This is a genomic window from Sphaerisporangium sp. B11E5, from assembly GCF_039871875.1.
In the GTDB taxonomy this organism is placed as follows: Bacteria; Actinomycetota; Actinomycetes; order Streptosporangiales; family Streptosporangiaceae; genus Sphaerisporangium.
Map to the genome: position 1 here is coordinate 1 of NZ_JBDPMD010000019.1, position 56,291 is coordinate 56,291.

The 56,291-nt window shown below is 69.7% G+C and carries 52 protein-coding genes, 1 tRNA gene and 3 pseudogenes; 38 read left to right on the forward strand and 18 right to left on the reverse strand.

Translation table 11 applies throughout. From position 1 onward, the window contains the following. The first annotated feature begins 779 nt into the window (after positions 1–779). The 4 genes from ABGB17_RS18480 (at position 780) to ABGB17_RS18495 (ending at position 2,756) form a co-directional block, all read left to right on the forward strand. Positions 780–1,757 carry an ROK family protein gene (locus tag ABGB17_RS18480; protein WP_347631066.1) on the forward strand — a complete coding sequence of 326 codons (978 nt, stop codon included), beginning with the start codon at positions 780–782 and terminating at the stop codon, positions 1,755–1,757. Positions 1,758–1,778: 21 nt separating this feature from the next. Further along, positions 1,779–1,850, forward strand: a tRNA-Val gene (locus ABGB17_RS18485). A 173-nt stretch (positions 1,851–2,023) separates the two neighbouring features. Then, a complete protein-coding gene (locus ABGB17_RS18490) occupies positions 2,024–2,401 on the forward strand; it encodes a hypothetical protein (RefSeq protein ID WP_347631279.1) in 378 nt (125 codons plus the stop codon). 10 nt (positions 2,402–2,411) lie between these two features. Further along, entirely contained in the window at positions 2,412–2,756 is a 345-nt protein-coding gene (locus ABGB17_RS18495; RefSeq protein WP_347631281.1) for a tyrosine-type recombinase/integrase, read from the forward strand. Positions 2,757–2,931: 175 nt separating this feature from the next. Here the strand turns inward: ABGB17_RS18495 and ABGB17_RS18500 are convergent, their stop codons facing one another. The 3 genes from ABGB17_RS18500 to ABGB17_RS18510 all read right to left on the reverse strand — a co-directional run bounded on the left by ABGB17_RS18500 (position 2,932) and on the right by ABGB17_RS18510 (position 4,734). After that, entirely contained in the window at positions 2,932–3,375 is a 444-nt protein-coding gene (locus tag ABGB17_RS18500; protein ID WP_347631068.1) for a hypothetical protein, read from the reverse strand. A 436-nt stretch (positions 3,376–3,811) separates the two neighbouring features. Further along, positions 3,812–4,288, reverse strand: a complete 477-nt coding sequence (locus tag ABGB17_RS18505) for an NUDIX domain-containing protein (protein WP_347631070.1) — start codon at positions 4,286–4,288, stop codon at positions 3,812–3,814. A 215-nt stretch (positions 4,289–4,503) separates the two neighbouring features. Beyond that, positions 4,504–4,734: a hypothetical protein gene (locus ABGB17_RS18510; protein ID WP_347631072.1), complete on the reverse strand. Its 231-nt coding sequence runs from the start codon at positions 4,732–4,734 to the stop codon at positions 4,504–4,506. A gap of 257 nt (positions 4,735–4,991) precedes the next feature. Between ABGB17_RS18510 and ABGB17_RS18515 the strand changes: the two are divergent. Further along, positions 4,992–5,760, forward strand: a pseudogene (locus tag ABGB17_RS18515) (IS256 family transposase); the annotation flags it as partial. A 9-nt stretch (positions 5,761–5,769) separates the two neighbouring features. On the opposite strand, the pseudogene ABGB17_RS18520 reads toward ABGB17_RS18515, so the two are convergent. Further along, positions 5,770–7,452: pseudogene (locus ABGB17_RS18520) on the reverse strand (ISAzo13 family transposase); the annotation flags it as partial. 68 nt (positions 7,453–7,520) lie between these two features. On the opposite strand from ABGB17_RS18520, the pseudogene ABGB17_RS18525 reads away from it, so the two are divergent. Next, positions 7,521–7,769 (forward strand): annotated as a pseudogene (locus tag ABGB17_RS18525) (transposase); the annotation flags it as partial. A gap of 426 nt (positions 7,770–8,195) precedes the next feature. After that, positions 8,196–8,609 (forward strand): helix-turn-helix transcriptional regulator, encoded by a 414-nt coding sequence (locus tag ABGB17_RS18530; RefSeq protein ID WP_347631074.1) that lies wholly within the window; start codon positions 8,196–8,198, stop codon positions 8,607–8,609. 902 nt (positions 8,610–9,511) lie between these two features. Here the strand turns inward: ABGB17_RS18530 and ABGB17_RS18535 are convergent. Continuing rightward, positions 9,512–9,826, reverse strand: a complete 315-nt coding sequence (locus ABGB17_RS18535; protein ID WP_347631076.1) for a hypothetical protein — start codon at positions 9,824–9,826, stop codon at positions 9,512–9,514. Positions 9,827–10,321: 495 nt separating this feature from the next. Between ABGB17_RS18535 and ABGB17_RS18540 the strand changes: the two genes are divergently transcribed. Then, positions 10,322–10,960, forward strand: coding sequence for an HD domain-containing protein (locus ABGB17_RS18540; RefSeq protein WP_347631078.1), 639 nt, complete (start codon positions 10,322–10,324; stop codon positions 10,958–10,960). A 64-nt stretch (positions 10,961–11,024) separates the two neighbouring features. Continuing rightward, the gene (locus ABGB17_RS18545) at positions 11,025–11,903 is read left to right on the forward strand and encodes an NADP-dependent oxidoreductase (RefSeq protein WP_347631080.1); all 879 of its coding nucleotides are present in this window, start codon (positions 11,025–11,027) and stop codon (positions 11,901–11,903) included. Between the two features lie 68 nt (positions 11,904–11,971). On the opposite strand, the gene ABGB17_RS18550 is transcribed toward ABGB17_RS18545, so the two are convergent. Then, positions 11,972–13,036: a hypothetical protein gene (locus ABGB17_RS18550; protein WP_347631082.1), complete on the reverse strand. Its 1,065-nt coding sequence runs from the start codon at positions 13,034–13,036 to the stop codon at positions 11,972–11,974. A gap of 126 nt (positions 13,037–13,162) precedes the next feature. Beyond that, on the reverse strand, positions 13,163–14,104 hold the full coding sequence (locus ABGB17_RS18555) for an RNA polymerase sigma-70 factor (RefSeq protein WP_347631084.1): 942 nt from the start codon (positions 14,102–14,104) through the stop codon (positions 13,163–13,165). Between the two features lie 217 nt (positions 14,105–14,321). Between ABGB17_RS18555 and ABGB17_RS18560 the strand changes: the two genes are divergently transcribed. Together ABGB17_RS18560 and ABGB17_RS18565 are read left to right on the forward strand one after the other, a co-directional pair. Next, the gene (locus ABGB17_RS18560; protein ID WP_347631086.1) at positions 14,322–15,167 is read left to right on the forward strand and encodes an SDR family NAD(P)-dependent oxidoreductase; all 846 of its coding nucleotides are present in this window, start codon (positions 14,322–14,324) and stop codon (positions 15,165–15,167) included. A gap of 67 nt (positions 15,168–15,234) precedes the next feature. Further along, the gene (locus ABGB17_RS18565; RefSeq protein ID WP_347631089.1) at positions 15,235–16,449 is read left to right on the forward strand and encodes an FAD-dependent oxidoreductase; all 1,215 of its coding nucleotides are present in this window, start codon (positions 15,235–15,237) and stop codon (positions 16,447–16,449) included. Positions 16,450–16,475: 26 nt separating this feature from the next. Here the strand turns inward: ABGB17_RS18565 and ABGB17_RS18570 are convergent, their stop codons facing one another. Further along, positions 16,476–16,688 carry a hypothetical protein gene (locus ABGB17_RS18570; protein WP_347631092.1) on the reverse strand — a complete coding sequence of 71 codons (213 nt, stop codon included), beginning with the start codon at positions 16,686–16,688 and terminating at the stop codon, positions 16,476–16,478. A gap of 236 nt (positions 16,689–16,924) precedes the next feature. Beyond that, positions 16,925–17,749, reverse strand: coding sequence for an alpha/beta hydrolase (locus ABGB17_RS18575; protein WP_347631096.1), 825 nt, complete (start codon positions 17,747–17,749; stop codon positions 16,925–16,927). A 417-nt stretch (positions 17,750–18,166) separates the two neighbouring features. Between ABGB17_RS18575 and ABGB17_RS18580 the strand changes: the two genes are divergently transcribed. Beyond that, a complete protein-coding gene (locus ABGB17_RS18580; protein WP_347631098.1) occupies positions 18,167–18,877 on the forward strand; it encodes an alpha/beta hydrolase in 711 nt (236 codons plus the stop codon). A gap of 39 nt (positions 18,878–18,916) precedes the next feature. Here ABGB17_RS18580 and ABGB17_RS18585 read toward each other — a convergent pair whose 3' ends face one another. Next, positions 18,917–19,384 carry a MarR family transcriptional regulator gene (locus ABGB17_RS18585; protein WP_347631100.1) on the reverse strand — a complete coding sequence of 156 codons (468 nt, stop codon included), beginning with the start codon at positions 19,382–19,384 and terminating at the stop codon, positions 18,917–18,919. 161 nt (positions 19,385–19,545) lie between these two features. Between ABGB17_RS18585 and ABGB17_RS18590 the strand changes: the two genes are divergently transcribed. The 6 genes from ABGB17_RS18590 to ABGB17_RS18615 all read left to right on the forward strand — a co-directional run bounded on the left by ABGB17_RS18590 (position 19,546) and on the right by ABGB17_RS18615 (position 29,844). After that, entirely contained in the window at positions 19,546–22,287 is a 2,742-nt protein-coding gene (locus ABGB17_RS18590) for an AAA family ATPase (protein ID WP_347631104.1), read from the forward strand. 60 nt (positions 22,288–22,347) lie between these two features. Then, positions 22,348–22,872, forward strand: coding sequence for a hypothetical protein (locus ABGB17_RS18595; protein WP_347631107.1), 525 nt, complete (start codon positions 22,348–22,350; stop codon positions 22,870–22,872). 214 nt (positions 22,873–23,086) lie between these two features. Further along, complete coding sequence (locus ABGB17_RS18600) at positions 23,087–24,118, forward strand: DUF559 domain-containing protein (protein WP_347631110.1); 1,032 nt, start codon at positions 23,087–23,089, stop codon at positions 24,116–24,118. Next, positions 24,118–24,744 carry a hypothetical protein gene (locus tag ABGB17_RS18605; protein ID WP_347631112.1) on the forward strand — a complete coding sequence of 209 codons (627 nt, stop codon included), beginning with the start codon at positions 24,118–24,120 and terminating at the stop codon, positions 24,742–24,744. Before ABGB17_RS18600 ends, ABGB17_RS18605 begins: the two co-directional genes overlap by 1 nt. A 2-nt stretch (positions 24,745–24,746) precedes the next feature. After that, on the forward strand, positions 24,747–27,905 hold the full coding sequence (locus ABGB17_RS18610; RefSeq protein ID WP_347631283.1) for an ATP-binding protein: 3,159 nt from the start codon (positions 24,747–24,749) through the stop codon (positions 27,903–27,905). Positions 27,906–28,320: 415 nt separating this feature from the next. Then, complete coding sequence (locus ABGB17_RS18615; protein ID WP_347631114.1) at positions 28,321–29,844, forward strand: alpha/beta hydrolase-fold protein; 1,524 nt, start codon at positions 28,321–28,323, stop codon at positions 29,842–29,844. Positions 29,845–29,935: 91 nt separating this feature from the next. On the opposite strand, the gene ABGB17_RS18620 is transcribed toward ABGB17_RS18615, so the two are convergent. Next, entirely contained in the window at positions 29,936–30,742 is an 807-nt protein-coding gene (locus ABGB17_RS18620) for an IclR family transcriptional regulator (protein WP_347631116.1), read from the reverse strand. 120 nt (positions 30,743–30,862) lie between these two features. Here ABGB17_RS18620 and ABGB17_RS18625 point away from each other — a divergent pair, with 120 nt between their 5' ends. The 9 genes from ABGB17_RS18625 to ABGB17_RS18665 all read left to right on the forward strand — a co-directional run bounded on the left by ABGB17_RS18625 (position 30,863) and on the right by ABGB17_RS18665 (position 39,705). Further along, positions 30,863–32,125, forward strand: coding sequence for a sugar ABC transporter substrate-binding protein (locus tag ABGB17_RS18625; protein ID WP_347631119.1), 1,263 nt, complete (start codon positions 30,863–30,865; stop codon positions 32,123–32,125). A 63-nt stretch (positions 32,126–32,188) separates the two neighbouring features. Beyond that, a complete protein-coding gene (locus ABGB17_RS18630; RefSeq protein ID WP_347631121.1) occupies positions 32,189–33,133 on the forward strand; it encodes a sugar ABC transporter permease in 945 nt (314 codons plus the stop codon). Then, entirely contained in the window at positions 33,133–33,963 is an 831-nt protein-coding gene (locus ABGB17_RS18635) for a carbohydrate ABC transporter permease (protein WP_347631123.1), read from the forward strand. The genes ABGB17_RS18630 and ABGB17_RS18635 overlap by 1 nt, the downstream gene beginning before the upstream one ends. Positions 33,964–33,965: 2 nt before the next feature. After that, entirely contained in the window at positions 33,966–35,147 is a 1,182-nt protein-coding gene (locus ABGB17_RS18640) for a mandelate racemase/muconate lactonizing enzyme family protein (RefSeq protein WP_347631126.1), read from the forward strand. Further along, positions 35,144–36,355, forward strand: a complete 1,212-nt coding sequence (locus tag ABGB17_RS18645) for a fumarylacetoacetate hydrolase family protein (RefSeq protein WP_347631128.1) — start codon at positions 35,144–35,146, stop codon at positions 36,353–36,355. Before ABGB17_RS18640 ends, ABGB17_RS18645 begins: the two co-directional genes overlap by 4 nt. A gap of 158 nt (positions 36,356–36,513) precedes the next feature. Next, positions 36,514–37,887 carry an MFS transporter gene (locus ABGB17_RS18650; RefSeq protein ID WP_347631131.1) on the forward strand — a complete coding sequence of 458 codons (1,374 nt, stop codon included), beginning with the start codon at positions 36,514–36,516 and terminating at the stop codon, positions 37,885–37,887. Then, positions 37,884–38,714 (forward strand): ChbG/HpnK family deacetylase, encoded by an 831-nt coding sequence (locus ABGB17_RS18655; protein ID WP_347631133.1) that lies wholly within the window; start codon positions 37,884–37,886, stop codon positions 38,712–38,714. The genes ABGB17_RS18650 and ABGB17_RS18655 overlap by 4 nt, the downstream gene beginning before the upstream one ends. Positions 38,715–38,769: 55 nt before the next feature. Beyond that, positions 38,770–39,300: a flavoprotein gene (locus ABGB17_RS18660; RefSeq protein WP_347631135.1), complete on the forward strand. Its 531-nt coding sequence runs from the start codon at positions 38,770–38,772 to the stop codon at positions 39,298–39,300. Between the two features lie 96 nt (positions 39,301–39,396). Further along, positions 39,397–39,705, forward strand: coding sequence for an RbsD/FucU domain-containing protein (locus ABGB17_RS18665; RefSeq protein ID WP_347631137.1), 309 nt, complete (start codon positions 39,397–39,399; stop codon positions 39,703–39,705). Positions 39,706–39,807: 102 nt separating this feature from the next. Here the strand turns inward: ABGB17_RS18665 and ABGB17_RS18670 are convergent, their stop codons facing one another. Continuing rightward, positions 39,808–40,173 carry a hypothetical protein gene (locus ABGB17_RS18670; protein WP_347631139.1) on the reverse strand — a complete coding sequence of 122 codons (366 nt, stop codon included), beginning with the start codon at positions 40,171–40,173 and terminating at the stop codon, positions 39,808–39,810. Between the two features lie 205 nt (positions 40,174–40,378). On the opposite strand from ABGB17_RS18670, the gene ABGB17_RS18675 reads away from it, so the two are divergent. Together ABGB17_RS18675 and ABGB17_RS18680 are read left to right on the forward strand one after the other, a co-directional pair. Next, a complete protein-coding gene (locus ABGB17_RS18675) occupies positions 40,379–41,158 on the forward strand; it encodes an aminotransferase class IV family protein (RefSeq protein ID WP_347631141.1) in 780 nt (259 codons plus the stop codon). 22 nt (positions 41,159–41,180) lie between these two features. Further along, the gene (locus tag ABGB17_RS18680; RefSeq protein ID WP_347631143.1) at positions 41,181–42,134 is read left to right on the forward strand and encodes an SUMF1/EgtB/PvdO family nonheme iron enzyme; all 954 of its coding nucleotides are present in this window, start codon (positions 41,181–41,183) and stop codon (positions 42,132–42,134) included. Positions 42,135–42,143: 9 nt separating this feature from the next. On the opposite strand, the gene ABGB17_RS18685 is transcribed toward ABGB17_RS18680, so the two are convergent. Further along, entirely contained in the window at positions 42,144–42,593 is a 450-nt protein-coding gene (locus ABGB17_RS18685) for a lamin tail domain-containing protein (RefSeq protein ID WP_347631145.1), read from the reverse strand. Positions 42,594–42,803: 210 nt separating this feature from the next. Between ABGB17_RS18685 and ABGB17_RS18690 the strand changes: the two genes are divergently transcribed. Together ABGB17_RS18690 and ABGB17_RS18695 are read left to right on the forward strand one after the other, a co-directional pair. After that, positions 42,804–42,998, forward strand: a complete 195-nt coding sequence (locus ABGB17_RS18690; protein WP_347631147.1) for a hypothetical protein — start codon at positions 42,804–42,806, stop codon at positions 42,996–42,998. Positions 42,999–43,133: 135 nt separating this feature from the next. Further along, complete coding sequence (locus ABGB17_RS18695) at positions 43,134–44,015, forward strand: pirin family protein (RefSeq protein ID WP_347631149.1); 882 nt, start codon at positions 43,134–43,136, stop codon at positions 44,013–44,015. Positions 44,016–44,078: 63 nt separating this feature from the next. Here ABGB17_RS18695 and ABGB17_RS18700 read toward each other — a convergent pair whose 3' ends face one another. Next, positions 44,079–44,729 (reverse strand): DsbA family oxidoreductase, encoded by a 651-nt coding sequence (locus ABGB17_RS18700; protein WP_347631151.1) that lies wholly within the window; start codon positions 44,727–44,729, stop codon positions 44,079–44,081. Between the two features lie 14 nt (positions 44,730–44,743). Further along, complete coding sequence (locus tag ABGB17_RS18705) at positions 44,744–44,866, reverse strand: hypothetical protein (RefSeq protein WP_347631153.1); 123 nt, start codon at positions 44,864–44,866, stop codon at positions 44,744–44,746. A gap of 76 nt (positions 44,867–44,942) precedes the next feature. On the opposite strand from ABGB17_RS18705, the gene ABGB17_RS18710 reads away from it, so the two are divergent. The 4 genes from ABGB17_RS18710 (at position 44,943) to ABGB17_RS18725 (ending at position 48,993) form a co-directional block, all read left to right on the forward strand. Then, entirely contained in the window at positions 44,943–45,326 is a 384-nt protein-coding gene (locus ABGB17_RS18710) for a helix-turn-helix domain-containing protein (protein WP_347631155.1), read from the forward strand. 103 nt (positions 45,327–45,429) lie between these two features. After that, positions 45,430–46,299 (forward strand): hypothetical protein, encoded by an 870-nt coding sequence (locus tag ABGB17_RS18715; RefSeq protein ID WP_347631157.1) that lies wholly within the window; start codon positions 45,430–45,432, stop codon positions 46,297–46,299. Between the two features lie 52 nt (positions 46,300–46,351). Then, positions 46,352–47,341, forward strand: coding sequence for a S66 peptidase family protein (locus ABGB17_RS18720; protein ID WP_347631159.1), 990 nt, complete (start codon positions 46,352–46,354; stop codon positions 47,339–47,341). Positions 47,342–47,571: 230 nt separating this feature from the next. After that, positions 47,572–48,993 carry an RICIN domain-containing protein gene (locus tag ABGB17_RS18725; RefSeq protein ID WP_347631161.1) on the forward strand — a complete coding sequence of 474 codons (1,422 nt, stop codon included), beginning with the start codon at positions 47,572–47,574 and terminating at the stop codon, positions 48,991–48,993. A gap of 6 nt (positions 48,994–48,999) precedes the next feature. Here the strand turns inward: ABGB17_RS18725 and ABGB17_RS18730 are convergent, their stop codons facing one another. Then, a complete protein-coding gene (locus ABGB17_RS18730) occupies positions 49,000–49,458 on the reverse strand; it encodes a GNAT family N-acetyltransferase (protein WP_347631163.1) in 459 nt (152 codons plus the stop codon). Positions 49,459–49,558: 100 nt separating this feature from the next. Between ABGB17_RS18730 and ABGB17_RS18735 the strand changes: the two genes are divergently transcribed. Both ABGB17_RS18735 and ABGB17_RS18740 read left to right on the forward strand, forming a co-directional pair. After that, positions 49,559–51,511 (forward strand): hypothetical protein, encoded by a 1,953-nt coding sequence (locus tag ABGB17_RS18735; protein ID WP_347631165.1) that lies wholly within the window; start codon positions 49,559–49,561, stop codon positions 51,509–51,511. Positions 51,512–51,719: 208 nt separating this feature from the next. Next, the gene (locus ABGB17_RS18740) at positions 51,720–52,076 is read left to right on the forward strand and encodes a hypothetical protein (RefSeq protein WP_347631167.1); all 357 of its coding nucleotides are present in this window, start codon (positions 51,720–51,722) and stop codon (positions 52,074–52,076) included. Positions 52,077–52,299: 223 nt separating this feature from the next. Here the strand turns inward: ABGB17_RS18740 and ABGB17_RS18745 are convergent, their stop codons facing one another. Next, a complete protein-coding gene (locus ABGB17_RS18745) occupies positions 52,300–53,067 on the reverse strand; it encodes a DUF899 family protein (protein WP_347631169.1) in 768 nt (255 codons plus the stop codon). Positions 53,068–53,174: 107 nt separating this feature from the next. Between ABGB17_RS18745 and ABGB17_RS18750 the strand changes: the two genes are divergently transcribed. Then, the gene (locus ABGB17_RS18750) at positions 53,175–54,116 is read left to right on the forward strand and encodes an RNA polymerase subunit sigma-70 (RefSeq protein WP_347631171.1); all 942 of its coding nucleotides are present in this window, start codon (positions 53,175–53,177) and stop codon (positions 54,114–54,116) included. 740 nt (positions 54,117–54,856) lie between these two features. Here the strand turns inward: ABGB17_RS18750 and ABGB17_RS18755 are convergent. Then, complete coding sequence (locus tag ABGB17_RS18755; RefSeq protein WP_347631173.1) at positions 54,857–55,969, reverse strand: GNAT family N-acetyltransferase; 1,113 nt, start codon at positions 55,967–55,969, stop codon at positions 54,857–54,859. Positions 55,970–56,291 lie beyond the last annotated feature (322 nt).

Genomic DNA, 56,291 nt, shown 5'->3' on the forward strand with positions numbered 1-56,291 from the left:
CCCACCACCACCGCCCTCCCGCACCTCCCCACCACCGTCCTACGAGCGCACCCACCTGAACACGTCCCCCATGAGGGTGCCCGCCTGGACGCCCCGCACGCGGAGTCCGCGCTGGACGTGCCCCTCAGGGGGAGTGCGCGCTGGACGTGCCTCTCACGGGGAGCCCGCGTGGGACGCGCCGCTCACGGTGAATCCGCGCTGGACGGGCCCTCACGGGGAGTGCGCGTTGGATACGCCTTTCACGGGGAGTCCGTGTTGGACGCGCCGCTCACGGTGAATCCGCGCTGGACGGGCCCTCACGGGGAGTGCGCGTTGGATACGCCTTCACGAGGAGTCCGTGTTGGACGCGCCCCTCACGGTAATCCGCGCTGGATACGCCTACGGGGTCCATGGACACGCCCTCACGGGGATGACCGCCTCGACGCGCCCTCTGTGAGGGTGCCCGCCTGGACAACTGCCCCTTGGACACGCCCCACGGGGGTGCCCGTGCCGGACACGCCCCCACGGCGTGCCGCCTCGACGAGTGCCCGTGAGCCCGCTCGTGGTCCCCGTCGATCCCGGCCGTGTTTCCCGGCGCCGGTACGGCGGATCCACCTACGGCGAATGCGGCGCCTTCGTACGGCGGTCAGCCGGTGAGGGACCGGGCTCTGGAGCGGTTTTGACGTGCGCGAGTCCTGTCCGCGACACTGCGCGGGACAGCACACGCGACGCGCGGCGAAGAGGAGAAGGACTTCGGTGCACCGCTCCACCCACTGCGGCATCCCCGGCGAGGCGGACGCATGACCACCTATGTCGTGGCCCTGGACGTCGGCGGCACCTCCATGAAGGGCGGCCTGGTGACCGCCGCCGGCGAGATCCTCCTCACCGGCCGCCGCCCCACCCCGCGCGACGAAGGCCCCCACAAGGTCGTCGACACGATCCGCGCGTTCGTCGCGGAACTCGCCGAAGCGGGCCAGGGCACCCCGGCCGCCGTCGGCGTCGTCGTCCCCGGCCCGGTCGCCGACAACACCGCCGTCTACTCCTCGAACATCGGCTGGCGCGACGTCCCCGCCGCCGACTTCAGCCCCCTCGGCGTCCCGGTGACCCTCGGCCACGACGTCCGCACCGCCGGCCTGGCGGAGAGCGTGCTCGGCGCCGCCCGCTCCCAGCAGGACTTCCTCTTCCTCTCCATCGGCACCGGCATAGCCGGCGCCATGATCCTCCACGGCGACCCCTACCCCGGCGCCACCGGCTGGAGCGGCGAGATCGGCCACATCCCCGTCTTCCCCACCGGCGAACGCTGCGCCTGCGGCCAGACCGGCTGCCTGGAAACCTACGCCTCCGCCGCCTCGATAGCCCGCCGCTACACCGAATCCCTCACCAGAGCCAGCTCCATCACCCCCCCCCCCCCCCCCCCCGCCCCCCCCACCGACGAGGACGTGATCGCCCGCGCCCTACGCGGCGACCCCCAAGCCGCCGAAGTCTGGGACGACGCCCTGGAAGCCCTCTCCCTGTCCCTCGCGACCTACACCCTCCTCCTGGACCCCACGTCCATAGTTCTAGGCGGCGGCCTCTCCGAAGCCGGCCCCACCCTCAGCACCCCCCTCTCAGAACGCCTCCAGCGAAAACTCACCTGGCGCGAGTCCCCCCCGATCCACCACACCCACCTAGGCACCAACGCCGGCATGCTGGGCGCCGCCCTCCTCGCCTGGCGATCAACACAAACTCCCCTCCCCACCTGGCCACTCGATGTGCCCACCCCCCCGCCTGTACCGTAAGGTTGTGGTCCACCCAAGAAGGGGCGCTTAGCTCAGCGGTAGAGCACTCGCCTTACAAGCGAGGGGTCACTGGTTCGAACCCAGTAGCGCCCACAAATGGCCACTGACCTGCGTAAACGGTCGGGGGCTTTCTCGTTCCTACGGCGCTACGTCGCTCAGTGACCACTCGCCTTACCTGTCGGCTCGTCTAGGGTGCCGTCCATGGCTCCCCTCACTGACTACGCTGTGAAGTCGTTCGGCCCAGAGATCTCGTCCTCCGGCGGGCACTGCGGTCGGAGAACAAGAGCGACAACACTGTCCGGATCTACACCGACGCCGCCGAGCGGTTCGCGAACTGGCTCACCGACTGGCAGGGCGACGACGACTCCGGGCCAGTCGAAGCCTGGCAGGACGTGACGCGCCACCATATCCAGGCATGGATCATCGGTCTCCTGGAGAGCCGAAGTGCCGGTTACGCCAACAACCAGTTCCGCGCCATCCAGCAGTTCTGGAAGTGGTGGGCCGCGGATGAGGACCTGCCAAACCCGGTGCTCGGCTTGAAGCCTCCAACGGTCCCGGAGCAGCCGGTCGACGTGCTGCGTAAGGAGCAAGCTGGGGGCGCTACTGAAGAACTGTCAGGGCCGGGACTTCCTCAACCGGCGTGACCTCGCGATCATCTACATCTTCATGGACTCGGGTATCCGGCGGGCCGAGCTGGTGGCTCTCACGGTGAACGACGTCGACCTGGATCTGCGGGAGATCCAGGTCCTGGGCAAAGGCAGACGGCACCGCGTCGTGACGATCGGCCGGCGGGCGGTTGTGGCCGTGGATCGATACCTGCGCGACCGGGTCCGGCAGAAGTGGGGCGACCGGCCGGAGTTGTGGCTGGCTGACAAGAACAAGGGCGTTCTGACCCACTGGGGTGTGAGGGAGATGCTGGAGCGCCGCGGCAGGGCCGTCGGTATCCCGAACCTGCACCCCTCTTGCCCAGGCGGAGGACGACAGGCCGCTGATGCTTAACTTCGGCGAGGCCGAACAGATGGCTGACGCCCTGGTCGCTTCCCTCGACGCCATGGGGCTGGTACTTGCCGCGCGCTGCGCCTGCGGACAGCCTTTCGGTGCGTGCTCCGACTGCGGGAAGCCCCGCTGCTGGCACTGCAACCCCCGGGCCCGACAGTTCCTGCCGGCCGCCGGTTCAGCAATATTCGGCACCGGTCTGCCGCAGGAATTCCTCCTCCGGTTCTGGAGTCCCCTTTCCAATCACGTTCACCACCGTGGCGGTGCCTGCGAGATCCTCTGGTATCTGGTCCAGCGTGAACGCGGAACCCACCACGAGATCGCTCGCCAGCGTCGCGCTGACGTCGAGGTTGGACGGCAACGGCGACGCCAGCGGGATCTCCTGCTCCGCGAACCCTTGAGTGTTCCCGAGAACGATCTTCTTCATGTCCGGCCGAGCCGGCCGCGACACCTTCCATACAGGCTGTTCGGTCTCGTGGTCCACCGCCGCGAACGAGGAGATAGCCTCGCCCGTGCAGAGCGGAATCACGAACCTGAGTTGCCCGTCGTCCGCGCGCCCGATTCCGATCGGACGCGGCAACCGGTCCCCCAGCGGCGGCGTGCACGCCACGAGCAGCAGCACGCACGCCGGAAGCAGGAGTAACCTGGATGACCATCGGCGCGGTCGGAAATCCTTCTTTCCAGTCATGAGAGCCCATCAACAGTCGTAGGTCTTGCCCTTTTTGTCAGCCTGCTGTTCATAGATGTTCTCGCACGGGTCGCCCGCGTGCTCAATCTGCTCCCAAACATCGTCCCTGTCCCTTCGGCTGCGCTACGGACCATGTGTGAGCCAACTCGATCTGCTCGCCCACTGCCGGTGGACAATGTCCGGTCGGTTCGCGTCGCTGGACGGACGTTGAAGTTACGCTTGTCGGTGTTCGACACGTACTGGCGACATCGCCGAGTCCGCGCCCATCGGGCCCTCCGCCGAGGCATACGACGGCGGACGGTGGGTCGGTCGCGACGGCGCGGCATCCATCTGGACGGGCGTGGGCCGACCGCTCCCTCACTGCGGGTAGTCACGAGGCCGCGAGGCGGAGACTGCGCAGCACCCATGGCGGGCAGTCCGGGTCGGCCTCGGCTTCGGCGAGGCTGAGCCATACCAAGCCCGCCACCTCCTCGGCCGACGCGACCACTGGCCTGGCGTCGGGCGGTAGCGTGGCCGAGAAGACCACGTTGACCACGGGATCGCCGTCGTCGGTGACGAAGAAGCCGCTCGCCACGTAGCCGAGCCGCACTCCCGACATGTCCACGCCGATCTCCTCGCCGACCTCCCGGCGCGCGGTTTGCTCCAACACAGCTTCCCCCGCGCCCTCGGCCTCGACCTTGCCGCCGACGCCGGCGAGGGCCCCGGGAGCGTGCGCCTCGTGCGCGCCGCGTCTGATGAGCAGCCAGCGGCCGTCGCGCTGGAGGAAGACTTCGACGTTCACCACGAAGGCCGGCCGGCCTCCCCTGGTCAGGCAAGCGGCCATGCCGGGTGTGCCGGTGCTCGTCATGCTCCAGCACTCTACGCGGCCCAAGGCTGCCTAGGCTCCGGGCTTGTCAGACCGAGTGACCGTTGCCGTCGAGTACCTCGCGGCGATATTTGCGGCCAGTGGTCTCGCGAGACACCTACCCGGCGCACACGTCGAAGGATTCCCACCAGATCGTCTCCCCGGGCGATCCGAAGGGCCTGCTCCCGGGCGCATAGATTGTTTCCCGCCACATCCCCTCAGGGCAGTCTTCGCTCGGTGGTCCTGGCTCCCTTGAGGACCACGTTCACCCTGCTCGCCTTGCGGGCCCATCGGCCCCGTTCTGTCGAATGCCCCAATGCGGCTCGCCATGATGAATCCACGAGCAGCGCTATTGTCGCTCCGACGATCCCGCCAAGTATGGCGGCGCGGTTGATGGCGGCTTTGATCGCTTCCGCATCCAGACCAGCAGGTGTCGTCTTGGTGCTCATCGTGAGTCTCCTCGGGATCGTGAGTCCCCCGAGTCCCTGGTGTGACGCCTGGTGCAGGTGTGCGGTTGACCTATCTGGTCCGCTAATCAGCGTCCGAGGGCCGTAGCGAGTTCTCCTCCCGGCGACTCGTGGGGGTTGCGTCCACGGAGGTGGTGTACGAGTTTCCGCTGGTAGTCAGCGTGGCGTCGTGAAATGAGAACGGCCATCGCGTGATCCTTCGAGTGCGAAGACCAAGATCGAAGGAGAGAAGCGATGCCGTGGATGACAGTGTGGACCCCGCGGGCTGGTTGGCGGAGCAGATCGAGTCCGGGGATCCGGATCTGTTGCGATCCATGGTGAAGACCATGGCCGAGACGTTGATGTCGGCCGAGGCCGACGGCCTGTGCGGCGCGGGATACGGACAGCGCAGCAATGAGCGGAACAACCGGCGTAACGGCTACCGGATGCGGGAGTGGGACACCCGGGCCGGCACCGTGGAGCTGGCGATCCCCAAGCTGCGCCAGGGGTCGTATTTCCCCGACTGGCTGCTGGAGCGTCGTCGCCGGGCCGAGCAGGCGCTGATCAGTGTGGTGGCCACCAGCTACCTGCTGGGCGTGTCGACCAGGCGGGTGGACAAGCTGGTGGAACAGCTGGGCATCAAGCACATCTCCAAAGCCAGGTCTCCCAGATGGCAGGGGTGCTGGACGAGCAGGTGGACGCCTTTCGCACGCGCGCCCTGGACGCCGGCCCGTACACCTTCCTGTGGCTGGACGCGCTCACCCAGAAGGTGCGGGAGGTGGACGGACGATAAACGTGCACGTGCTGGTCGCCACCGCGGTCAACGCCGACGGCCGCCGCGAGATCCTCGGCCTGGAGGTGTCCTCGGCCGAGGACGGCGCCGGGTGGCTGACCTTCCTGCGCGGCCTGGTCGCCCGCGGCTTGTCCGGCGTCCAGCTGGTCATCTCCGATGCGCACACCGGCCTGGTCACCGCGGTCGCCGCCGCCCTTCCAGGAGCCGCCTGGCAGCGGTGCCGCACTCACTGGAGTCGTCAAGAATCAAGGTGTCGATTGTGTGACACGTGGGATGTCGTCGTGCGGTGTGATGGCGTTCAGGAGCGCGTCGGCGCTGGAGTATCTGGTTGCGGATCGGATGACGGCGTAGCCGGTCTCCTCCAGCAGCGGGCGGACCCAGATCTTGGCGTTGCCGATAGTGCGTCGGCTCACTTGAAACAGTTCGGCGACGACCTGCCAGGTGCAGACTTTGCGCATGCCGAGGATGACCGCCAGGACGCGCTCGGCGTCGGTGATTTTCTCCTGGAAGATGCCTGCGCGGGCGCCGGCCTGCCGGTCACCGCCGCGCTGGCGATGCTTGCGCTGCTCGGCCTCGGCTGCCTGCCGCAGCGACAGCCGCTCGATCAGTGCGGCCAGTTCTGGGCGGCTCATCCCGGTCAGTGCCGGATCTGCGAGCAGCGCCAGCCGGTTGGGTCGTGTCGGGACGGTGTTGCTGTCCAGGAAGTCGCGGAGCGCACCGGCGCTGGTGAAGCGCAGCACGGTGGGTTCGATCTTGAGTTTGCGCGCGGCCAGGAGCTTGCCGGTCTCGGTGACCGCCTGACCGATCGAGGGCTGGCTGATCTCGAGCATCTCCGAAAGGACGCGCTGGGAGCAGATCTGGCGGAGATAAACGATGGCGATCAGGACCTTGTCGGCGGCGGTGAGCAAGGGGCGTCCGTGGTTGGCCTTGGCCTGTCGGCGTGGGCCACCACGGATTTCGAAGTTGCGCTGCTCGGCCAGGGCCGCCTGATCCCAGGCCAAAGACGCGGCCAGCTCGTTCAGCTCTTGTGGGCTCATCCTGGTCAGCCGGGGATCGGCCAGGGCGTGCAGGCTTTGGGACCGGATGCGCGCCCGGTCGTCGCATAGGGGCAGGTGCGGGTTGCCGTCTGCCGGGCCGATCGTGTAGTTCCAGGCGCCGCGCTCGGGATGCGGGACGATCGGCAGCATGCTCATCCGCTCGGCGGACACTGACACGCCCAGCGGGTAGGCGTTGGTGTCCAGCTCGGCCGCGACGGTCAGCCCGGTGCGGGTGCGGGTCGCAGCGATGCTGTTGACCACGACCTCGTGGCTGGTCAGGGGCCTGCCGCGCCAGTTCATGGTGATGTGCGAGAACAGCCGGTGCTCTATCTTGTTCCACTTGCTGGTGCCGGGCGGAAAGTGGCAGACGGTCACCGCCAGCCCGGTCTGGGCGGCGAAGTCGGCCAGCTCAGCCTTCCATAACCGGTAGCGATAGCTGTTGGAGCCCCCGCAGTCCGCCGTGATCAGCAGCCGGTTCGCGTTCGGGTAGTCCAGGCTGCCGCGGCCGCGCCACCAGCGCCGTATCGACTCCACCGCGAACGCCGAGGCGTCGTGATCGATCCCGACGTTCACCCAGCCCGTGTCATTGACCAAGTCGTAGACCCCGTACGGGATCGCGTGCGGCACGTCCGGGCCGGTGAAGAAGAAACTGTGGTCCTCGACCCGAACCGGATCGCCCTTGGGCCGCCACTGCCGGCCGGCGTTCGGCAGATCGCCCAGATGCTCCTTCTTCTTCGTGTCCACGCTGATCACCGGCTCACCGTCCGCCTGATGGGCCTTGACCTGCTCATTGATGTAACGGAATTGCGCGTCCCGGTCCGGGTGCTGCTTGCCTTCCAGCGTCTTGGCATTGGCCTGCAGACTGAAGCCTTGTCTTTTCAACAGCCGGCCCGCCGCCACCACCTCGAAAAGCTCCAAACCGCAGCAGCAGCCTGACCGCCAGAATTCGCCAACAGTGTCAGATCTGGTCGAACAACCCCCAGGAACGGCTGAACAAGGAGATCCGCCGCCGCACCGACGTGGTCGGCATCTTCCCCGACCGAGCCGCAATCATCCGCCTGGTCGGCGCGGTCCTGGCCGAGCAGACCGACGAATGGACCGAAGCCCGCCGCTACATGGGCCCCGACATCCTGGCCAAGACCCGGCTCCGCGTCATTCCCGGCGACACACCACAACCAAACCCGATCCCACAAACACTCACCGCTTAACCTGCAGAAACAGGATCACGCGGAGATCAACTCATACACCATTCCGCTGGACGTGACCCCACTGGGCGGGTACAGGACGGCAACCTGTACGCCCTCGAACCATCGCCCTAGCGCCAGCGAAGCCGCCAGGGACCTACTGAGCCGCGTTATCTTCGTCGGCGAGGTTTGCTTGACGTGGGGAGGCTACCGCAGCGTGCCAAGGATCACCCTGACGCCCACCATGCGGTGTCCGAGTACGCTCGCCGTCGCAGGAACCAGGGAGGAGCGCCGATGACTCGACGCTTATCGTGCGAGCGTTGCACCTGAAGCCCTGGCGAACGATTGTGGCCGAGAGGACCACCCGCACTGCCCTGCCTGAGGGCATCGCGTGTACCGGCACACGTCCGAGGAGATCAACCCGCCGGTAGCCGTACCTGAGGAGGAGCATTGAGAGACGAGATGTCCGGGCCTGCTGCGGCGTTCGCCCAGCGGGTGGAACGCGAACGAGTCAACAAGGGCCTGTCCAAGACGGTGCTTGTCGAGCGGGCCGGGATCGGCCGTATGACCCTGGACCGGCTCGGCACCCAGACAAGAGAGCCACGCCCTTCAACGGTGATTGGTCTGGCGGACGCGCTGGACATCGACCACGACGAGGCGTTCGAACTCGCCGGGCTGGCTACTCGTGCCGAGCGCCAGCACGAGGCTTCGGACCCGTCCAGTTTGGCGGAGGTGCTCGGCCGGCGGATGCCTGACGTTGACGAGGAAATCCTCGCCCGTGTGGTACTCAACTTGGCGGACATCATGCGGGAAGTCGCCGAGGAGTTGTTCGACCGCGCGAAGAAGGGACGGGAGGAAGCGTGAGCACCGCCTCGGCGGCTCCGGGCGGGGTGGCTAGCCGGCCCCGGAGCCGGCGCGGCGGCATGCGACCGCCGCGTGGTCTGAAATCACCCCGGTGCCGACCAGGTCGTTTACGCAAGCCCAGAAGCCATAGCCGTGTGGCGCAGCGCCCACTTGGCACGCCAGGGTGCGAGGGCCGGTGATGGCGTAACCCCGGGCAATGAGGGCCTCGCGACAGGACCAAACATCAGCCTGGGCAGGTGTGGTCGTCACCAGGCTGAGGGCTGCTGCCGTGAGCAGAGCGGCGGCCAGAGCGAGAAACAGCTTGACGGTCCTCACGTGATCGCTTCCTTCGCAATAGGGCAGATGTGCTTCACAATGTCCGTACGTTTCGGAGCTGTACAGGGCCTGTGTATGACCAGAAGCGGCCACTGGAGGTGGGGATGGATGAACGTCCACGCCTGCCGCACCCCCTGTGACTCGGTGTCTTCCAGGTCCGAGACGACGTGGGAGGGAAGACCGAGGATGAGGATCCAGAACAGCGGCCCGGGCGTGGCCGGCGGGCGGCGGGCCGTAGCCAGGTGGCCCGTATGCTGAAGGCTGCTGCGGGCCGTTCTGGTACGTCACTTGGCGGGGACTCCGGGTAGGCGGGGATACGGACGACTCGCATTACGCCCGCGGCACGCCGTGGGGTTACCGTGAGCCAGCGGGTACGACCGGATCGTTAGCGATCGAGCGTCCCGGATGGAGATCGTTTGGTGAGCACTCGCTTTAGCGTTTTCGCTCCGATCCAAGCTGGTAAAAGGCAGGCGGCTACGTCGTTCACCGCCGTTCGCCTCACAAGTGAGGGGTCACTGGTTCGAATCCAGTAGTGCCCACTAACCAAACAGGGCGGCGACAGCGAAAGCCGACCTGAGGGTCCTCGACTACTGCCAGCCGTGCCGAGGCGGGTACGCCGGTCCATGTACGGGGATTGTGCGAGTGACGCGCCATCCGATGAACGTCACGGGAATGGCCACCAGGAGCCATAGGCCGAACGTGAACACGACGATCCACGAGTGCAGGAAAAGCCACAGGAACACGTGGACCAGGCACGTCACAATGTTGAAGCCGCGTTCGGTGATCTGCGTCATCTGGACGGGGGCATACCCGTAGCCCTGTGGCACCGGAGCATGAGGCGGCTGGTACGGGACCGGCATGTTGCCCTGCCGGGAGGGGTCGTAGCCGTACGGGTGGGACATGAGTTCTCCACGTTTCTGGGGTGACGAATAAGACGCCGGCTTTGTTGCCGCGGTTGCCATGTCGTGGCCGTCCTGTCCGAATCCGGACACACCCCATTCCTCGCTTGATCGTGCCGCCCGTCGGTGTCACCTCCGTCCTGCCAGCGGCCTGGCGAACCGAGATGGCAGCAAGGCGAGCAACGGAGCTGTATCTGCCCGGCGCCTCAACGGTGGGACTCGCGGGGCGTGCCGGCTCGCGATCGACTGCCGCCTGCTGGAGGTACAGCGCTCGACGATCTTTTACCCTGTCGCGGAGGAGTGGGACCGGCCGCCGGGACGCTGCATGTACACCACCAAGGCGCGGGGGATGGCGCGTGCCAGGTGGGGTCCGTGGTCCTCTGTTTGTATATGAGGGATTCTTGGCCGGATGAAGGCGGCGGCGTACGCGGCTCGTGGGCAGCATGAAGTCGGGCATGGGGTTCGCGGCAGGTGCGGTTTCCCAGGAGGGCAGAGGTCATGTCAGAGGTCATCGCGGGGCTGGGGATTCCTGAGACGGCGGCGGTCGTCGAAGCGACCAGGCTTGTCCGGGAGACGGTCAGTCCTCTCATCTATCACCACTCGCGGCGGGTCTTTCTCTTCGGTCTGATTCACGCTCGTGAGCTGGGGGTAAAGCCGGATGCGGAGTTGCTCTACTTGGCGGCTATGTTCCACGACGTCGGTCTCGTGGCTCCGTTTTCCGATGTTGAGCAGCGCTTTGAGCTCGATGGTGCCGACCATGCGCGTAAGTTCGTTCTGGAGCGGGGGTTCTCGGCGGCGGCTGCCGAGACCGTCTGGACGGCGATCGCGTTGCACACCACGCCGGGCATTCCCGGGCGGATGGCTCCGGAGATCGCGGCCACCTACCTCGGTGTGTTGACCGATGTGCTGGGTTACGGGCTGGAGGAGCTGGAACAGGACCGGCTTGAGGAGATTCTTGCTGTTCATCCGCGGGGGGACTTCAAGAACGAGTTTTTGCGTGCTTACGTCGACGGGCTCAAGAACCGTCCCGAGACCACGATCGGCACGGTGAACTCCGACGTGCTGGAGCATTTCGTCCCTGGTTTCCGGCGTACCACGATGGTGGAGCGCATCGTCGGCTCGCCCTGGCCGAGCTGATCGGATGCGAGCGATCACTGTGCGGGACCGTGACGCGGGTGTCGGCGGCCTTGTCCTGACCGACATGCCTTATCCCCATGCGGCGGAGAACGACGTCATCGTGCGTGTGCACGCCGCGGGCTTCACTCCCGGGGAGCTCGACTGGCCGGGAACGTGGTGCGATCGGGCCGGGCGTGACCGGACACCGAGCATTCCCGGGCACGAGCTGTCCGGCGTCGTGGCTGAGCTCGGCTACGGAACCACCGGGCTCACCGTGGGGCAGCGGGTGTTCGGGCTGACCGACTGGGCCCGCAACGGATCCCTGGCCGAGTACACGGCGGTGGAGGCTCGCAACCTGGCCCCGCTCGCGGCCGACGTCGACCACACGGTGGCCGCCGCGCTGCCCGTTTCCGGGCTGACCGCATGGCAGGGGCTGTTCGACCACGGTCACCTGGCGACCGGTCAGACCGTCCTTGTTCACGGCGCCGCGGGTGGCGTCGGCTCGATCGCCGTGCAGCTCGCGCGGGAGGCGGGTGCCCGCGTGATCGGCACCGGCCGGGCCGGCGACCGTGATGTCGTGCTCGGCCTCGGCGCGCGGACCTTCCTCGACCTGGACGCCGGTGATCTGCGGCACGCCGGTGAGGTGGACGTGGTGTTCGACGTCATCGGCGGCGACATCCTCCAGCGATCGGCCGGGCTGGTACGCCCGGGCGGCACTCTCGTCAGCATCGCCATGCCGCCTACGGTGCAGCCCGAGGGCGGGCGGGCCGTCTTCTTCGTCGTCGAACCCGACCGGGCCCGGCTGGCCGACCTCGCGCGGCGTCTGCGGGCCGGGCGGCTCAGGCCCGTCGTCGGTGCCGTGCGACCGCTTGCCGAAACGGCTTCCGCGTTCGCCCGCCGCCGGCGCACGCCTGGAAAAACGATCATTCAGGTCGCGGACGAACACGAAGCGCAGCACCCGTGATCGAACTAGGGGGCGCCGCGAATGGGGCCGGTCCGTTGCACCGACATCTGCCGGCCCATCGCTTCTGGTCAGCGTGTCGGGGTGGCGGACGTCGTGGAGGTGGGTGATGCGGGCGCCCCCGCGGATCGCGCGGCGACGGTGGTGGCGCGGCGCGCGCGCAGGCCGCCGGTCAGGCACAGCACGACACCGAGCAGGAGCCACGTGACCAGGACGATGACCGAGTGGGTGGTGCCGCGGCCGTCGAAGAACGCGGTGGAGCGCAGCAACTGGCCGCCTGCTCCGGGGGGCAGCAGTTGGCCGAGGTCGCCGGACCAGCCGGGCAGCATTTCGGGTGCGGTCGCGGTACCTGACAGGGGATTGCCGATGAGCAGCATGGTGACGGCGCCGAGACCGAAGCCTGTGTACCCGAGCAGTGCCTCCAGCCCGAGGATGCTCAGGGAGGTGGCCGCGATGGTCAGGGCGACGGCGCCGCTGTTGGCCCAGTAGGCGCCGTTGAGCGAGCCGAGCCAGAACTGCAGGATCGCTGCCACCGTCAGGCCGCCGGTGATCGCGAAGGCGAGCGCTCCGGTGACCCGGCGGGCCGTGCCGCGGACGAGTCTGGTCAGCAGCAGCGCGGCGAGCAGGCCACCCATGACCAGGGGCAGGGCTCCGGCGGCCAGCCCGGCGCCGCGCGGGTCGCCGGCCGGCAGGGCGACGAGGTCGCGGACGGCGACCGCCGGGCTGGTGCCCTGCGCCTTCGCCTGGCTGAGCGCGGCCGCGACGCTGTGCAGGGTCTGCGCGACCGCTGGGCTAGCGGCGGAGGCCGTGATGACCTGCGGGGTGCCGGAGCTGACGTCGATCGCCCCGTACACCTTTCGGTCGCGGATCAGCCGTTCGGCGGCCGCGGTGCCGGCGACCTCGGTGATCTCGAAGCCGCCCGCCAGGCGCCGGCCGAGAGCGGTGCTGACCGGTGCGACCGCGGCGGCCGGCCCGGCGACGGCGATCGGCACATCGTGGACCGACGAGCGCACCGACGGCCAGGCGAAGGCGGTGAGCAGCACGGCGATGATCACCGTGAGCAGGACGACCGCCCCGGCCACCGCCGGCCAGGGGGACGGTGCCGTGCCGGCGGCCTGTGGGGCCTGTATGGCCATGTTCACTCCTCGAAGACAACGTGCGGGTGAGGGACGTGGTGACGGGCGGGCCGGTACGCCTGTGTGCCGATGAGCGGATGCTCCGCGCTGTCGAGATGTCGTGGTCAAGGCGCGGCGGCTGAAGGGTCACTTCAGCGTGAGTGGGGTCTCGGATGCGATGCGGGTCAGCTTCCGCGGGTCGCGGACGTAGTACAGGCCGGTGATGCGGGCGTCCTCGACCCGGACCGCCATGACGCCGTCGATCTCGCCGTCCACGCGGAGAACCAGCGCCGGGTTGCCGTTGACCACGGTGGGCTCGCCGGTGAGCGCGACTCGGGCCTTGCCGAGGCCGCTGACGATCATGCGGGCCACCTTGCCGGCGCCGGTGATCGGCCGCGGCGCGGTCTGCTTGACGCCGCCGCCGTCGCTCACCAGGACGACCTCAGGGGCGAGCACGTCAAGCAGACCCTGCAGATCCCTGGTTTCGAGCGCGCGCCGGAAGGACTCCACAGCCGCCCGTGCCTGGCTCGGGGAGACCACCTCGCGAGGCCGCCGGGCATCGACGTGCCGGCGGGCCCGGTGCGCGATCTGGCGTACGGTCACCTGGGTCTTGCCGACGGCGGCCGCGATCTCCTCGTAGCCGATGTCGAAGACCTCGCGCAGCACGAACACGGCCCGCTCGGTCGGCGACAGCGTCTCCAGGACGAGCATCAGCGCCATCGACACACTTTCGGCCAGCTCGATGTCCTCGGCCACGTCCGGCGCGGTGAGCAGCGGCTCGGGCAGCCACGGGCCGACGTACGCCTCCTTGCGGCGCTTCACGGCGCGCAGCCGGTCCAGCGAGCGCCGGGTGACGATCCGCACCAGGTAGGCGCGCCGGTCGGACACCTGCTCAAGGTCGACCTTGATCCACCGCAGCCAGGTCTCCTGCAGTGCGTCCTCGGCGTCGGCCGCCGAGCCGAGCATCTCGTAGGCGACTGTGAACAGCAGGGTGCGGTGGACGAGGAACGCCTCGGTGGCCGGGTCCATCGGCCCGCCACCAGCCGTCGGCTCGTCCGCGCCCGCCGTCGCGTCCCTGCGCTCGTTCATGCCTGGCTCCTGCCTGTCCACCCGTGATTCCTGCTCCATGCACAAGGCGCCGGCACCTGCCGCCGTGTGACACCCGTAAGCGGTGACACACGTCACATGACCGCTCTGTCACAAAGCTCGGGGCCCGAACGCCGCATGGTCGTCAGGATGCCGCGCGACCGATCCGCGCAGAACTTCGCGCGGCGACCGCCACCGCACAAGGAACGGAAAAGACATCATGAGCAAGGTCTGGTTCGTCACCGGTTCGTCTCGCGGCCTGGGCCGCAACTTCGTCGAGGCGGCCCTGTCACGTGGCGACAAGGTGGCCGCCACCGCACGGACCGCCGCGAGCCTTGACGAGCTGGTCGCCGCCTACGGCGAGGCGGTGTTTCCGCTGGAGCTGGACGTGACCGACAGGGCCGCCGTCTTCGGGACCGTGAAGCGGGCCAGGGAGCACTTCGGCCGTCTCGACGTCATCGTGAACAACGCCGGTTACGCCCAGGTCGGCGCGATCGAGGAGACGACCGAGCAGGAGCTGCGCGACCAACTGGAGACCAACCTGTTCGGCGCGGTCTGGGTGATCCAGGCCGCGCTGCCCCACCTGCGCGAGCAGCGCGGCGGCCACATCATCCAGCTGTCCTCGGCGGCCGGGCTCATGGCGTTCCCGCTCAGCGGCGCTTACAGCGCCTCCAAGTGGGCCCTGGAAGCCCTGAACGAATCCCTGGCCCACGAGGTCGCCGGCTTCGGCATCAAGGTGACCGTGATCGAACCCGGCGGCTTCGCCACCCGGTCCGGCCAGAACCCCGACCCCCTCGACAACGGCCACATGGCCGAGCCCGACCCGGTCTACGACGGCCTTCGCCGGCGCATCGCCGCGTTCGCGGGACAGCAGCCCGCCGGCGACCCGGCCGCCGCGGCCCAGGCACTCCTCAAGATCGTCGACTTCGACGACCCGCCCCTGCGGGTGCTCTTCGGGCAGGGTTTCTACCCGATGCTCCAGCAGGTCTACGCCGACCGGCTCAAGACCTGGGCCGACTGGCAGGACCTTGCCGCGGAGGCCCACGGCGATCAAGAAAATCGGTGACCCAGGGCCGAGTCAACTCACCGAGAGCAAGCGAACCGCCAGCAAGCCAACCGGACAGGAGTCACACATGAAGCACCGCATCCTCATCCTCGGCGCCGGCTACGCCGGGGCCTACGTGGCCGGGAACCTGGCCCGCCGGCTGTCCCCGAAGGACACCGAGATCACCGTGGTCAACGCCGTGCCGGACTTCGTCCAGCGAATGCGGCTGCACCAGCTCGCGGCCAGCCGGGACGTCGAGGCTCCGGACCTCGCCGATGTCTTCGCGGGCACGGGGATACGGCTGCGCGTGGCCCGGGTCGTCGCCGTGGACCCCGAGCGCCGGGTCGTCGCCGTGGCCGACGGCGGCGAGCTCGGCTACGACACGCTTGTCTACGCGCTCGGCAGCCACGGTGACGTCGAAGGTGTCCCCGGCGTGGCCGAGCACGCCTTCGACGTCGCCGCCCGGCCCTCGGCGCTGCGCCTGCGCGAGCGCCTGGACAGCCTGGACAGCCTGGGCAGACTGAGCGAGGGCGGGAGTGTGCTGGTCGTCGGCGATGGGTTGACCGGCATCGAGACCGCCACCGAGATCGCCGAGTCGCGGCCCGGCCTGGCGGTGACGCTGATCGCCCGCGGCGAGCTGGGCGCCCGGCTCTCCGCCGGTGCCCGCGTCCACCTGCGCCGGGCCTGCGGCCGGCTGGGGGTCACCGTCCTGGAGCACACCAGCGTCGAAGCCGTCGAAGCGACGCGGGTGCTGTGCGCCGGCGGCACCGCCCTGGCGTCGGACGCGACCGTGTGGACGGCCGGGTTCGCGGTCGGCCCCGTCGCCGCCGCCGGCGGACTGGAGGTCACCCGGGACGGGCAGATCGTCGTCGATCGCACCATGCGGTCGGTCTCGCACCCGAACGTCTACGCCGTCGGTGACAGCGTCTACGCCGTCGGCGACAACGGCAGGCCGCTGCCGATGTCCTGCGCTTCGGCCGGCTACACCGGCCGGCAGGCCATCGAGGCGATCGTGGGACGCCTGACCGGCCGCACGATCGCCCACACCAAGCTGGTCTACACGTACAACCACATCAGCCTCGGGCGGCGGGACGGGATCCTGCAGACGGTCGACGGCGAAGGGCGGGCAAAGCCGACATACAAGGGGGGCCGGCAGCCCGCGCAGATCAAGGCGGGCATCCTGAGGATGGCGCTGTGGGCCACCTCGCACCCCACCTACGGCATGCCCAGACGCAAGCGCCGCTTGGCCGCCGCCCCGGACACGACCGTCGAGAAGCGGTCGCGTGTCTCCACAAGATCGTGAGGCGCCGATCCTGCCCGCGAACCGGGTCAGACCATCGGGTTGCCGCCGGCTGTCCGGTCATCCGGGACGTACGGCTGGACGACGTCCCAGTGCTCGGCGATGCGGCCGTTCTCGAAACGGAAGATGCCGACGATCGCCGCGTCGCCGTCAGGGATCCAGCCGCCGGCCCGGCTGTGCGCGATGACGTGGTCACCGTCCTGGAAGATCCGTACCGGGTTCCAGCGGAAGCGACCGCCCATGTCTTGCCCACGAGCTGTGCCGGCATCCCTGCTCTCCTCACGGAGGGTCGCGTACTGACGACAGACATGCTCGGCGAAACCGGACCCGGTCAGTGTCCGTCAAACGACGGTCGCGCTGACGGCCCTACCGGCCGGCATCACGAAGAGACGGCGACGGCGGGGAGCCGGGCGGTGTCCAGGCACCCGGCTTCCCCGGCGCTGCCGGACCCGGCAGGCGCGGATGACGGTTCGCCGTGTCAGGATCGGAAGAACTCCAGCAGGTCGGCGTTGACGGTGTCGGCGTGGGTGGTGGGCATGCCGTGCGGGAAGCCCGTGTACGTCTTCAGCGTGCCGTTCGGCAGGAGCTTGGCGGACAACGGAGCGGAGTCCTGGTACGGCACGATCTGGTCGTCGTCGCCGTGCATGACCAGCACCGGCACGTTGATCTTCTTCAGGTCCTGGGTGAAGTCGGTCTGCGAGAACGCCACGATGCCGTCGTAATGGGCCTTGGCGCTGCCCATCATGCCCTGGCGCCACCAGTTCTGGATGATCGCCTCGGACGGCTCCGCGCCCGGCCGGTTGAAGCCGTAGAACGGGCCGGACGGCAGCGCCCGGTAGAACTCCGACCGGTTCGCGGCCAGTTGCGCCTGCAGGTCATCGAAGACGCTCTTGGGCAGGCCGCCGGGGTTGGCCTCGGTTCGCACCATGATCGGCGGGATGGCGGCGATGATCGCCGCCTTGGCGACGCGCGCACCCCCGTGCCGGGCGAGGTAGCGCACCACCTCGCCGCCGCCGGTGGAGTGGCCGACATGGATGGCGTCGCCCAGGTCGAGGTGAGTGGTGACCGCGGCCAGGTCGTCGGCGTAGTGGTCCAGGTCGTGACCGTCCGCCACCTGCGCCGACCGGCCGTGACCGCGGCGGTCGTGAGCGATGACACGGTAACCGTGACGCAGGAAGAACAGCATCTGGTTGTCCCAGTCGTCGGAGGACAGCGGCCACCCGTGGCTGAACACGACGGGCTGACCGGAACCCCAGTCCTTGTAGAAGATCTCCGTGCCGTCGTCGGTGGTGATGTAGGGCATGGTCGTGCTCCGTTTCTCGGTGTGCGTGCGGGGGAGGGTCAGGTGCCGGCCGTAACCCGGCGTCCTTCGGCCCGCGGACGGCGCGCGACCGGGCCCCCGCCGGACTCCGCGAAGGCGCCGTCAACCAGCACGGCCGCACGCTTGGTGTGCTCAGACATGGCTTCTTCCCCCGTGAGGATGAGTTCCCGTTCGGGCGGGCGCGGACCATCCTTCGCGGAAAACCCTCGGCCAGCGCCCGTCAGATGACTGGCAGGACGGCGGGGGTGACGTCGCGGAGCGTCGCCGATGAGGGCCGTCACCGGTGGCCGTCCGGCGGTGCCCGTCATCCGCCCGGTCATCTGACGGGCACTGACCGGGGGGTGTCCGCGAAGGATGGTCCGCGTCGGCACGAACGAACTCGACCTCACGGAGGAAGTCATGTCTGAGAACAGCAAGCCCGCGGTCGTCCTGGTTCACGGCGCGTTCGCGGAGTCCGGCGGGTGGGGCCCGGTCGCGCAGCGTCTGCTGGTCCGCGGGCACCGGGTGATCGCGGCGGCCAACCCGCTGCGGTCGGTCGCGTACGACGCGGCGCAGGTCCGCGCGCTGGTGGACTCGATCGAAGGCCGGGTGGTCCTGGTCGGTCACTCCTACGGCGGCATGGTGATCAGCAAGGCCGCCGCCGGCGCCACCAACGTCACATCCCTGGTGTACGTCGCCGGTTTCGCCCCGGAAGAGGGGGACAGCGCCGTCACCCTGTCCGGCAAGTACCCCGGCAGCACCCTCGCCGAGACACTACGGCCGGTCGTCCTGCCCGACGGCAACCAGGACATGTACGTCGCCCAGGAGCTCTACCGTCAGCAGTTCGCCGCCGACGTCCCCGAGGAGACCACCCGGATCATGGCCGCCACCCAGCGGCCGATCACCCTGGCCGCGCTGAACGAGCCGGCCGAGGGCGAGCAGGCCTGGCAGACGCTCCCGAGTTTCTTCCTGATCGCCGAGGCCGACAAGAACATCCCGGCCGCCGCCCACCACTTCATGGCCGAGCGCGCCGACGGCGAAGCCGTCAGCGTCGACGGCGCCTCCCACGCCGTGTTCGCCTCCCACCCGGACCGGGTCGCCGACCTCGTCCTCCGCGCGGCCGACGCCTGATGTCCGCGTGGCGCGCCGGATCCTCCGGGCGGGCCTGTCTCATGGCTCCCGGTCGAGGTTCCTTGTGATGATCTCGGCGATGGCGCGCATCTGCTTGATCTCGTCGGTGGTCAGGCCGGCCAGGACCGTCTCGCGGGCGTACACCTCCTGCAGCGGCAGCACCCGGTGCACCAGGTCCAGGCCCTGCTGAGTGAGCACGGCCTGGTAGGCACGCCCCTTGGCGGGGGTGTCCTCACGGCGCAGCAGGCCGGCGGACTCCAAGCGGTTGAGCGCGTGCGAGAGCCGGCTCTTGTGGAAGCGCAGCGCCCGGCTCAGTTTCGTCAGGCCCATCGTGTGACCGGGCGCGCCGCCGAGCAGGGCGAGGATCTTGAAGTGGCTGTGCGGGATGCCGGCGTCCTGTTGTGTCTGACGCTCCAGTTCGGCTTCGACCAGGTGGGCGAGGATCACCAGCGACTGCCAGTCTTCCCGTTCCTCCTGGGTGAACAGGAACGGCATCGGTTCGGACACCCTGGCATTATCCCTTACCGAGGCTTGCCGGACCGGGGAGAACCTGTAGTAAGTTGAACTCGCAACTCACGAGGGCGACCGCCCACCCGGTCTTCTGGCGGTAGGCCGGGCGGCATCCCCGCCGCTGTTCCGCGACCGCCGCACTTCGGGAGGTCCGGGCGGTGGAACTGATCGGCCGCGACGATGACGTCACTTCGATCCGGGACTACTTCGAGAAGGCCGGCGTCCGCGGCGGCGCCCTGCTGATCGCCGGCGAGGCCGGGGTCGGCAAGACCGCGGTGCTCGACGAGTACGCGGCCGCCGAGGCCGGACGCGGCACCCGGGTGCTCCGGGCCGCGGGAGTGCAGTTCGAGGCGGAGGTCGACCACTCCACACTCAACCAGTTGCTGTTCCCGCTCGGCGACGCCATGGCTCCGCTCGGTGACGCCCACCGTAGCGCGCTGCGCTGCGCGCTCGGCTTCGAGATCGGCCCGGTACCCGATCGGCTCGTCGTGTCGAACGCGGCGGTGCTGTGGCTGCGGGCCGTCGCCGCCGAAGCCCCGCTTCTGGTCGTCGTCGACGACCTGCACTGGGTCGATCGGGCCAGTGCGGAGGTGCTCGGCTTCGTCGCCCGCCGCCTGGTCGGCAGCCCGATCGTGTTTCTGGGGGCGTGCCGTTCCTCCGAGCGTGGCTTCTTCTCCGACGGCGGGCTCACGGAGTGGACGTTGTCGCCGCTGTCCGCCGTCGCCGCCCGGGTGTTGGTCGAGCGCCGCTTCCCAGGGCTGGCACCGGCCGTACGCCGGCGGCTGCTCGCCGAGGCGGCCGGCAACCCGCTCGCGTTGCTGGAACTGCCCTCCGCCCTGGACGGCGACCAGCGTACGGACTTCACCGCGCTGCCCGCGGTGCTGCCGTTGACCGAGCGGCTGCAATCCATGTTCGCCTCCCGGATCCGCGGCCTGCCGGAGCGTTGCCGGCTGATGATGCTGCTGGGCGCGCTCGGCGGCACGATCGAGGTGGCACGCCTGCGGGCCGCCGGCGGCGGCACCTGCGACTTGGGAGACCTGAGGCCGGCCGAGGACGCTCGCCTGGTGCAGCTCAGCGCCAACCGCCTGGCCTTCCGGCACCCGCTGATCGGGGCGGCGGTGGTCACGGCGTCCCTGGATCGGGAACGGCGCTGGGCACATGGCGCGCTGGCCGCGGCCATCGACGCCCCGGAGCGGCGCGTCCGGCATCTCGCCGAATCCGCGGTCGGGCCGGACGAGGAGATCGCCGCCCAGCTCGAGGACACCGCGCAGACGCTCCTGCGGCAGGGCGACGCGATCGGCGCGGTCTCCGCACTGACCCGCGCCGCCGAGCTCAGCCCGGAGGCGGCCGGCCGGAGCCGCCGGCTCGCCGCGGCCGCGTACATCGGGGCGGAGGCCGGCGGCGAGATGGCCACCGCGACCCGGCTGCTCGGCGACGCGCGCCGCAGCGGGTCGCTGGAGACCCACTCGCTGCTCGCCGCGGCCGCCGCCGCCCATCTGCTGATCAACTCCGGCGGCGACGTGGCCACCGCGTATCGCCTGCTGGTGGCGGCCATCGAGGCCGGCGATCACGGGTATGACGCCGGCAACCCCGGATTGATCGAGGCGATGTACTCGCTGCAACTGATCAGCTGGTGGGTGGGCACCGAGGAGTCCGGGCAGACCGCGCGTACGCTGGTCGATCGGCTGGCCCCGGAGCCGCCGCCGTTGCTGCGGGTGTACGCGGGAGTGTTCCCCGACCCGGCCCGGGCCACGGCCCAGGACGTCGCCGAGCTCGACACGCTGATCGACTCGGTCGGTGTCGACGAGGACCCCACCCGGCTGGTCAGGATCGGCACCGCCGCGCTGTTCGCCGACCGTCTGTCCCGGCTCCGTGGCCCGGAACGGCACCTCGCGCAGATGAGCCGGGAAGGCAAGGGCCCGGCCCGCCGCCATCTCGGCGCGCTCATCCACCTGGCGATCGACGCGTTCCTCACGGGCCGCTGGGACCAGGCATGGGAGCTGGCTGACGAGGGTGTCGCGGTCAGCACCGAGCACGGGTTCCGGTTCTTCCGCTGGTACTTCGACTGGGTGCACGCCCTCGTCGCCGCCGGGCGTGGACAGGTCGAGGCCGCCCGGCAACTGACCGACGACATGGTCCGGTGGGCGGTCGCGCACCAGGCCACCGGGGTGTCGTACTTCGCGTGGCAGGCACGGACGCTCAACGACCTCGCCGCGGGGGACCATGAGGCCGCGTACCGGACCGCCACCCGGATCAGCCCGGCGGGACACCTCGCGCCGTACCGGCCGACCGCGATGTGGGCCGGCCTGGACCTGGTCGAGGCCGCTCTGCACACCGGGCGTCGCGCCGAGATGGCGGCACACGTGAAAGCGCTGCACTCGGCCGGCATCGCCGCGCTGTCACCTCGGCTGGAGATGCTGACCGCGGCCGCGGCGGCACTGGCGGCGGACGACGCGTGCGCGCGTGCACGGTTCGAGGCGGCGCTGTCCGTGCCCGACCCGGATCGGTGGCCGTTCGAGTCGGCTCGGGTGCGCCTGGCGTACGGGGAACGGTTGCGCCGGCTGCGCGACACGAGCGCGGCCCGTGAGCAACTCGCCATCGCCCACGACGCGTTCTTCCTGCTGGGTGCCGCCCCGTGGCGCGACCGGGCGGCCAACGAGCTGCGGGCGACCGGGATCACGCGGCAGTCGCCGTTCGACGCCGCCTCGGCGCTGACCCCGCAGGAGCGCGAGATCGCCGAGCTGGCCGGGGGCGGCCTCACCAACAAGCAGATCGGGCAGAAGATGTTCATCTCGCACCGCACGGTCGCCGACCACCTTCACAAGGTCTTCCCCAAGCTCGGGATCAGCTCACGGGCGGCTCTCCGGGACGCGCTCACCGCGTACGACCGAAGGGCGTGACCGGGCACGACAGTCATGTGACTGATGCTGTGCCGTACCGCGAACGCCAGTCTTGACGGTATGAGCGCAGAACCGCACCCCGGGGTCCACTGGCCGCCCGGCTGGGGACCGGATCGTTGCGACAGCTTCGTCAGCCATGAGCGCCGGATGGCGGCGCCGTCCGGCGCGGTCTTCGCTCATCTGGTCGCGGTCGAGGCATGGCCGAAGTGGCAGCGCGGCGTGGAGCGCACGGACGTCGCCGGCGACCTCGTCGTCGGCAGCGGTTTCGTGGTCGTCACAAGGCCGCACGTCCTCGACGGAATAGTGGGTGAGCTGGTCTGGCCGAGCCGCTTCGGCTGGGCCGCGATCAGCGACGGCCTGAGCTTCTACCAGACGTGGCTGCTGCTCGACGAGCCCGGCGGCGGCACCCTGACGATCGTCCAGGAAGCGTCCCGCGGGCCGTCCGCTCTGGTCAGAGCGACCGCCCGGGCCGAACTGATCCGCAGTTGGGTGGACGCCCTGCCGTCAGGCGGTGCCGGGGACGAGCACGGCCAGGCGGCCGCCCGCCGTGACGCCGGCCTGCGCTTTCCGCGTACTACGCCGTAAGTGCGGTCAAGCGGTGACCCTGGACCTCAATGGTGATGTGAAGGGCTGTCGGGATGACCGTTTGGATGGTTTTGTAACGTCGAAATAGGCGCAATCTCGGGAATTGCTACGCGTCTAGTGTTCTGCCCTATACCCTGCGCGAGGTCACGTTTCACAAAAGCAGCCATATGGAGCCGGTGTGGCATGGTCGTGGGGGGATCTCCCGGTCGGGAGGGTGCTTCGCCTTGCCGGGGTCGATTCCGACATCGACGCCAATGTGATGGAATTGTTGTTGGATCCCTTACCTGAGACCGGCCCCGCCGTCATCACCCACACCGCGGCTGAAGGTGAATCGGTCTCAGAGTGGGTGGAATCCATCCTCCGCGATCTGGAAACACTGGCCATCGGGCTTTTCCCGGCTTGGCTCCCCGGAGGGGACAGGCTTTCCGGCCCCGGTGGTGGCGGAGTGGCGGCGGCGAGGATCCTCGCGCTGCGCCTGGCGTCGGGCAGCCGTCATTTCGGACCGTTCCTGGCCGACCTCGCCGCCCGGGCCGTCCGGCACCGCGGCCCGCTGGTCTACGGGCAGCGCGGTCCGGAGGGACGATCGTTCCCCGCGGAGTCGCGGGCCGCCGGTCTGGCCCGGGTCATCGCGTCCGCGTTCGGCCGCGAATCGGCGGCGCTGGTCATCTATGTGCCGGAGAAGCCCACCTCCCGTGGCGAGACAATTCTGGTCGCCGGATGCGAGTGGCTGGCGCACCGCAGCGGCATGGGGGTCTGGCTCGTCGGCCCCGAACTGCGCCGCGTCGAAACCCTCCACCTGAAGGTGCCCACGGCGGTCAGGAGACTGGCAGAAGAGATGACGGCACCGCCGCACACCGCGACGGTGGGGGTGCCGCCGATCGCCGGGAAGCCGCACGCGGGGAGTGCGGTCGAGCAGGCGATGGAGGCGGCCCTCGCGGAATGCGACTGGGCCCATGGCCGGACGTGGAATCAGACATATCAGTCCACGGATCCGTTGTCCGCGGTGATCCGCACAGATCTGATGTGGGTCGCGGAGAAGTGTGTCGTGGAACTCGACGGCCCCGAACACGAGACGTCCGCCCAGATGGAGCGCGACCGGATCCGTGACCGGCACTTGGAACGTTCCGGGTTCACGGTACTGCGATTCACCAACCAGCAGGTGATGGCCGACCTGCGGGTGGTTCTGCGGCACATAGAGGAATTCCTCCGGGGGAGACGCCTCGGAACGAGCGAAGGAGCAGGCTGATGCCCGAAGAACGACTCACGTACCGGCAGGTCGCGGCTCTGCTCGTCCTGCGGGAACTCGGGACCGCGGTGGCCCACAAGGAACTGAAAGAGGAGTGGGGCCTGGAGCTCGACGCCAAGAACCGCGCGGGACTCATCGACGCCAAGTTGATCGAGTCGGAGAGCAGAGCCAATCGAGCCCTGTGGTACACGATCACACCGGCCGGTGAGGATCGCGCGATCGAGGAGGTGCGCATGGGAATCCCCGTGTCCTCCCGCTCGGGCAAGGCACTGGCTCTTCTGTACCTGCGGTCCCTCGTGACGCCCAGAGTGGCGATCCCCGTCGTCGAGGAACCCGTGCAGGTGCCGGTCACCGCGATGTCGCCGGAGGAAGTGGAGAGCCGGATCCGCGAGGCCTACGCGAAGATCACGCCTGGTGCCGGCCGATGGGCCGCGATGACCAACCTGCGAGCGCTCCTGACGGACATCGACCGCGATCTCCAGGACGACGTTCTGCGCGCCATGCTGCTGGCAGGCAGTGTGGACATCGAGCCCGTTGCGATCTCGAGTGACCTGAAGCCCGAAGATCATGCCGCCGCGATCATCATCGGCAGCAAGCCCAACCATCAGTTCCGCGTCGGAGCGTGACGATGGTCACGGAATGGTATGCGCTGAACAGTCTGAAGATCTTCTCGACCGTAAACGCCAGCGAGGATGTCTGGCAGCCGGTGCCGTTCCACGTGCCCGAGCTGCATTCGGATGCTACTCGCGCTCTTGGCTCGGGACTGAACGCCGCCGCTGACTCTCCCGTGACCAGCCCGATCGGGGTGGTCCTTGAGGGAGGCGCCGGAAGCGGGAAGACGCACCTGATGAGCTGGCTGCGCGAGCAGGTCGTCCAGCGCAATGGTTACTTCTTTCTCATGGGGATTCTCGACGCCCGCAACTTCTGGGAAAGCGCCGTCGTGTCCATCCAGGACGGACTGGCCCGGGTGGGCACAGACGAAGAGACCCAGCTCAAGCGGTTTCTCCGCAATCTGACCGGCCTGATGCAACTCCCGCGGAAGACCCAGCTGACGATCATCGGTAACCAGAAGGTCACCCGCGAAGATCTCGATCAGTTCATCGAGGCCTTGTGCAAGATCGACCGCCGGGTCGGCAGAGACGCACAGGACGTCGCTCGGGCCCTCGTGCTCCTGGCGGCCGATGACCATGTACTGGTGGACATCGGCGAGTCCTACATCTGCTCGATCGAGGACGGTGAGAGCTACCGCCTGGAATGGGGATTCCGTCAGGTTCACAAATCTCCGCAGGAGATCGTCCGTGACATCTCGCGGCTGCTGGCATTGACCGGCCCGAGCGTCATGGCCTTCGACCAGCTCGACGCCTTCATCGCGCAGAGCAGCGTCTTTGTCGAGGACAGCGCCAAAAGTCCGGCGAGCTCCGCGGTTCTTCAGTTCGCTCACGGGCTGACCAACCTCCGTGAGGTGTCCAGCCGAACCCTGACGGTTCTCTCCTGCCTGCCGGAGACGTGGACGATTCTTGAGGAACTGGCTGTCAACAGTTTCAAGGACCGTTTCCGGAAGGCCAAGTTCCTCCGGCGCATCCCGAGTCCTGAGGTCGGGGCGGAGCTCGTCACCATGCGCCTCGCGGAGCACTTCAAGGACATTGGTTTCGACCGGCCGTATCCAACATGGCCGATCAAGCCGGAAGCCTTCGCGCAGGTCCAGTTCTACACTCCGCGTGAGGTCCTGGAATTTCTTCACAGGCACATTCAGAAGTGCCTGCTCCAGGGCGAGATCACCGAGCTGGACAGCTTCGAAGCGCCCTCGAATTCGATCGATGTTCCCAAGAAGCCCGATCCCCAGGAGGAAGCGCTCCGGGCGATCGACGTCAAGTTCGCGATGCTGGCGGACTCGGCCGACGTCAGCGGAGCGCTGGATGCCCAGATGGAGGACACGGTTCTTCCCGGTCTGATCTCGGCGGGCCTCCGGGCCTGGGTCGTGGAGCGGCGCGAGACGTCCGCGCGCTACCGGGTCGATCCGCCGATGGGCCAGAAGACCTCTCTGCACGCGGGCCTCAAGCAGGTCCTGAACGAGGCGACCGAGGACGAGATCCACTGGGCGTTCCGCGGCATCGCCGCCCCACACCATCTCGCGGCGCTGACCCGGCTTCGGAAAGCGGTGCTCAAAGCCGGTCTCGCGGAGGAGAGCCCCAAGCGCCGGTTGATCGTCATCAGGAACATCCCGTGGAACTCCGGGCCGGTCACCCGGCAAGCGGTAGCCGAATTCCGGGCCAGAGGCGGCCGGGTCGTCGCGGCCGACGAAGAGGATCTCAAGGTGCTGTGCGCCCTGCGGGACCTCTTCGCGGAGAGCGTCCCGCACCTCGACCAGTGGATCGCCGGCAGGAAACCCACCACCGACCTCAAGCTCCTCAAGGACGCCCTGGAGGACTGGCCGGACCCGGCCGTTCCGCGGGAGCCTCAAGCCCCAAAAGCCCCTGAGGGGCCGCCCGCGCAGGCCAGGCCCCTGCCGGCTCACGAGGCCGGTTCCTCGGACCACGCTACGGATAGCCGGCCCGCCGGGGTGCCGTCGCTGACCGTGGGGCGCTCTTGCGATCGCGGGCTCCCGGTCTCCGTCGAGCTGGAGGCGCTCCGTAAACACATCGCGATCTTCGCGGGATCCGGCTCGGGGAAGACCGTGCTGATCAGGCGAATCATCGAGGAGTGCGCCCTTCAGGGCGTGTCCTCGATCGTGCTCGACCCGAACAACGACCTCGCCCGTCTCGGTGACGCCTGGCCGGAGGAGCCTTCCGCGTGGGGCCCCGGCGACGGGGGGCGGGCGGCTCGGTACATGAGGGATACCGACGTCGTGGTCTGGACACCACGCAGGGAGAAGGGCCGTCCGCTGGCCTTCCAGCCGTTGCCCGACTTCTCCGGCGTCCGGGACGACGTCGACGAGTTCAACGAAGCCGTCCACGCCGCCATGGCGGCGCTCACCCCACGGGCGAAGGCGGAAGGAAGCAGCAGCAAGGCCCAGGTCGCCCGGGCGGTGCTCATGGAGGCGGTCGTCCACTTCGGGAAGTACAGCGGTGGCGGCCTCGACGGGCTGATCGATCTGCTCGCGGACTTCCCCGAGGACCTCAGTCAGATCAGCGGAGCGGCGAAGATCGCGGATGGGCTCGCCCAGGTGCTCCGGGCTGCTGTCGTGACCGATCCGCTGTTCGGCGGGGAGGGTGAGCCGGTCGATCCAGGGCGGCTCCTCACCCCGGCTGAGGGAAAGCGGGCCCGGGTCTCGATCATCAGCTTCGTGGGGCTGCAGAGTGACTCCGAGCGGCAGTCCTTCGTGAACCAGTTGCAGATGGCGCTGTTCGCCTGGATCAAGAAGAACCCGGCCGGGGACCGGCCCCTCGGTGGGCTCTTCGTCATGGACGAAGCGCAGACCTTCGCCCCTTCGGGAGCGATGACCGCGTGCACGCAGAGCACGCTCGCGCTGGCGTCCCAGGCCCGCAAGTACGGGCTCGGGCTGGTGTTCGCGACCCAGGCACCCAAGGGCCTGCACAACCGGATCCCGGGCAACGCGGCGACACAGTTCTACGGGCTGCTCAACGCGGATGTACAGATCGAGGCCGCGAAGGCGATGGCCCGCGTCAAGGGCGGTAGCGCCGACGACATCGGTTCGCTCCGCAGCGGCCAGTTCTACGTCGCCCCTGAGGGCGCGAGGTTCACGAAGGTGCGTACACCTCTGTGCCTGACCCATCACCCCAGGGCGCCGCTGACGACCGAGGAGGTCATCGCGCGGGCGAGCCGATGACCTTGCCGACCGGCCGGTAGCCGGCCGGGTCCGATCACCTCGTGGGGGGATCGTGTGTGCCGCCGGGACGTCGGTCCCGGGCCGCGGCCGCATGATCCCCCACTTTTGTGCCGCGCCCACTTGCCGCCGGTCGGCGGCCTGATGTCCGGCGCGATGCCGGTGGTGGTGCCGAAGCACTGGGTCGCCGTCCATACCCCGGCCCTGTTGCGCAATATGCAATGCCGTAAACGTCATATGCAATCAACTATTGACATCGTTGCATATGTTCCTACGATCATTGCAACTCCCGAAATCGGTCGGGACCGTATGCCCGGCCGCTTCTCGTCCCCCTGGAGGAAGCAGCATGCCTTTGGCATATCCCCATCGCTCGTCGAGACCCCGGCGGAGTGGACGGCTGAGATCGTTCCTGGCCTGCGTGGCGGTCGCGGCCGGCGTCGCGACCCTCGCGCCGGCGGCTCCGGCGTCGGCGGCTCCGGCCGCGCCCCTCGGGCCGGCCCTGGTCAGGACCGATGCCCTGCCGGGCGGGTACGCGGTGAAGTTCCGGTACCAGGCACCCGCCGGCGTCAACGTCGTTCACGTCTACGGCGACTGGTTCTTCTCCCGGCCGGAGAACGTCCTGTGCAACGACTGCGGCGACGGCCGTCCCCCCTCGGAGTGGCAGCCGGGCGACATCGCGGCGACTCCGTGGCGCGTTCTTCCCATGGTGAAGGGTGCCGACGGGGTGTGGGAGACCACGGTCCCCCTGCCCGCCGGAACGTTCCGTTACGCCTTCACGCACGACTGCGCGAGCCCACTGGCCACGGGCTGCACTCTGTACGACGACCCGGCCAACCGGTGGGAGGTGCCGCCGCCGTATCCGGGCGCTCCGGGTGCGGTGCGCAGCCGGGTGTACGTACCGGTCGACAAGAAGTTCCCCACCTACGACACCGCCTACCAGGCGCCGGCCCGGCCCGGCAAGCTCGGCGAGCTGGAGCCGCGGCGGTACACGTCGCCGCTGTCGACCAACCCGGCCGGCGTGCACGACATCGTCGTCTACACGCCGCACGGCTACGACCCTGACCGGGCCACGCCGTACCCGACCCTGTATCTGAGCCATGGTTCCGGTGACCACTCGACGGCCTGGACGATGCAGGGTGTGGCGCACCTCATCCTGGAGAACGCGCTCCGGGACGGTGCGGCGCAGCCGATGGTCGTGGTGTCGACCGACTTCAACGGCCTGCCCGGTGGCAACCAGGGGTACGCCGACGAACTCCGGAACAACGTCATCCCGTTCGTGGAGCAGAACTACAACGTCTCCACCCGTTCGCAGGACCGCGCGTTCGCCGGGTTCTCGGCGGGCGGCAGCCGCGCCTTCACCATCATGTACGACAACACCGACCTGTTCGGCTACCACGCCGCCTGGAGCTCGGGCGGACCGGCGGCCACGCAGGCGCAGATCGACCGGCTGAAGACGGTGCCCGGCGGCATCTCCATCGGCACCGGCCTCCAGGACCGCCTGGGCAACATCGCCCAGAACTCGCAGCTCCGGGCCGCCGCCCTCAGGGACGCCGGGGTGAACGTCACCGAGTACAACGTCCCGGGGGTCCACACGTGGCACGTCTGGCGTCCCCTGCTGAACTTCTACCTGCGGAACCTGGCGTTCCGCACGACCACGACGGGCCTGGACGTCGACGCCGAGCCCGCCGGGCATTCCCGCGACGTCCAGCTCACCGCGACCGCGACGGTGGCCAGCGTGAGCGCCAACCTCGCCTCACCGAAGGGCAAGGTGAAGTTCTACGCCGGTGACACCTACCTCGGATCCGCGCCGGTGAAGCACGACGGTGCCGCCACTCTCAGGAAGGCCGTCGACGGCGCGCTTCTCGACGGTCCCGTGGTCGCCCGTTACCAGGGTGACAAGCTGTTCAACGCGTCGCAGAGCGCGCAGGTGGACGCCGGCTGACCCCGTCCCCTCCTGATCCGGCAGACCTCGCCGTGGCACCTCCCATCCGGAGGCGCCACGGCGGGGCGCCGGTGCCGCCGGAGGCCGCGTGTCAGCTCGCCGACGGCGCGGGCGAGCGCTCGGGGGTGTACCCGAGTTCCTGCGAGATCAGCGCCGAGGTCTCCAGCAGGAGCGGGAGCTTCTCCTTGAGTTGCTGCAAGGTGGCGATCACCTCGATCGCGGTGATGGAGACGGCCGCGATGACCTTTCCGCGCGAATCCCTGATCGGCGCGGCGACGCACATGACGTAGGCGTCGTGCTCGCCGTCGTCGACGGCCCAGCCGCGCTCGGCGACGTGGGCGAGTTCGGTCTCGAGGGCGTCGCGGTCGGCGACGGTCGTGCCGGTGTACCGCTCGAAGGTGACGTGCGAGAGCAGGCGATCGCGTTCCTCACGTGAGAGATGGGCGAGGATCACCTTGCCCACGGCGCTCGCGTAGATGGAGACGGCCCTGCCGACCCGGGACGGCAGCTTCACCGCGTCGAACGCGGGGCTGTCCACCTTGTCGACGTAGATGATCTCGTCGCCGGTCAGTTGCGCCAGGTGCACGGTGTGGCCGGTCTGCCGCTGGAGCAGGCGCAGGTGCGCGGACGCGAACTGGCGCAGGTCCATCGAGCCGAGCGCGAGTTCCGACAGCTCGATGAGCCCGCTGCCGAACACGTATGTCCCGGCCCCCGTCTTGCGCACGAACCGCGCGGCCTCCAGCGTCTGGAGGATCCGGAGGGCTGTCGATTTGTGGACGCCGAGCACGTCCGAGGCCTCCGAGAGCGTCAGCGGATGTTCCGCCGTCAACCGGATCAGGTTGATCGCCCGCTGGATCGATTGCGCCACCTTGCCGTCCCTCCGTGTGCGTTGCGTCATGTGCAATGTAGCCGATGGGATGCGCAATCGCTACTTGACAGCGTTGCACATGTCGCTACGATCGTTGCAATCTGATCTTAAGTTTCGGGGAAGTAACCGGTGATTACTCAGGAGTAACAAATGAGGCTGCATCGCGTTCGCCGCACCATGGCGGCGGCGGCCGGCGTCGCATGTATGGCCGCCGGCATCTTGACCGGCTGCGGCTCCGACGGTGGATCCGGAGGCGGCGAATCCGCAGGCGGCGTGACCAAGCTGACGTTCGCCGCCTCGACCCTCGGCGACCCGGGCCGCGGCCCGTCGCTCACGAAGTGGCTGGAGGAGTTCAACAAGAGCCAGAAAGCCGTACAGGTCTCCGCCGCCGCGGTGCCGTACCCGACCTTCGGCCAGACCATCCTGACCCAGATGGGCAGCGGGCAAGGGCCCGATCTCATCCGCTTCGACATGCCGGAGTTCGAGTCCGCGTCGGACGCCGGTCTCATCGCACCGCTCGACGACCTGATCGACGTCAGCAAGTACGACCTGCTCAAGCAGCCGGACCAGTTCATGGTCCACGACGGCCGGCGGCACGGGATCATCTTCGAGGCGTCGAACTACGCGATGTTCTACAACGCCGACCTGATCAAGAACCCCCCGAAAAGCTATGAGGAGTTCTTCGCCACGGCGAAGTCCCTGACCAAGGACGGCACCTACGGCCTGGCGTTCCGTCAGACGGAGGCCGAGGAAGCCGGTGTGTGGCAGGACATCTTCAACTACGTCTACGGCTTCGGCGGCGCGTGGTCGGACGGCACCAAGCTGACGATCAACTCGCCCGAGAACCTCAAGGGCCTGCAGGCGTACAAGGACCTGTACGACGCCAAGGTGATCCCGCGTGGCGCGGACGCGGCGACGTTCCGTCGCATGTTCGCCGAGGGCAAGGTCGGCATGGAGCTCAACAACGGCGGCTACGTGACGGCGACCCGCGGTCAGAACCCCGACCTGAACTTCAGCGTCGCGCCCATCCCGTTCCCCGTACGCAAGCAGGGCGCGATCCTCGCCCCCATCGTCATCAACGAGGCGAGTCCGTCCAAGGAGGCGGCCGCCACCTTCATCAAGTGGGTGCTCGAGCCGGGCAACCAGGTCAGGCTGCAGGAGATCCTCGGCGCCAGCAGTGTGGCGACGGTCACCAAGCGGAACCCTGAGCAGCTCGAGAAGACGCCCTTCCTCACGGTCTTCGACGACCTCACCGAGTCGAGCCTGCCGCAGATCGTCCAGGGGTTCGAGGCGAAGACGCCCGACATCCGCAAGGTCGTCGTGCAGAACGTCATCGCGGCCCTCCAGGGCACGGTCGACCTCAAGACCGCACTGGACCGCGCCCAGCAACAGGCGACCGAACTGGCCGGTTGACCGGACGACGCCGCCGGCGGCACCCCTCCCGCCGGCGGCGTCCTACTCGAAGGACCGAACTCGATGACCATGCTGGAACAGCGGCAGATCACGGGGCCCCGGTCGGGGACCCGGCGTCGAGGCAGCCCGCTGGGAAGCACGTGGACCCCCTACTTCTTCCTCGCCCCCGCGGCCCTCTTCATCCTTGTGTTCCAGGTCGTCCCGCTCGCGCAGGAGATCTACCTCAGCTTCACGCGGACCTCGCTGCTGAACCCCACGCGCAGCACCTGGGTGGGTTTCGACAACTTCGCCCGCGTCTTCGGTGACGAGGACTTCCGCCGGACCCTCCTCATCACGCTCGTCTACGTCGTCGTGTGCGTCGTCGGCGCCGTGGGCACCGGCCTCGCGATCGCCCTGCTCCTCAACAAGAGCTTCCGCGGCCGGGGGCTGGCGCGCGCGCTCGTGACCATTCCGTGGGCGGCGCCCGGCATCGCGGTCGCGCTCATCGCGATATGGATGCTCAACCCGGACTACGGGATCGTGAACCGGTTCCTGGACACGATCGGCCTCGGCGTCCCGGGCGGCGCCATCCTCGACAGCCCGCGTCACGCCCTCCCGGCGGTCCTCGCGACGACCATCTGGCAACTGTTCCCGTTCACCTCGGTGGTGCTGCTGTCCGCGCTGCAGTCCGTCCCCCCGCACCTCACCGAGGCCGCGACGGTGGACGGTGCGGGCAGGTGGTGGACCTTCCGCGCCGTCACCTGGCAGTCCATCAAGCCGACCGTCGGCCTGCTCGCGCTCCTCATGACCATCTGGTCGCTGCGGCGGTTCGAGCTCATCTGGCTCATGACGAAGGGGGGACCGGTCGGCGCGACCGAGACGCTGGTCATCGACCTCTACTCGCAGGCTTTCGACTCGAAGGAACTGGGCTCGGCGGCGGCGATCGGCATGGTCGGTGTCGTCATCTCGCTCATCGTCATCGCCGGCAGCAGGTTCGTCGCCCGTGCCGCCGAGAGGGAGGCCCGCTGATGAGACCGCCACGCCTCGGCCTGACCGCGCGGATCCTCGCCGTCCTCGTCGTGCTCGGGATCGCGGTCTTCCCGCTGTACTGGATGTTCGTCACCGCGCTGTCGAGCAACTCCGATCTCTTCGCGCGGGAGGCCCGGCTCGTCCCCGACCTCTCGCAGTTCGGGGTCTTCGTCGACGCGCTGGCCGAAGGCAAGGCGACGACCTGGCTGCGCAACAGCCTGGTGATCGCCGCCGGCACGACAGTGCTCTCGATCGGCCTCGGCATCCCGCTCGGCTACGCGCTCTCGCGGTTCTCGTTCCGGGGCAAGGTCGTCATGACCGTCGTGCTGCTGTTCACGCAGATGCTTCCCGAGGCTCTCATGGTCGTGCCGCTCTTCGCGCTCTTCCGGCGATTCGACCTCCTCGACTCCCTCAGTGGCCTCATCCTGGTCAACTCCGCCTTCGTCCTGCCGATCGTCGCCCTGATCCTCAAGGGCGCGATCGACGGCATACCCCGTGAGCTGGAGGAGTCCGCGCGGGTGGACGGAGCGCGGCCGCTCACCGTGCTGACACGCATCAACGTGCCGCTGATCGCCCCGTCGCTCGCCGCCACCGCGGTCATCGCGTTCTTCCACGCCTGGAACGAGTACGTGTTCGCCGTGACGTTCATCTTCACCCCCGGGATCCAGCCGGCGTCGGTCGGCATCGCGAACTTCATCGGCGAGCTCGGCACGCCGATCCAGACGGTCATGGCGGTCGCCTTCATGTTCACGCTGCCCGCCGTCGTCTTCTACCTGTTCGCGCAGAAGCATGTGGTGGCCGGCATGACCGCCGGCGCGGTGAAGGGCTGAGCATGAAGATCACCTCGGTCGACACCCTCGTCGTCGACTTCTACCGCACCAACCTGGTGATCGTCCGCGTCTCGACGGACGAAGGCATCGTGGGACTCGGCGAAGCGACGCTGGAGGGCAAGGAACGCGCCGTCCAGGGCGCCGTCGCCGACGTGGCCGAAGCCGTGGCCGGGATGGACCCCACCCGCATATCCGGCATCCTGTACGAGCTGGCGAGGGACTGGTACTGGCGGGGCGGCCCGGTCATCATGACCGCGCTGAGCTCGCTGGAGATGGCGCTGTGGGACATCTCGGCACGCGAGCTCGGCGTCCCGGTCTCCCGGCTGCTCGGCGGCGCCACCCGCGACCGGGTGCGCGCCTACGCCAACGGCTGGTTCTCGGGCGCCGTCACGCCCGAGGACTACGCGGCCGCCGCCAGGAGGACCGTCGACAGCGGCTTCCGCGGTCTCAAGTGGGATCCCTTCGAGAACTACGACCTCACGCTCACCTCCCGGCAGATGGACCGCGTGCTCGTACAGATCGACGCCGTACGCTCCGCCGTCGGGCCCGACGTCGAGCTGTTCATCGAGGGCCACGGCCGGTTCGACGTCAACCACGCCATCAAGGTGGCGCGGGAGATCGCGCAGTTCGAACCGGTGTGGTTCGAGGAACCGTGTCCTCCGGACAACCTCGACGCGCTCGTCGACATCCGCCGGGCGTCGCCGGTGCCCATCGCCGCCGGGGAACGATGGTTCGGACGGCAGGGTTTCGCGCCGGCGCTCGCCCGTCAGGCGGTCGACTTCGTCCAGCCCGACGTGACGCACGCCGGCGGCATCGCCGAGCTGGCCTTCATCTCGACGCTCGCCGCGACCGGCTACGTCGGTTTCGCGCCGCACAACCCCAGCGGGCCGCTGAGCACCGCGGCGACGCTGCAGCTCGGGGCCGCCCTGCCCAACTTCCGGTACCTGGAGATCATGGCCACCGACGTCCCGTGGCGCCCGGAGATCACCAACGAGAGGCTCGTGCTGACGAAGGAGGGCGACGTCCTCATCCCGGCGGGGGCCGGTCTCGGCATCGAGCTCGATCTCGAGGCGATCGCGCGGCACCCCTTCACCCCCCACCCCCTGCGGATGTTCCAGGACGCCGTCTTCGACATCCGGCCCCCCGACGAGCGGTCCTTCTTCAACCTGGGAGACGGCAAATGACCCAGCCATCCACCGACGAGCTCGCCGACGAGGCCGGCTGGTTCGGGACGGCCGCCGACGCGCTGCCGCACGACGCCGCGGACAGTGTCCTGATCGGCCGCATCTGGGACCCCGCCGCCGAAGGGCCGTCACCCGTGGTCGTCCGCGACGGGCAGGTCCTCGACATCAGCGCCGAGTTCCCGACGGTCCGCGACATCTGCGAGCTGCCGGAACCCGCCGCCGTGGTCTCCGGGCTCGACGGCCGGCACGTGGGCCGCTTCGAGGACGTGCTGGCCAACACCGGCGCCGCGGACCGGGACCGTACCCGGCCGTGGCTGCTCGCGCCGGTCGACCTCCAGGCGCTCAAGGCCGCCGGGGTGACCTTCGCCGTCTCGATGATCGAGCGCGTCATCGAGGAGCGGGCCCGCGGCGACATGGCACTCGCCGCGGACATCCGCCGCAGGATGGTCGCCGGCATCGGTGCCGACCTGCACAAGCTGTCGCCGGGCTCCGCGGAGGCGGCGCGGCTGAAGAGCCTGCTCGTCGCCGAGGGCGTCTGGAGCCAGTACCTGGAGGTCGGTATCGGCCCGGACGCCGAGATCTTCACCAAGGGCCAGATCCTCTCCGCCGTGGGGACCGCGGCGCCCGTCGGGGTGCTCGCCGCCTCGACCTGGAACAACCCCGAGCCCGAGGTGGCGCTCATCGTCCAGTCGAGCGGCCGGATCGTGGGGGCGACCCTCGGCAACGACGTGAACCTCCGCGATGTCGAGGGCCGGTCCGCGCTCCTTTTGCCGATGGCGAAGGACAACAACGCGTCGTGCGCGCTCGGCCCCCTCATCCGGCTCTTCGACGAGCGGTTCGACCTGGAACGGGTACGCGGTCTCACGGTGCGCCTGGACATCGAAGGCGTGGACGGTTTCCGCCTGGAGGGCGTCTCGGAGATGGCGCGGATGTCGCGCGACCCGGAGGAGTTGGTACGGCAACTGATCGGCCCCCACCATCAGTATCCCGACGGCGCCGTCCTCATGCTCGGCACCATGTTCGCGCCCATCCAGGACCGCGACCACCCCGGCGAGGGGTTCACACACAAGCCCGGCGACGTCGTGAGGATCGGTTCCCCCATGCTCGGCACCCTGGTCAACCGCGTCAGGCACGCCGAGGACTGCGCACCCTGGGACTTCGGGGTCCGCGACCTCATGGGAAACCTCGTGAGGAGAGGACTGCTGTGAGCGTGGCCGGTCCACCGGTTCGAGCCCGGTAGCGCCGACCGGCCGCAACGCCCCGTCTCCGTCGTGGGGACGGGGCGTTCGCTTCACTCGCCGTTCTCCTTCGGGTGCGAGGGTGACGCCGTGCGCGTAGCGTCGGCATCAGCAAGGAGGATGATCGCGTGACCGTTCCCGGTTCGGGCTCCACCCCGGCACGGAACCCCGCGTGGCGCTACGCCATCGGGATGTTCGGGACGTCGATCCCGATCACCATGATCAAGGGATCGATGATCCTGTATTACGTCGACATCCTGGGGCTCGACGTCCGGGCTTACGGCGCGGTCATGGTGATCTACGCGGTCATCGACGCGTTCGACAACCCGCTGCTCGGTCACCTCTCGGACCGCACTCGAACCCGGTTCGGGCGACGGAGGCCGTGGCTGGTCGTCGGCGCGCCGCTGCTCGCGGCCTGCATGATCGCGTTCTTCTCCGCGCCGGCCTCCCTGCGGGGGATCGGGCTCGTGCTGTGGTTCGCGGTGTTCGCGATCCTGTGCGAGGCGTTCGACTCGCTGCTCAACGCCAACTACGGCGCGCTGCTCCCCGAGCTGTACCCGCGGGAGCGTGATCGCGCCGTCGCCAACAGCCTGCGCCAGGGCTTCCAGCTCGTGGCGCTGGTGATATCGCTCGCGGTCACCCCGCTGCTCACGACCAGGGTGTTCGGCACCGAGGAGTCCACAGAGGGCTTCCAGACCACAGCGATCATCTACGGCGTGGTCGCGCTCGTCGTGATCGTGTTCATGGCGCTCGGCGCGCGGGAGAACCCCCGCTACTCCACACGGGAGCAGCCGCTGCTGCTGCGCAGCGTGTGGTCGATCGTGCGCAACCCGACGTTCTGGACGGTCGGCCTCACCGGGGCCTGTTACGGGATCGCCATGGCCCTCGTGCTGTCGGGCGTCCAGTTGTACGTGCGCTACTCGCTCGGGCTGCCGGTCGAGAACGCGCTCTTCCTGCAGGGCGTGGTCATCCTCGTCGCGGCGGGCGGCCTGGCGGTGTGGACGCGCGTCGTCGCACGCCGCGGCGCCCTGTGGACCTGGCGGCTCGCCTTCGTCGTCCTCGCGGTCAGCTTCGCGGCCCTGTTCTTCGCCACCGGCCTCCTCACGGCGATCGCCGCGGGGGTGCTCGTCGGCGCCGGGTGGTCGGGCATGCTCGCGACCAACGACCTCATCGTCGCGCGCGTGCTGGACGCCGACGCCGCGCGCAACGGGGAGCACCGCGAAGGGCTCTTCCTGTCCGCGTTCGGCTTCTTCGGCCGGCTCAACGGGATCGTGACCGGACTCGCGCTCACCTCGCTCGGCGTGTTCTTCGGCTACAACTCCGGCGACGACCCGGGCACCGACACCGGGCTCGCGTTCCGGATGTACATGTGCGTGTACCCGTTCGCGCTGACGGCGATCGGCGCGGTCGCGGCGCGGTTCATCTCGGTCCCGATCGAGCCGCCGTCCACGGCGGCCGGGCCCGGTCCCTCGGACGAGCCCGCCGCGGAGGGCACCCGATGACCCGGCGCGTCGTGATCACGGCCGACGACCTCGGCAGGGAGCCCGGGACGACGGAGGTCGTCGTCGCGCTGCTCGCCGAAGGACATGTCTCCGCGACGACACTCATCTCCGTCTCACCCGCCGCCGAGCGGGCCGCGCGCCAGGTCCGCGAGCTCGGCGTCGTGCCGCGGCTGCACGTGACGCTCACGAGCGAGCGTGGCCTGCCGCGCTGGCGGCCGCTCGGCGGCGCGCCGAGCCTCGTCGACCCGGACGGGACACTCAGTGACGATCCGTTCGCTCTCGGGGCCCGCGGCGAGGCCGGCGACGTCCTGCGGGAGGCGGACACCCAGCGGCGATGGATGCGCGACCGGGGCCTCACCCCTGTGGCGGCCGACTCCCACGCCGGCACCCTCTACGGCCTGCACGGCCGGTCGTGGCTCGCCCAGACGCTCCAGTGGTGCGCGCGCCACGGCCTCGCCTTCCGGCTGCCGCGTGACCCGGAGCCGTACTTCGGCGGACCGCTCCCCGCACCGCTCGCCGCCGCGCACGAGCGTGCCGTCGCCCTCGCCGACGCACTCGGCGTGTCCATCCCGCACACGATCGCGACCAACCGGCGCACGGCGCACGAGCTCGGCGCGTACGAGCGACTACGGGAGGACTACCTCCGCCGGCTCGCGGCGCTTCCCGAGGGCACGAGCGAGTTGTTCCTGCACCCGTCCCGCGAGGACGCGGTCGCGGGACCGGACGGAACCGTGCGGGCCTGGGAGGCGCGGCTGCTGCGCGACCCGGTGTGGCACAAGACCCTTGAGAGCGAGGGCGTGGAGGTCGTCGGAGACTGGTGGTCATGACCCACGAACTCGACGTGATCGTCCCCGCCGGGAGCACCACGCCGGAGGCGCTGAGATGAGCAAGGTCCTCTACGTCATCGTCTGCGCCGCCGGCCCCGCCGGGGGCGTCGGCCGCCTCGTCGGCCTCGCGCAGGACGCCGGCTGGGTCGTACAGATCGTCGCCACACCGTCGGCACTCGACTTCATCGATGTCCCGGCCCTGGAGGAACAGACCGCCCGCCCGGTCCGCAGCCGGTACCGCAAGCCGGCCGACCCCAAGCCCCCCAGGCCGGACGCCGTCATCGTGGCCCCCGCCACCTACAACACGATCAACAAGTTCGCCCAGGGCATCGCCGACACCTACGCACTCGGCCTCCTCGCCGAAGCCCCCGGCCTGCGCATCCCCGTCGTCGTTCTTCCGTTCGTCAACACCGCGCTGGCCGGCCGCGCCGTCTTCCGCCACAGCGTCGCCCGGCTGCGTGCCGAGGGGGTCCACGTCCTCATCGGCGCGGACACGTTCGAACCGCACACCCCCGGCTCCGGTGGCGACCCCGCCGACGGCTACCCCTGGCATCTCGCCTTGTCGGCACTGACCGCCACCGGTTGAGAAGATCGTTCGGGCGCGACCCCTCGCCTCACCGGGGGGCCGATCGTATAAACGAGCTGCGCCGGTGTGGCGTCGTGAGGAGACGAAGGGCGGCTCATGCTCAAGGGTGTGGATCCGGTGCTGACGCCCGAGGTGCTGTACGCGCTCGGGTCGATGGGGCACGGGGACGAGGTCGTGGTGGTGGACGCGAACTTCCCGGCGGAGCGGGCCGCGCGGAGGTCGGGGTACGGGAAGTTGTTGCGGGCCGAGGGCGGGGGGAGTCCGCGGGTGGTGCGGGCGTTCTGTGTGGTCGCCACGGCGGAGACCCGGGGGTGGGGATGTTTCATCCTCACCAAGGGGGTGATCCTGGCGGCGGACGCGCCGGCGTCGGCGGGCGGGGCCACCATCGGGGACTGGACGCCGTAGCGCGGTCCTCGGGTGGTGCGGGTGTCGTCGAGCCCGGTGCATCCGCGCGGTGAACGTCGTGCGGCGGCGGGGGTGCGCTACGCCATCGGTCGCCGCCGGGGGTCAGCCGGGCGGCTCGGGACGGTGTTCGTCGTCCCCGGGTGAGACGTCGGCCAGGATGTGGGCGGCGAGCGCTCCGGCGTCCTTGACCTCGGTGGGGCGTTCGGCGCTGGGGCGGGTGATGGCGAAGGCGAGTCTGCCGGTCTTGCGGGCGATGACCGACACGGTGGCGAGCAGACCGACCCTGCTGCGGATCTCCATGTACGGCGGCAGGTGCACGCGCGGGCCGAACTTGCGGGGGAGGACCAGGCGGACGCGTTCGACGATGACGCAGCGGAGCGCGGGGCCGGCCAGCGCCTCCTGGAGGCCGGTCAGAGCTTCGAGCTGGGCTCTGGCACGGCGGTCGCCGATGTCTTCCGTCGAGATCATGGCGTGGCCTCCCGTCCCCGCGGGGTGAACGCCGCGGCATGAGGCCGGATGTAACCATTTTCGCGAGAAATGTCGTGCCGTCCGAGCATGGACCAAGGATTTCTCACCCTGTGGGACTTTTACATGTCCTGGCCCTGCCTCAGTGCTGAATTATCGCTGAACCACGGTGCATGCCCTGGTGGGGGCGTGTGCGAGACTTATCGGTATGGCGGAACTCAACGGCACGCCCGTTGCGCCTGAGGCTCTGCAGGCGCTCGGGCTGCTCAACTACGGTCACTTCACCTCTATTAGAGTCGACGACCAATCAGTGCGAGGACTGTCTCATCATTTAGACAGGCTTGTCCATGACTGTCGGATATTGTTCGGGGCCGAGTTGGACAGAGAACAGGTCCGGCATTTCATACGAAACGCTATCGCGGGGAAAGAAGGGTCGTTCGTCGTCCGGGTGACGTTGTTCGACCCCGCCATGGAGCTCGGCCAGCCGGGCGCGTCCTGCACCCCCAGTGTGCTGGTCACCACCCGGCCGGCCGGGCGGCTGCCCGCCACCCCCATGCGGGTGCGGACGGCGAGTTACAGCCGTGACCTGCCCGAGGTCAAGCACATCGGGTTGTTCGGTGCGGTGCTCGATCGCAGGAACGCGCAGCTCAACGGTTTCGACGACGCGCTGTTCGTGGACGACGCGTCGTTCGTCTCCGAGGGGACCACCTGGAATGTCGGGTTCTTCGACGGAGAGCGGGTGGTGTGGCCGAGCGCGCCGGTATTGGCCGGGGTCACCATGAGGCTGCTGAAGCAGGTCCACGAGCGGACCGTCACGATACCGGTGAATATGAAGGACGTGCCGCAAATGCAGGCCGCTTTCGCCACCAATACCTCCATCGGGGTGCGGCCCATCACGGCCATCAACGACCTGGCGCTTCCCGATGATCACCCGATCTTCCAGACTCTGCAGAAGGAATACGAGGAGATTCCCGCCGAACGACTCTAGTACCCCGAGGAAAAACCGACCGATGCCTCCCACCATCCAGATCTGGTCCGGCCGTGAGGTACGCGCGTTGCGCGAAGCCAAGCGGATGAGCATCAGGGCGTTCGCGGCCCACCTCGGGGTGAGCGAACGCATGGTCTCGAAGTGGGAGGCCGCCGGCACGGGAATCCATCCCCGGCCGGTGAACCAGGCGGCGCTCGACTCCTCCCTCGCCACGTCCACCTCCGACGAGCACGCCCGCTTCGCCGGGCTCGTCGCGCCGGACGCCCCCGTGCGCGCCGAGCCCGCCGAGGGCCCTCTCCCGGTGGCCGGCGGCCACCTCCAGGTGCGCCACCCCATCGACGGCAAGCTGATGACGCTCGTCGACGACGGCGTCTTCCTGTGCGGCCCCCGCGACGAGCCCGTGTACCTCCCGGCCTTCTACATCGACATCTTCCCGACCACCAACGCCGACTACGCCAGGTTCGTCGCCGCCACCGGCCACCGCCGCCCCGCCCACTGGCACCCGGGCTCCGGTCCCCCGCGCGACCTCTCCGACCACCCGGTCGTCTACGTCACCTGGCACGACGCCGCCGCCTACGCCGAGTGGGCCGCCAAGGCCCTCCCGACCGACCGCCAGTGGGAGAAGGCCGCCCGCGGCCCCCGCGGCGACGTCTACCCCTGGGGCAACCAGCTCACCCCCGCCAAGTGCAACGTCCGGGAGAGCGGCCCCGGCACCACGACCCCGGTGGAGCGCTACCACAGCGGCGTCAGCCCCTTCGGCGTCTACGACATGTGCGGCAACACCTGGGAATGGCTCGCCACCCCCTCCCAGCCCACCCGCCACGAGCTCAAGGGCAGCGCGTTCACCAGCCCCTTCACCCGCGCCACCCCCTCCACCTTCAACGACGCCTCCGCCACCATGCTCGACGACGACACCGGCTTCCGCTGCGTGACCCCGGCGGAAACCATGCGCGCCCTGCTGAAGATGACCGGCTGACGCGCCCCGTCAGCAGTTGACGTAGTCGTACCGCGTGCTGTCGTAAGCACAGGAGTCGACAAGCCTCCCGTCCGCCCGCCGCAGGAAGGCCGTGTCCGTGTCGTTGTTCCACACGTACGCCCGCCGTCCCCAGTAGACGGTGGAAGTGCCGCTGTCCCCCTGCCCTGTGCGAATGGTGATTGTCTTCCCTGGTTTGATGACCAGCGCGCCGAACAGGTACTTGTACCCGGTCTTGTCGCGCAGCGTCCACCCCTCCAGGTCGATCACCTTGCGCGTCGTGTTCTTGATCCGCACGTACTCCGCGTTGAGGCTCGCGTTGCCGCGCCGATCGACGCCCGGCGAGTCATACCAGACCCGCGTGATCTGCACGGACGGCACAGCCGCCGCCTGCGCCGGCGAAGGGACGACGAGCACGCCACCGGCCAGGACGACGGCGGCCCCCAAAGTGCGAATGCGCACAGAAATCTCCTTATGCGGGAAATGGAACGTCATAAGGGACGGAGGGGGGAGTCGGCTGGTTGTCACGTTCCGAACCTGGCACTCCAGGAACACTCCACCGGTCTCGACGGGGCCATAACCGATGGTTATGACCACAGGTCTTGGACGGGCCCCGGCGCGTATGGGGATGCTCGCTGGGTGGGGCGGATCTATGAAGGGAGGGAGCAGATCATGGAGCGGTTCCTGATCCCCGAGGTGATCGAGGCGGGAGGGCGGTACACCTTGCTGGCGGTCACGCCGGGGGCGGACGGCAGGGTGGTCGCCGAGTACGACTACGACACGGGGCGCGGTGGGCGGGAACACTTCACCTATGACTGTTCGGTCGAGGGAGGGCGGTTCGCTGACTGCGTCGGGCGGTACGTCTGACGGGACACCGGAGGTGACCGGCGCTTTCCGCCGGCACCGGGTGAAGGCGTGCGGAATAGCCGGTGGCCCGGGGAGGTTTGTGCGTGACGCTGGGCCGGTGGGCGGGCCGGGGCGTCTCAGGTGAAGGAAAAGCGCGTGGCCACTCAGGTGCCGGGTGTCAGCCGTACCGTCGATCGTGTCGAGGCCAAGGTCGTGCTCGGGCCCGATGCGCAGGTGGACGACAAGGCGATCATCATCGCGCCGAACGATCCGGCGCGCACGGATCCGTTCCTGGTGCTCGCGGAGGACTGGTTCTCCTCGCCGGGGTTCGAGTGGCACCCGCACCGGGGCATGGAGACGGTGACCACCGTGCTGGACGGGGTGCTGGAGCACGGGGACAACGGCGGGAACGTCGGCGCGCTCGAGCGTGGGGACGTGCAGTGGATGACGGCGGGGCGCGGCGTCATCCACCGGGAGCTGGCGTTCCGCAACGAGCACGCGCACACGTTGCAACTGTGGCTGAACCTGCCGGCGCGGTCGAAGATGGTGGACACCCGGTACCAGGACCTGCTGGCCGGGGTGCGGCCGGTGGTGACCCTGCCGGGCGTCACGGTGGACGTGATCTCGGGGGCGGTCGCGGGGGTGGCCGGGCCGGCGCTCAACCACTGGCCGGTCACCGCGGTCATGGTCACGCTGGAACCGGGCACGTCGCTGGGGCACATGATCCCGGGCACGCACCGGGCGTTCGCGTACGTGGTCGAAGGCGAGGCGGGCGTCGCGGGGCGGCGCGTGCTCGCCGGGGAGATCGCGTGGTCCGACCCGGTGGGGGACGGGGACAGCGTGCTGCGGGTGGAGGCGCGGGAACGCGAGCGCACGACCCAGGTGATGATCTACAGCGGCCGGCCCATCAGGGAGCCGATCGCCATGGGCGGCCCGTTCGTGATGAACAGCAGAATCGAGATCACCAAGGCGTTCGAAGACTTCCACAGCGGGAAGTTCGGGGATGTGCCGCGCTTCGCTCGTCTCAAGTACCGGTAGCCCCGGGGACGACGGAACGGCGACGGCCCGCCACCGCCGCGGCGGTGGCGGGCCAGGGGCGGCTCAGCGGGCCGCGGTGGCCGCGTGCTCGTACGCCGTGCGCAGGGCCGCGGCGAACGTCGTGACGGGCTGCGCGCCGGAGACGCCGTAGGCGCGGTCCAGCACGAAGAACGGCACGCCGGTGGCGCCGTAGGCGTGGGCCTGCGCGATGTCGGCCCGGACGTCCCCCGCGTGGTCGTCGCCCGCCAGGACACGCCGGGCCTCCTCCTCCGGCACCCCGGTCTCGGCGGCCAGCCGCACCAGCGTGTCCTGGTCGTCCAGCACCTCACCCTCGACGAGGTTGCCGCGCATGAACCGCTCGTGCGTCTCGGCGCCGAGGCCGTACTTCTTGGCCAGGTGGGTCAGCCGGTGCGCGTCGAAGCTGTTGACCACGACGGCCCGGTCGAAGTCGTACGCCAGCCCCTCCTCCGCCGCCAGCGCCTTCACGTGGTCGGTCATGCCGCGCACCTGCGCCAGTGAGCGTCCGGTCTTCTTGGCGAGCGCCTCGTGCACCGGCTGCCGCTCGCCCTTCGGGTGCCCCGGGTCGAGCTGGAAGCTGCGCCACTCGACCTCCACCTCGGCGGCGTGCTCGAACCCGGCCAGCGCCCGCTCCAGCCGCCGCTTGCCGATGTAGCACCACGGGCACATGATGTCGGACCAGACCTCCACCCGCATGGGCCTCTCCCCGCTCACAGCCGGCAGCTCTCGCCCGAGCACGCGACCCCGTCCTCCGAACCGAGGGTCACGAGGACCACCTCGGCCGCGGCCTCCGGTTCCGGAGGCGCCGGCGCCTCCGGTGTGGATCCATCCATCACTACCCCTTTAGTTACTTCTTGTGAGTAACCCCATGATGCGTCACCATTGGGGGAGGGGGAAGGAGGCACTTGGATGTCCGTCACGAACACCGGTGTGCCCGGCGCCATCCGGATCGACGACGACTGCCCGGTGCGCGAGGTGCTCGACCGGGTCGGCGACAAGTGGAGCGTCCTGATCGTCGTGCTCCTCGGCCACCGCACCCACCGCTTCAGCGAGCTGCACCGCGCCATCGACGGCATCAGCCAGCGCATGCTCACCCTGACCCTGCGCGCCCTCGTCCGCGACGGCCTGGTGCGCCGCACCGCGCACGCCACCGTGCCGCCCCGCGTGGACTACGAGCTGACCGAACTCGGCCGCACCCTGCTCGTGCCCCTGGCCGCGCTCGACACCTGGGCCCGCACCCACCGTGACGACATACGGGCCGCCCGCGAGCATCACGATCGCGTCACCGGCTGACAAGTCATATCAAATCCGACTTACCCCGACAGTGAGTGCGTCTCGGGCGCTAGGCTCGTGCGCCGTGATTCCGCAAGTTTCGGTAGAACATACCTCTAATAATGTGCAGCCCGAAAACGAGGCTCCCCCCGAGAGGGAAACGGGGAGCGTCGTCGAGCTGCTGGAACGAATCGGGTCGGTCGTCCTGCCCATCGGTGTGGCGCTGTACGCCGTGCTGTACATCGGCGTCGAGGAGATCTACGGCGTCTTCGGCGTCAGCCCGCAGCAGGCGGGCATCGACCAGGCCGTGCTGTTCGGCCGCCTCTCGGGGTCGCTGGTGCTGCTCCTGCTGGTGGGCCTGCCCACGCTGGGCCTGATCGTCGGGCTGCTGTGGCTGCTCGACAAGATCACCCTAGGTTCCGTCGGCCGGGTCGTGGCCGCCGTGCGCCGCCACCCGTGGATCGCGGCCCTGGTGGCGGCGCTGTGGTGCGGTGCCACGTACTGGGGCTTCTTCAGCGTCTTCGCCGAGCTCGACCTCACGATCATGCTGATCATCGCGGTCAGCCTCGGCGTGCTGACGTTCCTCGTGCCGTTCCGCCTGCTGCGCCGCAAGCCGGTCGGCCGGGCCGGCATGAAGCTGCTGGTGGGCGGGCTCACCGGCCTCGGCCTCGGATTCCTGCTCATCATCCAGTTGCTCACCGCGGCCGTGGACGTGCACGGCACCGGGCAGTCCGGCCTGCTGCTGGACGCCGTGGGCTTCCAGAACCAGTGGGCCGTGCTGCAGAACCCCGAGGACGGCAAGTCGCTCTACGACGGGCGCCGCATGATGCTGCTCGGCGAGAGCGAGGGCACCTACGTCCTGTACGACTGCGACAAGCTGCAGACCTTCCGCCGCCCCATCGAGGCCACCCAGCTCGCCGGGATCGAGTCCGACCCCGAGCTGCCGGAGGACTTCTCCTGCGGCAGCCTCGCCGAGGAGGACACCACGGAGTAGGCGGCGAGAAAATGGACGTCGCCGTCCCGTCCGTGCCCGTTACGCTCGGACGATGGACGCGATCTTCCCCGCGAAACTGAAGGAAGGCGACATCGTCCGGGTGCTGGCCCCGGCCTGCTCCCGGGCGATGGTGAACGAGCACGACCACAGCGCGATCATCGAACGGCGGTTCGCCGAGCTGGGGCTCACGCTGACGTACGGCCGCCATGTCGACGAGCGGGACGCCTTCGACTCCTCCAGCGTGGCCTCGCGGGTCGCCGATCTGCACGACGCGTTCGCCGACCGGTCCGTGGCGGCGATCCTCACGGTCATCGGCGGCTACAACTCCAACGAACTGCTGCCGCACCTGGACTGGGACCTGATCCGCGCCAACCCCAAGATCTTCTGCGGTTACTCCGACATCACGGCCCTGCAGAACGCCATGTTCGCCCGCACCGGCCTGGTGACGTACTCGGGCCCGCACTGGTCGACGTTCGGCATGCGCGACCACTTCGCGCCGATCCTGCGCTGGTTCACCGCGGTCCTCACCGGCGACGAGCCGGTGGCCCTCACCCCCGCGGACACGTGGAACGAGGACCTGTGGTTCCTCGACCAGGACGACCGCCACCCGGTGCCCAACAAGGGCTGGTGGCCCCTGCGGCCGGGCACCGCCGAGGGGCGGATCGTCGGCGGCAACCTGTGCACCCTCAACCTGCTGCAGGGCACGCCGTACATGCCCTCCCTCGACGGGGCGCTGCTGATCCTGGAGGACGACTTCGAGTCGCACGCGGCGACCTTCGCCAGGGACCTGACCTCGCTGCTGCAACTGCCGGACGCGGCGGGGGTCCGGGGTCTCGCGATCGGCCGTTTCCAGAAGGCCAGCGGCATGACCCGCGACCTGCTGACGCGGATCGTCGCCACCCAGCCGGCGCTGGACGGCCTGCCGGTGCTCGCCAACGTCGACGTGGGCCACACCTACCCCCTCGCCACCTTCCCCATCGGCGGCGAGGCCGCGCTCACCGTGGACGGCGACCGGTCGAGCCTGGTGCTGCGGCGGCACTGACCGCCGCGAAAGGTTCAGGCGGCGGGCCCGCACGGCCCGCCGCGGCGGGCGGGCCGTCCCCGCAGGCAGGGCTCACTTCCCGCAGGCCGGTGCGGTGCGGCCGGCCCGAGCCCGGCGTGATCTTTCCTTGACGACCCGCAGGGGCCGATCTAGCGTCCGCCGCGAGCAGCGGAGCACGGGGCCGCGACGCCCCGGGACGCGGCGGTCACGGCGAAGGTGAAGGAGCGACGATGGCCCGGCGCATTCTCCTCGTACTCGGCGCGATCATCCTGGCGCTGGCCCTGACGCCCGCCGCCGGCGCCGCCCCGGTCACCGTCCCGGTGGGCGCGGTGTTCACCGACACGAGCGGCGCGGCCGTGCACGCCCACGGCGGCGGCGTGCTCAAGGTCGGCTCGTACTACTACTGGTTCGGTGAGAACCGCAACGCCGACTCCACGTTCCGCTACGTGTCGGTCTACCGCTCCACCGACCTGCGCACCTGGGAGTTCCGCCGCAACGTGCTCACCCAGAACAGCCACTCCGAGCTGCGTGTCGCCAACATCGAGCGGCCGAAGGTCGTCTACAACGCGAGCACCGGCCAGTACGTGATGTGGATGCACAAGGAGAACGGCCGCGACTACGGCGAAGCCCGTGCGGCGGTGGCGGTCTCCTCCACGGTGGACGGCGACTACACGTACCTGCGCAGCTTCCGGCCGCTGAACCACATGTCCCGCGACATCACACTGTTCCAGGACACGAACGGCACCGCGTACATGATCTCCGCGGCGAACGAGAACGCCGACCTGCACGTCTACCGCCTCACCTCCGACTACACCGGCATCGCCGCCCAGGTGCAGCGGCTGTGGCCCGGCTCCTGGCGCGAGGCGCCCGCGATGTTCAAGCGTGGCTCGGTCTACTTCCTGCTCACCTCCGGCGCGACCGGCTGGGCCCCCAACCAGCAGAAGTACTCGACCGCCTCCAGCGTCGAGGGCTCCTGGAGCGCGTTGCAGAACATCGGCGACGGCACGGCGTACGGCTCGCAGACCGCGTACGTGCTCCCCGTGCAGGGCAGCTCCGGCACCTCGTACCTGTACCTCGGCGACCGGTGGGCGGGGGCCTGGGGCGGCCCGGTGAACGACTCGCGGTACGTCTGGCTGCCGCTGCAGTTCCCGAGCGCCACCACGATGAGCATGTCCAACGCCGCCTCGCTCACCGTCGACACCGCCGCAGGCACGCTCACCGCGTCCGGCTCCGGCTTCGAGCGCCTGAACGTGCGCCACTCCGGCAAGTGCGTGGACGTCCGCGACGGCTCCACCGCCGACAACGGCGTCGTCATCCAGTACACCTGCAACGGCGGCACCAACCAGCAGTGGGCCGTACGCGACATCGGCGGCGGATACGCCCAGATCGTGGCCCGCCACTCCGGCAGATGCCTCGACGTCGCGAGCGCCAGCACGGCGGACGGCGCCAACGTCATCCAGTACGCCTGCGGCACCGGCACCAACCAGCAGTGGCGCGTGCAGGCCACCTCCGACGGCTACGTCACCCTGGCCGCCCGCCACTCCGGCAAGTGCCTGGACCTCCCGAGCGCCGGCACGGCCGACAACATCCAGTTCAAGCAGTACCCCTGCACCAACGGCCAGCACCAGCAGTTCCGCCGCACCGCCCTCTGACCGGATTCACTCCCCGCCGAGCACGAGCAGGAGGTGCTCCACGCCGTCGTGCACCACCGTGCCGCCGGGCTGGAAGCCGTGGCGGCGCAGAAGGCGGACCGAGGCGGTGTTGGTGGCCGCGGGGTCGGCGTACAGCGGGCGGGTCGTCTCCTCGGCGAGGAAGAGGCCGAGGGCCCGGGTGCCCACGCCCCTGCCCCAGTGCTCGCGGCCCAGCCAGTAGCCGACGTAGCGGTGGTCGCCCTCCCACCACGCGACGATGTGGCCGGCGACCCGGTCGTCCACCGTGACGGCGCGGACGAGGCCGGTGGGGTTGCCCAGGATGTTCGTGGTCCAGTGGGTCATGAAGCGGGAGCGCTCACGCGAGGGGAAGTTGGCGCGCCGGCTGGCCTCGGGGTCCTGTTCCTGCTCGTAGAAGGCCTCAAGGTCGGATTCCTGAACGGGACGTAGTGCTACATGGTGGGTCATGGGGGGAGTCTGGCCGATGAGGCCGACAAAAGGGCGGCGCGTGGGGGTGGGGTGCGCGAGGATGGCGGCTGTTCACCGGTCGTTCATCAGGGGGACGTGGATGCGGACGCGCGGCGGTGTGGCGTTGGCGGTGTGCCTGGTGGCGCTCGCCGGAGTGGCGCGGGGCGCGGCGCCGGCGCCGGTGTGGCCGATGGCGTCCCCCGTGTGCGACGAGACGCCGCGGACGGCGGTGCCCGCGGGGTTCGGCGGGCCGGTGGTGCTGGGGGAGGACGGGCACACGAACGTCACGGCGGTGGCGTTCGGGCGTTCGCACGGGCGGCCGGTCGCGGTCAGCGCGGGGGAGGAGGGGACGGTGCGGGTGTGGGGCCTGCCGGGGCTGACGCCGGTGGGGACGGCGGTGCAAGCCGGGGGGCCGGTGCGGCGGATCGCGTCGAGGCAGGCGGCGCCGGGGGTGCGGATGGCGGTGACGGGCGGGCCCCACGAGGAGGTGGCCCGCGGGCGGAACGCCGGGGTGTTCGAGGTGGCCGGCGGGCTGGAGGCGTGGGCCGAGCCGGAGAACGTGCGCGCCGCGCGGCTGTACGGGCGCACGGTGCGGGTGACCGCGGGGGACGAGCTGCGGGTGGTGGACCCGGTGTCGGGACGGGACGTCAGGCCGCCGATCCCGCTCGGGGAGGACAACGGCGTCAACGCGCTGGAGGTGGTCACGCTGGGCGGGCGGCCGACGGCGGTGGTCAACGACAACGGCGGTGACGAGAACGAGCCCGGCCCCGACCCGTTGCGCTTCTACGATCTGGTGAGCGGCAGGCCGGTGGACGGCATCGACGGAGACTTCGCCACCGTGCGGCAGGCACGGGTGGGCGGCCGCACGGTGCTGCTGACCGTGCACGGCGGCAGGAACGGCGAGGGCGGCGGTTCCATCTCCGTCTGGGACGCCGCGTCCCGGCGGCGGATCGCCCTGATGGCGGGCCACCCCCTGACACCCGGCGCGCTCGGCGGGACGGACCTCGGCTTCACCCGTGGCGCGGTCACGGACGTCTCCCTGGCCGTGGGGGAGCTGGCCGGCCGGCCGGTCGCGCTGAGCGGCGGGGGCGACAACGCGGTCCGGCTGTGGGACGTGGCCACCGGTGCCCAGCTCGCGGCGACCGTCCCGCCGGGGCACACCGACGAGATCTCCGGTGTCGGCATCGGGGAGCGGGCGGGCCGTGCCGTGGTCGTCTCCAGCGGCTGGGACGGCCGGGTGATCCTGTGGGACCCGTTCACCCGGCGCAGCGTCGGCGAGCCGATGACCGCGCCGGACGGCTCGATGTGGAAGCTCACCACCGGCCTGGTGACCGGCCGCCCGGCTGCGGCCACCACCGGCCGTTTCCTGTGGGTCTGGGGCCTGGAGACGGGGGCCGTCCCCCTGCGGATCTCCGGCCGCGTCGGCGACACCGAGGTCACGCGGCTCGGCGACCGCCTGGTGAGGATCGACGCGGCCGGAGGGCGGGCGAGCCTGCGGGACCTGGTCACCGGGGCACGGATCGGTACGGACGTGCCGGTCGGCGACCGGGTGCCGCCCTCGCTGACGACCCTGGCCGAGGTGGACGGCGTGCCCCTGCTGGTCGTCAACCTCAGGCGGCGCGCCCAGATCTGGGACGTACGCACGGGGCACCTGCTCGGCAGGGTCCGTGGTGTCAGCGCGAGCGAGGCCACCACCGCGGTGGGCCGCATGCGCTGCACCACCGCGGCGCTCACCGCCCGCGGCGGGACGGTGCACGTGTGGGACCTGCGCACCGGCAGACGGCTCGCCCCGCCGCTGCGCGGTCACACCGGCACCGTCATCGCGATCCGCTTCGGCAGGCTCGGGGACCTGCCCATCGCGCTGACCGCCGCCGTCGGCGGCGACATGCGGGTGTGGAACCTGCTCACCGGCACGCAGATCGGCGACCCCCTGCTCGTCGGGGACCGCCTCCCGCATCCCGCTCTCGCCCAGGTGGACGGGCGCACCTTCGTGGTGGAGGGTGGGCGCGACGAGCGCCTGCGCGTGTGGGACCTCGGCCCGCGGCCGTCCTGAGACGATCCCCGCCGGGAGCGTGGGCGGCAGGGCCTCCCTGACCGGACCGGTGGGCTTGCGGACCCGACCGTTGACCGCGCCGGCGGTGTGCCGGTGTGGACGGTGGTGCCGTCCGGGATGTGCACTGATGTCTAGACGTTTGAGGCGCGCCTGACCCGCGCCGGCGTGTGTTCAATGCTGCCTGCCGGACACGGGGTCGTGGTGCGTAGTGATCGAGCTGGGGGCGCGGGAGCGCAAGCAGGCTCCCCCGCCGAACGTGGTGTGGGAGTGCCTGACCGAGCCGAGACGGCCGGGTGCCCGGCCGTGGCTGGACCTGCGGGAAGGGGAGGTCGAGCCCCGGATCATCGAGGCGGTGCGGCCCACCCTGGTGGTGTGGTCGTCACTGTGGCCGTCCCGCCCGAGAGACGTGATCCGCTTCGACCTGCGCGAGGCCGGTGAGGGCTGCGCCCTGCGCTGGACCCTGCTGACCCCGGACGAGGCCCCCGTCGACGCACTGGTCGGCCACTACCGGTACCGCCTCAACTACCTGATCAACGCCAGGCTGCGGTACTCGTTCGGCCAGTAGCCCCGCCGCCCGGTGCGCGCCAGGACCCTGGCCCCCCCGGCCGTGCGCGTGGTCGCCCGCGGGGGCACGTCGTCGACCCCATCGCCGCCTCGTGCGGCGAATCGCGGATCGCGTGGACCCGTAACCAGGGTATTTATCCCCGAAGGAGATAAATACCGCTAATTCCTTCCATTTATCATTTATTGCCCCTAGTAGGGCAGCCGCACTTATCGGCCGCCAGCGGTCAAAGGTTCAGCGGGAGTGCGACCGTCTCGGCACCTACAGACGTACCGGGATTTCTGCAGCAGGATGCCTCGCCGGCCGGGTCTCGGGCGATACGGCCCCATTGGGCCGTCGGACGGCCGTCCACCCGCCACTGGTGCCCCTCGATGCGCGGCCAGCCGTCGGGTGAGTTCTCCCAGCCCTCCTGTCGGCCGTACACGGTGAGGTCCAGGGCGTGGTAGCTGGTCGCCAGCGCCTCCACGCCGCGGCCGGTGGTCCAGTACGTCTCGTAGACCTGGTCGCCGTCGCGCAGGTAGCAGGAGATGAACCCGAAGTCGCGCCCGTCCGCCAACGCCGGGTCAGCGTCGTACGCCGAGTACCACGGGAACGTGTACCCCATGAACTGCGCGAACGCCGCGCTCTCCGGGTAGGGACCCTGGCAGAACACGGCGTAGGTGACATCGCGGGCGTGCAGGTAGTCCTGCATCTGCATGTGGCAGGTGAAGAACGTGCAGCCCTCGCACTGATGCTCGGCCGGCGCACCGTCGTGCCACATGTGGAAGTACGCGACGAGCATGCGCCGGCCTTCGAACACGTCCACCAGCGGGGTCGGGCCGCCGGGGCCGATCACCTTGATCTGCGGCATGAGGGTCATCGGCAGACGCCGGCGTGCGGCGGCGATGGCGTCGCCCTCGTGTGTGTGCGCCTTCTCCCGTGCCAGCAGCTCGTCGCGCGCACGCAGCCACGCCGGCCGGTCGACGACCCGGGGGGTCGCGATGTTCTCCGTCATGGTTCGTCCTTCCTGAGTTGAGGCCCGTCACCGGGTACCGACGAGTGGGGCCGCCGATCGTCATCGGTCACCGATGAGGGATGCGGCCCGGACGCGTCAGTACAGTCATGACGACGACTCGGCTGGGAGACAAGCGCATGTCGGACTGGGTGCAGCGCGCGTTCGACGAGCATCGGCGCGACCTGCATCTGCATTGTTACCGCCTGGCGGGCAACGTGACCGACGCGGACGACCTGGTGCAGGAGACGTTCCTGCGCGCGTGGCGTGCCCGCGACCGCTTCGAGGGGCGGGCCTCCGCCCGCACCTGGCTGTACCGGATCGCTACGAACGTCTTCCTCGACAGCCGCAAGACGGCCGGCAACCGGGTCGTCCCGTTCGGTGATCCGCTGGAGTGGTCCACCGAGATCGGCCCGTACCCCGACGCGCTGCTCGCCGACGACCCGCAGGCCGACGCGCCCGCCCGGGAGACCGTCGAGCTGGCGCTGATCGCCGCGCTGATGTACCTGCCCGCCCGGCAGCGGGCCGCCTTCGTGCTGCGCGACATCTACGGTTGGACGCCACCCGAGATCGCTGACGCGCTCGACGCCCCGATCGCGGCCGTCAACAGCCTGCTCCAGCGGGCCCGCGACACGCTGCGCCGGCACACCCCCACCGACCCACGGGAGTGGCGGCGCCCCCACCTGACCAGCCAGGACAAGGACATACTTCGCCGGTACGCGCACGCGACCGACCCGGCGTCGATCCGTGCCCTGCTCGCCGACGACGTACGCATCACCATGCCGCCCGACCCGCCCGTCGTCGGCGTCGACGCGGTCGCCGAGTTCCTCGGCCGGCCCTTCGACTGGCGTACCGTTCCCAGTTCGGCCAACGGCCGGCCCGCGCTGGTCTGCTACCTGCGCCGGCCGGGCAGCCCACACTACGAAGGCCTGGTCGTCGACGTGCTCCGGATCGAGGACAGCAAGATCGTGGAGAACAACGCCTTTGTCGGCGGCCACCACGTAACCGCCTTCGGCCTTCCCCTCACGCTCGATCCAGCATCACCACGCTGAGTTCGGCGAGCCGGCCACACACCGACGCGCACCACTTGCACTGGACCTGGTGGAGACGACGCCACCAAGCCCGAGCACGATGGTTCCACCACCGCACCCGACTCGCCCGACAGGCCACAGCAAAATCACGCCGATAAGTGCGGCTGCCCTACTGGTTAATCACTGTCGCCGACAGGTGACGGCATCTCTCGAAATCTGCGCCGAAATATTGAGTGACGGGTAAAGCTCATCTCCGGGTCGCGCATCCCATTGTGGGACCGATGTGATGCCCCGGAAGGACATTTCATGGGCCTTTCCTCCATGCCGCCCGATCACCCGAAGGTAGTGCCATTCCGCCACGCTTCGAGTCTCGTCACCAGGCTACGATCCCGTACTCCGCGCACGTGGAACCGATTAACGGGCTGCGCCCGAGGGGGTTTCCCTTCTACATCGTCTGCGATGTGTCGCAGTCCATGTGGGCACGGCGACCGGACGGAAAACCGGCCCCCTTTGGACTATCTCGCCCCTGCGTCCGGAATATGTTGTTCGAGCTCGAGGCCGAAACGGGGGCCGGTGAACGGTACGCCGCTTCGGCGTCTCCCCACGCAGATGGCCACGGCGATGGTGGCCATCCACGAGGCCGGTGTGGTGCATCGGGACCTCAATGGACCTTGAGCATCCGTGAGCATCCGTGAGCGCCGGGGCGACGCGAGCCGGCACCCGGCTACGCCGGGCCGCGTCACACCCTCGGGCCGGTGGTCCTACCGTCGTGGCACCCAGTCGTAGACCACGTCGGGCTCGCCCGGCTCGTCCTCGTGCCCGGAGACGACGAAGCCGAGCCGTTCGTACAGCCGCCTGGCCCGGGTGTTCACCAGGAACGTGCGCAGGGTCAGGCCCTGCGGGCGGGACCGCTGTGCGTGGCGCAGCAGGTCGGCGCCGACGCCCTGGCCCTGCTGCTCGGGGGCGACGAACAGGTGTCCCACCTGGTCGATGGCGTAGGTCACGAACCCGGCCACCCGGCCGTGCCGCTCCGCCACCCACAGCTCGTGGGCGTACCCGCACCCGAGGAACCCGTCGATCCACTCCGGCGTCCCCACGTCCGGCTCGGCGGCCCGCAGGTACGGCATCCCGGCCGTGGCGGCGAGGAAGACCCGCCGCACCTCCACCGCGTCCCCCGTCCACCCCCGCCGCACCAGCGGAACCGCGTCGTGCGCCACCAGCTCCGCCAGGTACGCCAGCCGCCGCACGTCCGGGCCCGCGCCGTCCATGCCGTCCGGTCGTGTGCCGTCCGGTCGTGTGCCGTCTCGTGTGCCGTCCGGTCGTGCTCCCGGCTCGCGGACCTCCGGGACGGCCGTGTCCCGCCGCAGTCGTGCGGCGCAGCGGCGCAGGTCCGGCCACCGGGTGGCGTCCACGCGGCCGCCGGAACGCAGGTACGCGCGCACGAGTTCCGCCGCCAGGCCCGCGTCCCCGGTCTCCGGCGGCATCGTGGCGGCCCCCACCATGGGGGCCCACCGGGTCCGCACCGTCCGGTACACGGCCTCGCGCGCGTCCGGGCCGTGCCAGCGCGGGCCCGTCCGGTAGCGGCCCTCGTCGCCGCGCGGCCCGTGTCCCCGCCGTTTCTGCGCCCGGCGACGGCGGCCGAAGGACTCCATCTCGCCGAGCCACGCCGCCCGGCCCCGTTCCAGCAGCCCGAGGCCGCGCAGCAGCGCCCCCTCGTCCTCGCCGGGCGGGCCGGCGGACTCGACCAGGTACTCCCAGGTCGCCGTGTACCCGAGCGGCATGTACGCCCCGGCGGCCCGCCGCAGCGCCGCGTACCGCACGTCGTGCGGCAGCGTGCGGTCGCGGACCCGGCGCGCGTGCGACGCGAAGCTCAATCGAGACCCTCCCTGGCGTGACCCCCGCGACCTGGAGTGTCCCCGACCGGGTGCGAGGTGGGAAGGGCGGCGGGGAAGACCGGCGTCGCGGGACCCCGGCGGGCCGCGGACCGGCTCGCCGCAGCGGCGTGACCGGGACACGTGCACCGGCGCGATCGCCACGTCCCTGGAGACGTTCGCGATCACACTCGGCGGACGGCCGAACCGGGCGCCGGACGTCGACGTCCGCGGCGTCACGTTCACCTCGGACGACAACATCTTCTCCGCCACGATGTCCCACGAACGGGCACCGCCACCTCGTCGAAGGCGACTTCGCGGCCCG

What these genes read in the sequence shown, in the direction of transcription:
- ABGB17_RS18690 (WP_347631147.1), top strand. Translation starts at nt 42,804, where the DNA reads ATGGAGCGGTTCCTGATCCCCGAGGTGATCGAGGCGGGAGGGCGGTAC.
- ABGB17_RS18730 (WP_347631163.1), bottom strand. Translation starts at nt 49,458, where the DNA reads ATGACCCACCATGTAGCACTACGTCCCGTTCAGGAATCCGACCTTGAG.
- ABGB17_RS18605 (WP_347631112.1), top strand. Translation starts at nt 24,118, where the DNA reads ATGCCCGAAGAACGACTCACGTACCGGCAGGTCGCGGCTCTGCTCGTC.
- ABGB17_RS18655 (WP_347631133.1), top strand. Translation starts at nt 37,884, where the DNA reads ATGACCCGGCGCGTCGTGATCACGGCCGACGACCTCGGCAGGGAGCCC.
- ABGB17_RS18535 (WP_347631076.1), bottom strand. Translation starts at nt 9,826, where the DNA reads ATGTCCCACCCGTACGGCTACGACCCCTCCCGGCAGGGCAACATGCCG.
- ABGB17_RS18665 (WP_347631137.1), top strand. Translation starts at nt 39,397, where the DNA reads ATGCTCAAGGGTGTGGATCCGGTGCTGACGCCCGAGGTGCTGTACGCG.
- ABGB17_RS18675 (WP_347631141.1), top strand. Translation starts at nt 40,379, where the DNA reads ATGGCGGAACTCAACGGCACGCCCGTTGCGCCTGAGGCTCTGCAGGCG.
- ABGB17_RS18580 (WP_347631098.1), top strand. Translation starts at nt 18,167, where the DNA reads ATGTCTGAGAACAGCAAGCCCGCGGTCGTCCTGGTTCACGGCGCGTTC.
- ABGB17_RS18570 (WP_347631092.1), bottom strand. Translation starts at nt 16,688, where the DNA reads ATGGGCGGTCGCTTCCGCTGGAACCCGGTACGGATCTTCCAGGACGGT.
- ABGB17_RS18565 (WP_347631089.1), top strand. Translation starts at nt 15,235, where the DNA reads ATGAAGCACCGCATCCTCATCCTCGGCGCCGGCTACGCCGGGGCCTAC.
- ABGB17_RS18540 (WP_347631078.1), top strand. Translation starts at nt 10,322, where the DNA reads ATGTCAGAGGTCATCGCGGGGCTGGGGATTCCTGAGACGGCGGCGGTC.
- ABGB17_RS18660 (WP_347631135.1), top strand. Translation starts at nt 38,770, where the DNA reads ATGAGCAAGGTCCTCTACGTCATCGTCTGCGCCGCCGGCCCCGCCGGG.
- ABGB17_RS18750 (WP_347631171.1), top strand. Translation starts at nt 53,175, where the DNA reads ATGACGACGACTCGGCTGGGAGACAAGCGCATGTCGGACTGGGTGCAG.
- ABGB17_RS18550 (WP_347631082.1), bottom strand. Translation starts at nt 13,036, where the DNA reads ATGGCCATACAGGCCCCACAGGCCGCCGGCACGGCACCGTCCCCCTGG.
- ABGB17_RS18635 (WP_347631123.1), top strand. Translation starts at nt 33,133, where the DNA reads ATGAGACCGCCACGCCTCGGCCTGACCGCGCGGATCCTCGCCGTCCTC.
- ABGB17_RS18670 (WP_347631139.1), bottom strand. Translation starts at nt 40,173, where the DNA reads ATGATCTCGACGGAAGACATCGGCGACCGCCGTGCCAGAGCCCAGCTC.
- ABGB17_RS18575 (WP_347631096.1), bottom strand. Translation starts at nt 17,749, where the DNA reads ATGCCCTACATCACCACCGACGACGGCACGGAGATCTTCTACAAGGAC.
- ABGB17_RS18480 (WP_347631066.1), top strand. Translation starts at nt 780, where the DNA reads ATGACCACCTATGTCGTGGCCCTGGACGTCGGCGGCACCTCCATGAAG.
- ABGB17_RS18720 (WP_347631159.1), top strand. Translation starts at nt 46,352, where the DNA reads ATGGACGCGATCTTCCCCGCGAAACTGAAGGAAGGCGACATCGTCCGG.
- ABGB17_RS18645 (WP_347631128.1), top strand. Translation starts at nt 35,144, where the DNA reads ATGACCCAGCCATCCACCGACGAGCTCGCCGACGAGGCCGGCTGGTTC.
- ABGB17_RS18510 (WP_347631072.1), bottom strand. Translation starts at nt 4,734, where the DNA reads ATGAGCACCAAGACGACACCTGCTGGTCTGGATGCGGAAGCGATCAAA.
- ABGB17_RS18735 (WP_347631165.1), top strand. Translation starts at nt 49,559, where the DNA reads ATGCGGACGCGCGGCGGTGTGGCGTTGGCGGTGTGCCTGGTGGCGCTC.
- ABGB17_RS18705 (WP_347631153.1), bottom strand. Translation starts at nt 44,866, where the DNA reads ATGGATGGATCCACACCGGAGGCGCCGGCGCCTCCGGAACCGGAGGCC.
- ABGB17_RS18555 (WP_347631084.1), bottom strand. Translation starts at nt 14,104, where the DNA reads ATGAACGAGCGCAGGGACGCGACGGCGGGCGCGGACGAGCCGACGGCT.
- ABGB17_RS18620 (WP_347631116.1), bottom strand. Translation starts at nt 30,742, where the DNA reads ATGACGCAACGCACACGGAGGGACGGCAAGGTGGCGCAATCGATCCAG.
- ABGB17_RS18545 (WP_347631080.1), top strand. Translation starts at nt 11,025, where the DNA reads ATGCCTTATCCCCATGCGGCGGAGAACGACGTCATCGTGCGTGTGCAC.
- ABGB17_RS18745 (WP_347631169.1), bottom strand. Translation starts at nt 53,067, where the DNA reads ATGACGGAGAACATCGCGACCCCCCGGGTCGTCGACCGGCCGGCGTGG.
- ABGB17_RS18625 (WP_347631119.1), top strand. Translation starts at nt 30,863, where the DNA reads ATGAGGCTGCATCGCGTTCGCCGCACCATGGCGGCGGCGGCCGGCGTC.
- ABGB17_RS18640 (WP_347631126.1), top strand. Translation starts at nt 33,966, where the DNA reads ATGAAGATCACCTCGGTCGACACCCTCGTCGTCGACTTCTACCGCACC.
- ABGB17_RS18595 (WP_347631107.1), top strand. Translation starts at nt 22,348, where the DNA reads ATGAGCGCAGAACCGCACCCCGGGGTCCACTGGCCGCCCGGCTGGGGA.
- ABGB17_RS18560 (WP_347631086.1), top strand. Translation starts at nt 14,322, where the DNA reads ATGAGCAAGGTCTGGTTCGTCACCGGTTCGTCTCGCGGCCTGGGCCGC.
- ABGB17_RS18505 (WP_347631070.1), bottom strand. Translation starts at nt 4,288, where the DNA reads ATGACGAGCACCGGCACACCCGGCATGGCCGCTTGCCTGACCAGGGGA.
- ABGB17_RS18630 (WP_347631121.1), top strand. Translation starts at nt 32,189, where the DNA reads ATGACCATGCTGGAACAGCGGCAGATCACGGGGCCCCGGTCGGGGACC.
- ABGB17_RS18610 (WP_347631283.1), top strand. Translation starts at nt 24,747, where the DNA reads ATGGTCACGGAATGGTATGCGCTGAACAGTCTGAAGATCTTCTCGACC.
- ABGB17_RS18725 (WP_347631161.1), top strand. Translation starts at nt 47,572, where the DNA reads ATGGCCCGGCGCATTCTCCTCGTACTCGGCGCGATCATCCTGGCGCTG.
- ABGB17_RS18710 (WP_347631155.1), top strand. Translation starts at nt 44,943, where the DNA reads ATGTCCGTCACGAACACCGGTGTGCCCGGCGCCATCCGGATCGACGAC.
- ABGB17_RS18700 (WP_347631151.1), bottom strand. Translation starts at nt 44,729, where the DNA reads ATGCGGGTGGAGGTCTGGTCCGACATCATGTGCCCGTGGTGCTACATC.
- ABGB17_RS18680 (WP_347631143.1), top strand. Translation starts at nt 41,181, where the DNA reads ATGCCTCCCACCATCCAGATCTGGTCCGGCCGTGAGGTACGCGCGTTG.